At 73.1% G+C, this 57446-nt stretch carries 50 protein-coding genes and 1 pseudogene (2 of these 51 running past the window's edge); 20 read left to right on the top strand and 31 right to left on the bottom strand.

The window, feature by feature from the left end; all coding sequences use genetic code 11:
* Window positions 1-756 carry the final stretch of a xanthine dehydrogenase subunit D gene (pucD, locus tag Q5530_RS02275; RefSeq protein ID WP_415360370.1) on the top strand. It extends 1575 nt beyond the left edge of the window, so only the last 756 of its 2331 coding nucleotides appear in the window; its start codon lies off the left edge, out of view; the stop codon is at window positions 754-756.
* 138 nt (window positions 757-894) lie between these two features.
* Complete coding sequence (locus tag Q5530_RS02280; RefSeq protein ID WP_415360371.1) at window positions 895-1377, top strand: nucleoside deaminase; 483 nt, start codon at window positions 895-897, stop codon at window positions 1375-1377.
* Between the two features lie 237 nt (window positions 1378-1614).
* Here Q5530_RS02280 and Q5530_RS02285 read toward each other — a convergent pair whose 3' ends face one another.
* From Q5530_RS02285 to Q5530_RS02300, 4 genes are read right to left on the bottom strand one after another with little or no spacing between them, the layout of a single operon-like run.
* Window positions 1615-2232, bottom strand: a complete 618-nt coding sequence (locus tag Q5530_RS02285) for a response regulator (protein WP_415360372.1) — start codon at window positions 2230-2232, stop codon at window positions 1615-1617.
* Window positions 2229-3428 (bottom strand): sensor histidine kinase, encoded by a 1200-nt coding sequence (locus Q5530_RS02290; protein WP_415360374.1) that lies wholly within the window; start codon window positions 3426-3428, stop codon window positions 2229-2231. Before Q5530_RS02290 ends, Q5530_RS02285 begins: the two co-directional genes overlap by 4 nt.
* 2 nt (window positions 3429-3430) lie before the next feature.
* Window positions 3431-4156: an ABC transporter permease gene (locus tag Q5530_RS02295; protein WP_415360376.1), complete on the bottom strand. Its 726-nt coding sequence runs from the start codon at window positions 4154-4156 to the stop codon at window positions 3431-3433.
* An 8-nt stretch (window positions 4157-4164) separates the two neighbouring features.
* Window positions 4165-5073 (bottom strand): ABC transporter ATP-binding protein, encoded by a 909-nt coding sequence (locus Q5530_RS02300; protein ID WP_415360378.1) that lies wholly within the window; start codon window positions 5071-5073, stop codon window positions 4165-4167.
* 273 nt (window positions 5074-5346) lie between these two features.
* On the opposite strand from Q5530_RS02300, the gene Q5530_RS02305 reads away from it, so the two are divergent.
* From Q5530_RS02305 to Q5530_RS02315, 3 genes are read left to right on the top strand one after another with little or no spacing between them, the layout of a single operon-like run.
* Window positions 5347-6075, top strand: coding sequence for an alpha/beta fold hydrolase (locus Q5530_RS02305; protein ID WP_380633476.1), 729 nt, complete (start codon window positions 5347-5349; stop codon window positions 6073-6075).
* A 50-nt stretch (window positions 6076-6125) separates the two neighbouring features.
* Window positions 6126-6776 (top strand): HAD family hydrolase, encoded by a 651-nt coding sequence (locus tag Q5530_RS02310; protein WP_415360380.1) that lies wholly within the window; start codon window positions 6126-6128, stop codon window positions 6774-6776.
* Window positions 6777-6786: 10 nt separating this feature from the next.
* Window positions 6787-7749, top strand: coding sequence for an LLM class F420-dependent oxidoreductase (locus Q5530_RS02315; RefSeq protein WP_415360382.1), 963 nt, complete (start codon window positions 6787-6789; stop codon window positions 7747-7749).
* Between the two features lie 46 nt (window positions 7750-7795).
* Here the strand turns inward: Q5530_RS02315 and Q5530_RS02320 are convergent, their stop codons facing one another.
* From Q5530_RS02320 to Q5530_RS02330, 3 genes are all read right to left on the bottom strand, one after another.
* Complete coding sequence (locus Q5530_RS02320; protein ID WP_415360384.1) at window positions 7796-9100, bottom strand: protein kinase domain-containing protein; 1305 nt, start codon at window positions 9098-9100, stop codon at window positions 7796-7798.
* Window positions 9101-9335: 235 nt separating this feature from the next.
* A complete protein-coding gene (locus tag Q5530_RS02325; RefSeq protein WP_415360385.1) occupies window positions 9336-9818 on the bottom strand; it encodes a hypothetical protein in 483 nt (160 codons plus the stop codon).
* Between the two features lie 48 nt (window positions 9819-9866).
* On the bottom strand, window positions 9867-11147 hold the full coding sequence (locus Q5530_RS02330; RefSeq protein ID WP_415360386.1) for a PucR family transcriptional regulator: 1281 nt from the start codon (window positions 11145-11147) through the stop codon (window positions 9867-9869).
* A 151-nt stretch (window positions 11148-11298) separates the two neighbouring features.
* Here Q5530_RS02330 and Q5530_RS02335 point away from each other — a divergent pair, with 151 nt between their 5' ends.
* From Q5530_RS02335 to fxsT, 4 genes are all read left to right on the top strand, one after another.
* Complete coding sequence (locus tag Q5530_RS02335; protein ID WP_415360387.1) at window positions 11299-12726, top strand: aldehyde dehydrogenase family protein; 1428 nt, start codon at window positions 11299-11301, stop codon at window positions 12724-12726.
* A gap of 625 nt (window positions 12727-13351) precedes the next feature.
* A complete protein-coding gene (locus Q5530_RS02340; RefSeq protein WP_380633466.1) occupies window positions 13352-14851 on the top strand; it encodes an effector-associated domain 2-containing protein in 1500 nt (499 codons plus the stop codon).
* Window positions 14848-15855, top strand: a complete 1008-nt coding sequence (locus Q5530_RS02345) for an AAA family ATPase (RefSeq protein WP_415360388.1) — start codon at window positions 14848-14850, stop codon at window positions 15853-15855. The genes Q5530_RS02340 and Q5530_RS02345 overlap by 4 nt, the downstream gene beginning before the upstream one ends.
* Window positions 15852-20159 carry an FxSxx-COOH system tetratricopeptide repeat protein gene (gene fxsT, locus Q5530_RS02350; protein ID WP_415360389.1) on the top strand — a complete coding sequence of 1436 codons (4308 nt, stop codon included), beginning with the start codon at window positions 15852-15854 and terminating at the stop codon, window positions 20157-20159. The genes Q5530_RS02345 and fxsT overlap by 4 nt, the downstream gene beginning before the upstream one ends.
* A gap of 21 nt (window positions 20160-20180) precedes the next feature.
* On the opposite strand, the gene Q5530_RS02355 is transcribed toward fxsT, so the two are convergent.
* Both Q5530_RS02355 and Q5530_RS02360 read right to left on the bottom strand, forming a co-directional pair.
* Complete coding sequence (locus tag Q5530_RS02355; protein ID WP_415360391.1) at window positions 20181-21794, bottom strand: aKG-HExxH-type peptide beta-hydroxylase; 1614 nt, start codon at window positions 21792-21794, stop codon at window positions 20181-20183.
* Between the two features lie 138 nt (window positions 21795-21932).
* A complete protein-coding gene (locus Q5530_RS02360) occupies window positions 21933-22103 on the bottom strand; it encodes a hypothetical protein (RefSeq protein WP_380633461.1) in 171 nt (56 codons plus the stop codon).
* A gap of 170 nt (window positions 22104-22273) precedes the next feature.
* On the opposite strand from Q5530_RS02360, the gene Q5530_RS02365 reads away from it, so the two are divergent.
* A complete protein-coding gene (locus tag Q5530_RS02365; RefSeq protein ID WP_415360392.1) occupies window positions 22274-22900 on the top strand; it encodes a hypothetical protein in 627 nt (208 codons plus the stop codon).
* A gap of 243 nt (window positions 22901-23143) precedes the next feature.
* On the opposite strand, the pseudogene Q5530_RS02370 reads toward Q5530_RS02365, so the two are convergent.
* Window positions 23144-23686: pseudogene (locus tag Q5530_RS02370) on the bottom strand (AfsR/SARP family transcriptional regulator); the annotation flags it as partial.
* A gap of 328 nt (window positions 23687-24014) precedes the next feature.
* Between Q5530_RS02370 and Q5530_RS02375 the strand changes: the two are divergent.
* On the top strand, window positions 24015-24530 hold the full coding sequence (locus tag Q5530_RS02375) for a lytic polysaccharide monooxygenase auxiliary activity family 9 protein (RefSeq protein WP_415360395.1): 516 nt from the start codon (window positions 24015-24017) through the stop codon (window positions 24528-24530).
* Between the two features lie 329 nt (window positions 24531-24859).
* On the opposite strand, the gene Q5530_RS02380 is transcribed toward Q5530_RS02375, so the two are convergent.
* Together Q5530_RS02380 and Q5530_RS02385 are read right to left on the bottom strand one after the other, a co-directional pair.
* Window positions 24860-25489, bottom strand: coding sequence for a UdgX family uracil-DNA binding protein (locus Q5530_RS02380; protein WP_415360396.1), 630 nt, complete (start codon window positions 25487-25489; stop codon window positions 24860-24862).
* Complete coding sequence (locus Q5530_RS02385; protein ID WP_380633450.1) at window positions 25482-25655, bottom strand: CsbD family protein; 174 nt, start codon at window positions 25653-25655, stop codon at window positions 25482-25484. The genes Q5530_RS02380 and Q5530_RS02385 overlap by 8 nt, the downstream gene beginning before the upstream one ends.
* 74 nt (window positions 25656-25729) lie before the next feature.
* Here Q5530_RS02385 and Q5530_RS02390 point away from each other — a divergent pair, with 74 nt between their 5' ends.
* Window positions 25730-26089: a VOC family protein gene (locus Q5530_RS02390; protein WP_415360398.1), complete on the top strand. Its 360-nt coding sequence runs from the start codon at window positions 25730-25732 to the stop codon at window positions 26087-26089.
* Between the two features lie 208 nt (window positions 26090-26297).
* Window positions 26298-26789, top strand: coding sequence for an ANTAR domain-containing protein (locus Q5530_RS02395; RefSeq protein WP_380633447.1), 492 nt, complete (start codon window positions 26298-26300; stop codon window positions 26787-26789).
* On the opposite strand, the gene treZ is transcribed toward Q5530_RS02395, so the two are convergent.
* From treZ to shbA, 12 genes are all read right to left on the bottom strand, one after another.
* Window positions 26758-28494 (bottom strand): malto-oligosyltrehalose trehalohydrolase, encoded by a 1737-nt coding sequence (gene treZ / locus Q5530_RS02400; RefSeq protein WP_415360400.1) that lies wholly within the window; start codon window positions 28492-28494, stop codon window positions 26758-26760. The genes Q5530_RS02395 and treZ overlap by 32 nt on opposite strands.
* The gene (gene treY, locus Q5530_RS02405; RefSeq protein WP_415360402.1) at window positions 28491-30662 is read right to left on the bottom strand and encodes a malto-oligosyltrehalose synthase; all 2172 of its coding nucleotides are present in this window, start codon (window positions 30660-30662) and stop codon (window positions 28491-28493) included. The genes treZ and treY overlap by 4 nt, the downstream gene beginning before the upstream one ends.
* Window positions 30659-32785, bottom strand: coding sequence for a glycogen debranching protein GlgX (gene glgX / locus Q5530_RS02410; protein WP_415360403.1), 2127 nt, complete (start codon window positions 32783-32785; stop codon window positions 30659-30661). The genes treY and glgX overlap by 4 nt, the downstream gene beginning before the upstream one ends.
* A 52-nt stretch (window positions 32786-32837) precedes the next feature.
* A complete protein-coding gene (locus tag Q5530_RS02415; protein ID WP_415360404.1) occupies window positions 32838-33197 on the bottom strand; it encodes a hypothetical protein in 360 nt (119 codons plus the stop codon).
* A gap of 89 nt (window positions 33198-33286) precedes the next feature.
* Window positions 33287-35155, bottom strand: a complete 1869-nt coding sequence (gene malQ / locus Q5530_RS02420; protein ID WP_415360405.1) for a 4-alpha-glucanotransferase — start codon at window positions 35153-35155, stop codon at window positions 33287-33289.
* A 107-nt stretch (window positions 35156-35262) separates the two neighbouring features.
* Entirely contained in the window at window positions 35263-36180 is a 918-nt protein-coding gene (locus tag Q5530_RS02425) for a LacI family DNA-binding transcriptional regulator (protein WP_415360451.1), read from the bottom strand.
* A gap of 151 nt (window positions 36181-36331) precedes the next feature.
* Window positions 36332-36907: an RICIN domain-containing protein gene (locus tag Q5530_RS02430; RefSeq protein WP_415360407.1), complete on the bottom strand. Its 576-nt coding sequence runs from the start codon at window positions 36905-36907 to the stop codon at window positions 36332-36334.
* A 348-nt stretch (window positions 36908-37255) separates the two neighbouring features.
* Entirely contained in the window at window positions 37256-38209 is a 954-nt protein-coding gene (locus tag Q5530_RS02435) for an LLM class F420-dependent oxidoreductase (protein WP_415360409.1), read from the bottom strand.
* Window positions 38210-38408: 199 nt separating this feature from the next.
* Complete coding sequence (locus Q5530_RS02440; protein WP_415360410.1) at window positions 38409-39317, bottom strand: M23 family metallopeptidase; 909 nt, start codon at window positions 39315-39317, stop codon at window positions 38409-38411.
* Between the two features lie 660 nt (window positions 39318-39977).
* On the bottom strand, window positions 39978-42047 hold the full coding sequence (locus Q5530_RS02445; RefSeq protein ID WP_415360411.1) for a transglycosylase domain-containing protein: 2070 nt from the start codon (window positions 42045-42047) through the stop codon (window positions 39978-39980).
* A gap of 344 nt (window positions 42048-42391) precedes the next feature.
* Window positions 42392-43432: a carbohydrate kinase family protein gene (locus Q5530_RS02450; protein WP_415360412.1), complete on the bottom strand. Its 1041-nt coding sequence runs from the start codon at window positions 43430-43432 to the stop codon at window positions 42392-42394.
* Window positions 43433-43454: 22 nt separating this feature from the next.
* Entirely contained in the window at window positions 43455-44135 is a 681-nt protein-coding gene (gene shbA / locus Q5530_RS02455; protein WP_380633428.1) for an RNA polymerase sigma factor ShbA, read from the bottom strand.
* A 327-nt stretch (window positions 44136-44462) separates the two neighbouring features.
* On the opposite strand from shbA, the gene Q5530_RS02460 reads away from it, so the two are divergent.
* From Q5530_RS02460 to Q5530_RS02475, 4 genes are read left to right on the top strand one after another with little or no spacing between them, the layout of a single operon-like run.
* The gene (locus Q5530_RS02460) at window positions 44463-45287 is read left to right on the top strand and encodes an alpha/beta fold hydrolase (RefSeq protein ID WP_415360413.1); all 825 of its coding nucleotides are present in this window, start codon (window positions 44463-44465) and stop codon (window positions 45285-45287) included.
* 40 nt (window positions 45288-45327) lie between these two features.
* A complete protein-coding gene (locus Q5530_RS02465) occupies window positions 45328-45513 on the top strand; it encodes a response regulator transcription factor (RefSeq protein ID WP_380633424.1) in 186 nt (61 codons plus the stop codon).
* A 4-nt stretch (window positions 45514-45517) separates the two neighbouring features.
* The gene (locus Q5530_RS02470; protein ID WP_415360414.1) at window positions 45518-46078 is read left to right on the top strand and encodes a nucleotidyltransferase family protein; all 561 of its coding nucleotides are present in this window, start codon (window positions 45518-45520) and stop codon (window positions 46076-46078) included.
* Between the two features lie 42 nt (window positions 46079-46120).
* On the top strand, window positions 46121-46798 hold the full coding sequence (locus Q5530_RS02475) for a hypothetical protein (protein WP_415360415.1): 678 nt from the start codon (window positions 46121-46123) through the stop codon (window positions 46796-46798).
* Here the strand turns inward: Q5530_RS02475 and Q5530_RS02480 are convergent.
* Window positions 46792-47376 (bottom strand): DivIVA domain-containing protein, encoded by a 585-nt coding sequence (locus tag Q5530_RS02480; RefSeq protein ID WP_415360416.1) that lies wholly within the window; start codon window positions 47374-47376, stop codon window positions 46792-46794. The two genes, Q5530_RS02475 and Q5530_RS02480, sit on opposite strands and share 7 nt — an antisense overlap.
* Before the next feature lie 30 nt (window positions 47377-47406).
* Complete coding sequence (locus tag Q5530_RS02485) at window positions 47407-48243, bottom strand: lysozyme (RefSeq protein ID WP_415360417.1); 837 nt, start codon at window positions 48241-48243, stop codon at window positions 47407-47409.
* Between the two features lie 309 nt (window positions 48244-48552).
* On the opposite strand from Q5530_RS02485, the gene Q5530_RS02490 reads away from it, so the two are divergent.
* Both Q5530_RS02490 and Q5530_RS02495 read left to right on the top strand, forming a co-directional pair.
* Window positions 48553-48927 (top strand): hypothetical protein, encoded by a 375-nt coding sequence (locus tag Q5530_RS02490; protein ID WP_415360419.1) that lies wholly within the window; start codon window positions 48553-48555, stop codon window positions 48925-48927.
* A 107-nt stretch (window positions 48928-49034) separates the two neighbouring features.
* Window positions 49035-51167 (top strand): transglycosylase domain-containing protein, encoded by a 2133-nt coding sequence (locus Q5530_RS02495; protein WP_415360420.1) that lies wholly within the window; start codon window positions 49035-49037, stop codon window positions 51165-51167.
* Window positions 51168-51491: 324 nt separating this feature from the next.
* On the opposite strand, the gene Q5530_RS02500 is transcribed toward Q5530_RS02495, so the two are convergent.
* Window positions 51492-52247, bottom strand: coding sequence for a DeoR/GlpR family DNA-binding transcription regulator (locus Q5530_RS02500; protein WP_415360422.1), 756 nt, complete (start codon window positions 52245-52247; stop codon window positions 51492-51494).
* A 112-nt stretch (window positions 52248-52359) separates the two neighbouring features.
* On the opposite strand from Q5530_RS02500, the gene Q5530_RS02505 reads away from it, so the two are divergent.
* Entirely contained in the window at window positions 52360-53100 is a 741-nt protein-coding gene (locus Q5530_RS02505) for an SIS domain-containing protein (protein WP_380633410.1), read from the top strand.
* A gap of 152 nt (window positions 53101-53252) precedes the next feature.
* On the opposite strand, the gene Q5530_RS02510 is transcribed toward Q5530_RS02505, so the two are convergent.
* The 4 genes from Q5530_RS02510 to Q5530_RS02525 form a co-directional block, all read right to left on the bottom strand.
* Entirely contained in the window at window positions 53253-55118 is a 1866-nt protein-coding gene (locus Q5530_RS02510) for an ABC transporter ATP-binding protein (protein WP_415360423.1), read from the bottom strand.
* A 456-nt stretch (window positions 55119-55574) separates the two neighbouring features.
* Window positions 55575-56390 carry an enoyl-CoA hydratase/isomerase family protein gene (locus Q5530_RS02515; protein WP_415360424.1) on the bottom strand — a complete coding sequence of 272 codons (816 nt, stop codon included), beginning with the start codon at window positions 56388-56390 and terminating at the stop codon, window positions 55575-55577.
* A 64-nt stretch (window positions 56391-56454) separates the two neighbouring features.
* Window positions 56455-56664: a helix-turn-helix domain-containing protein gene (locus tag Q5530_RS02520; protein WP_015103570.1), complete on the bottom strand. Its 210-nt coding sequence runs from the start codon at window positions 56662-56664 to the stop codon at window positions 56455-56457.
* Between the two features lie 179 nt (window positions 56665-56843).
* A protein-coding gene (locus tag Q5530_RS02525; protein WP_380633404.1) for an ABC-F family ATP-binding cassette domain-containing protein crosses the window boundary here: on the bottom strand, window positions 56844-57446 show its final stretch. It continues 1026 nt past the right edge of the window; 603 of the gene's 1629 nt are visible here — the last part of the coding sequence; its start codon lies beyond the right edge, outside the window; it ends in the stop codon at window positions 56844-56846.

A 57446-nucleotide genomic window follows, 5' to 3' on the forward strand; every position in this document is an offset into this window, starting at 1 on the left:
TCCACCTCGGCCTCCCGGCAGACCTACGTGACCGGCGGCGCGGTAAAGGCCGCCTGCGCGGCGGTGCGCCTGAGACTGGCCCGGCTGGCGCGCGACCGCACCCCGGCAGGACTCGACCTCACCGCGCTCGACCTGACCGCGCTCGACCCGACCGCGCTCGACCCGACCGCGCTCGACCCGGCATCGCCCGACCCCGCGTCGTTCGACCCCACCGCGCTCGACCTGGCCGCGCTGCTCGGGAACGAGGTGATCGAGGAGACCGCGGAGTGGCGGCACCGGGCCACCGAACCCCTCGACCCGGTGACCGGGCAGGGCAACGCGCACGTGCAGTACGGCTTCGCCGCCCACCGGGCCGTGGTCGACGTCGACACCGAGCTGGGCCTGGTGAAGGTGGTCGAGCTGGCCTGCGCCCAGGACGTGGGCCGGGCGCTGAACCCGCAGGCCGTCCTCGGTCAGATCCAGGGCGGCTCGGCGCAGGGCCTCGGGCTGGCGGTGATGGAGGAGATCCAGGTCGAGGGCGGGCGGGTGCGCAACCCGTCGTTTACCGACTACCTCATCCCGACCGTGCTCGACATGCCGCCGATGACCATCGACGTGCTGGAGCTGGCCGACCCCCACGCGCCCTACGGTGTGCGCGGCGTCGGCGAGCCGCCCACCATCTCCTCGACGCCGGCCATCGTCGCCGCCGTCCGCGCGGCGACCGGCCTGGACCTGCCGCGCGTGCCCGTCCGGCCGGAGCACATCACCGGCACCTGACCACCCCCGCCGAGACGCGGGCCACCACCTCCCGACCAAGCCCCGGAGCAGACCGCCCAGGCGCCGCAGCGGCGCCGGGCGGGCGGCCCGGCCGACCGACCCGCGGCGATCCCGCCCGCGACGAAGGGCACGACACCCATGACCACGACCGTCTCCCCCGACCACGCCTGGCTGCGCGAGTCCGTCGAGCTGGCCACCCGCAGCGTCGCGACGGGCGGCGGACCGTTCGGCGCCGTGGTCGTCCGCGACGGCGCCGTCATCGCCACCGGGACCAACCAGGTGACGGCCTCGCTCGACCCGACCGCCCACGCCGAGGTGGTGGCGATCCGCACCGCCTGCCGGGAGATCGGCGACTTCCGGCTCACCGGCTGCGTGCTGGTGTCCTCGTGCGAGCCGTGCCCGCTGTGCCTCTCGGCCGCCCTGTGGGCGCGGGTGGACCGGGTCGTCTACGCCGCGGACCGGCATGACGCCGCCGCGGCCGGGTTCGACGACCGCGAGTTCCACGAGCTGTTCGCCAGGCCGCGCGAGTCCTGGCCCCTGCCGGTGCGGCAGGTCTCCACGGGTGTGGACGACGCACCGTTCAGGGCGTGGCTGTCCCGCGCGGACCGGGTCGACTACTGAACTCGGGCGCACCGCGGCGAGGCCGCGGTGCGGGAAAGGGCTGCGGCGCGGGAAAGGGATGGGGTGGCCGGTGGTGGGGGGAGCGGTGTTCATGGGGCCAGGTTGCGCCGGGTTTTCCGGTGGCACAACGACTTCCGCCGGGGCTGTGGACAAGTCGGCGGGGGTGTCCGGGGAAGGGCCCGAAACGTCCCCCGGTCGAGTGGCGGGCCTGTGGACAACCGAACGGACCGGGAGCGGCTAAGCGCCCAGCAGGCCCCGCTCGTAGGCCACGGCGACGGCGGCGGCGCGGTCCTTGACCCCCAGCTTGGCGTAGACGTGCACCAGGTGCGTCTTCACCGTCGCCTCGCTGATGAACAGCCTCACCGCCGCCTCCCGGTTGGTGCAGCCGCGCGCGATCAGCCCCAGCACCTCGACCTCGCGGTCGCTCAGCGGCTCCGCCGCGGGCTGCCGCACCTGCTCCACCAGCCGGGTCGCCACCGACGGCGACAGCACCGCCTCGCCCCGCGCCGCCGAGCGCACCGCCCGGAACAGCTCGTCGCGCGGCGTGTCCTTGAGCAGGTACCCCGTCGCCCCGGCCTTGATCGCGGGCAGCACGTCGCTGTCGGTGTCGTAGGTGGTGAGCACCAGCACGCGCGTCGGGAAGTCCCGCAGCCGCTCGATCGCGGTCACGCCGTCCACACCGGGCATCCGCAGGTCCATCAGCACCACGTCCGGCGCCACCGCGCGCACCACGGCCACCGCCTCCGCGCCGTCCGCCGCCTCCCCCACCACCTCGACGTCACCGGCGGTGGCGAGCATCCCGCGCAACCCGTCCCGCACCACCGGGTGGTCGTCCACCACCACCACGCGGATCACCGGGCCACCCCCGCCGGGATCGCCGGCACCGACGCCGACACCGCCGTGCCGCCGCCCGGCTCCGACTCCACCACCAGCGCTCCCGCCAGCCTGGACACCCGTTGCCGCATGCCGACCAGGCCGAAACCGTCCGTCGCGCGCGCGGGGTCGAACCCGGCGCCGTCGTCGCGCACGTCCAGCGTCACCACGTCCTCCATGTACGACAGGGTCAGCCCGACCCGCGACGCGCCCGCGTGCTTGGCGACGTTGGACAGCGCCTCCTGCGCGGCGCGCAGCAGCGTCACCTCCACCTCCGGGTGCAGCGGCCGCGCCGCCCCCGTCGTGGCGACCGTCGCCGCCACCCCGGTCTGGTCGATCCACCCGGTCACGACCTCGGACAACGCGTCGGGCAGGTTCGCGTCCACCAGCGCCGGCGGGCGCAGGGCGTGCACGGAGCGGCGCGCCTCGGCCAAGTTCTCCCTGGCCAGCCGCAACGCCGTCTCGACGTGCCGGGGCGGGCCCTCGTCGACCTGGAGCTGGGTGATGATGCCGGCGAACCCCTGGGCGAGGGTGTCGTGGATCTCCCGCGCCAGCCGCTGCCGCTCGTCCAGCACGCCCGCCTCGTGGGCCTGGATGAGCAGCTGCGCGTGCAGGCCCGCGTTCTCCTCCATCATCGTGGCCATCTCGGCCATGAGCTCCTTGCGGCGCTGGGACTGCGCGTCGGTGAAGTGCGCGAGCAGGGTGAACGTGCCGGCGATCGTGACGATGATGAACACGATCGCCAGGTAGACGCCGATCGACACCGGGTCCGGCGCGGGCAGGCCGCCGTTCAGCGAGGTGGCGGCCAGCACCCCGGTGGACACCACGCCAACGAACTTCCAGCGGCCCCGCAGCACGTCGAACGCGTAGATGTAGCCGGCGAACGAGAAGAAGCCGAAGATCGAGTGCCGCAGGCCCAGCACGGCGTAGGCCACCAGGATCCCGACGTAGAACACGGCCATGAGGCCGCGCCGGTCGCGCCACCTGGGGTGCAGCGTGTGCCACCACAGCATCCACAGGGCCGTGGCCGCGGCGATGCCGACGTTGACCGCCTTCGTCCCCTGCGCGTCCGGGATGACCAGCACGTACACCAGCGTCGGCAGCGTGAGCACGAGGTACGGGATGGCGTGGTCCGCGGCGTGCAGGCGGCGTTCCCACACCTCGAGCTTATCGATCACGGCTACTCCCAGCGGAAGGACTTCGCCGCGACGGTACCCGCCACCACCGTGACCAGGGCCAGGACGCCCAGGTGCACCGGGTCCGGCGCGGCGCCGAGCCACGACTCCTGCAACGCGCCCACGCCGGGCGGCAGGTGCTCGCCGATGCGGACCAGCAGGTCGGGCATCAGGAACCGCGGCAGGTAGGCGCCGCCGAAGAACATGACCAGCATGAACACCACGGTCGCCCAGCCGCCCGCGGCCCGGGCCGTCGGCGCCCACGCGGCCACCAGCAGGCCCAGCGCGGACAGCGAGAGCATGCCGAGCAGGAACGTCAGCAGGAAGCCGAGCGCGTGGTGCGGCAGGTCGATGTCGAACACGACCCGGCACACGGCCATCAGCAGCACGACCGACGCCGTGCCGGCGATCAGGTTCACCACCAGCTGCGCGACCAGCAGGCGGGCCGGGCTGACGGGCGTGGTGGAGAAGCGGCGCAGCACGCCCTTCTCGCGGTAGGTGGCGACGGTGGCGGGCAGCTTGTTCAGGCCCAGGAACGCCAGCGCGATCACCACCAGCGTGGACACGTAGGCGTCGATGAACCGCTGGTCCCCGAAGTTGGGGTCCGGGGTGCGCAGGGCCGGGATCGCGCCCAGGACCAGCAGCAGGACGGTGGGGAAGAAGATCGCGAACGCGACCGTGACCGGCTCGCGCAGGAACAGCTTCCACTCGATGTCGATGATCTTCAGCATGTCCGGGATCACTCCGTGAGCGCGTGGCCGGTGAGGCGGATGAAGGCGTCGTCCAGGTCCGCCTGCTCGACGCGCAGGTCGGCGGCGACGACGTGGTTGCGGGCGAGGACCGCGGTGACGGCGTGCAGCAGGTTGCCCCCGCCGGTGACGACGACCCGCGAGCCGTGCTGCTCGACGCGGGACACCTCGGGCAGTTCCCGCAGCAGTTCGAGGTCGAGCGGGCCGGTGGGCCGGAACCGGACCGTCTGCTCGTCGTTCACGCGGGACACCAGCCCGGCCGGGCTGTCCACGGCGACGAGCCGGCCCCCGTCGATCAGGGCCAGCCGGTCGCAGAGGCGCTCGGCCTCCTCCATGAAGTGCGTGACCAGCACGACCGTGACGCCGGAGTCGCGGACCTGCTCCACCAGGCTCCACGTGTCGCGGCGGGCCTGCGGGTCCAGGCCGGTGGTCAGCTCGTCGAGCACGGCCACCCGCGGCTTGCCGATCAGCGCGAGCGCGATGGAGACGCGCTGCTTCTGGCCGCCGGAGAGCCGGCGGTACTCGGTGCGGGCGCGGTCGCCCAGGCCGAGGCGGTCCAGCAGCTCCCGCCAGTCGGCCGGGTCGCGGTAGAAGGACGAGTACAGGTCGAGCGCCTCGCCCACCCGGATGCGGTCGGGCAGTTCGCTCTGCTGGAGCTGCACGCCCAGCCTGGTCCGCAACTCGGCCCGGTCGCGCCGGGGGTCGAGCCCGTCCACCCGGATGGTGCCGCCGTCCGGCGAGCGCAACCCCTCGACGCACTCGACGGTCGTGGTCTTCCCGGCTCCGTTGGGGCCGAGGATCCCGAAGATCTCCCCCTCGTCGACGGTGAACGACACGCCGTCCACCGCGACTTTCCGGTCGTACCTCTTGACGAGGTCGACCACCTCGATGATCGCCATGCGCCCAGGCTGGTCGACGGGGCGGCCCGGCGGATCCCACGGCGGGCCGGACTCCGGGTCAACCGATCGGTTGATGTCCCCTAGACCACCCCGGACGGGGGTCTCGGGGGACCCGGATGTTGAACTCGGGGGTCCTGAACGTACGACACGGTGGGTCTGAACGTACGACTCGCGATTTTCGGGTGAAGGTTGGGCGTGGGGTGAGGTGGTCGACATGAGGGCTTCACCCGGATCGGCGGCGGGGGACGGGGGCCGACCGGCAGAATCGGACGCGTGACTCCCCCCTCGCTCCTGTTGGCCCACGGCGCCGGCGGCGCCGTCCGGGCGAACTTCAGCCCGCTCATCCCCCAGCTGTCCCGCAAGCGCAAGGTGCACGCGGTGGACTTCCCCGGTTCGGGCGCCACGCCCCGCGCCGGCGGGCCGCTGGAGCTCGACGACCTGGCCGACCGGCTCGTGGCCGCCGCCGGTGCCGAGGAGCGGTTCGCGGTCGTCGGTTTCTCCCTGGGGTGCGCGGTCGCGGTGCGCGCGGCGCTGCGGTACCCCGAACGCGTGACGGCCCTGGTGCTCACCGCCGGGTTCGTGCGCGCCGACGACGAGACGCGGGCCCGGTTGCAGGAGTGGTCCAGGCTGTTGGCGGCGGGCAACCGCACCGCGGTGGCCCGCTACCTGATGTCGACCGTGCTGGGCGAGCCGTTCCACCGGCGGATGACCGCCGAGCAGGAGGCCGGGTTCCTGGACCTGATCGCCGCGACGATCCCGCCGGGCAGCCCCGAGCAGGTCGACCTGGTGCTGAGCACCGACCTGACCGACGAGCTGCCGCGCGTGCACGTGCCGACCCTCGTCGTCGGCACCAAGCACGACCGGCTGATCTCGCCGAGCGCCACCCGCGCGCTGGCCGACCTGGTCCCGGGCGCGCGGTGGGCGGAGCTGGACAGCGGTCACGCGCCCGCGCTGGAGGCGCCCCGCGAGTGGGCCCGGCTGATCGAGGAGTTCCTGGGCTGACCCCGACCGGGGCCGGTTTGCGGGTCGTCCGGCCGGGCTAACCCCGGCCCATGACCAACACGCTGGTCCTCGACGTGGACGGCACGCTGGTGGACACCAACTACCACCACGCCGTGGCCTGGTTCCGCGCGTTCCGCCGCTTCGACCTCACCGTGCCGACCTGGCGGCTGCACCGCGCCATCGGCATGGGCGGCGACAAGCTGGTCGCGGCCGTGGCGGGCGAGCACGTCGAGCGCGACCGCGGTGACGAGCTGCGCGAGGCGTGGGAGGCGGAGTTCGAGCCGATGCTGGCCGAGGTCCGGCCGCTGGAGGGCGCGCACCGGCTGGTGTCGGCGGCGCGGGAGCAGGACCTCGCGGTGGTGCTGGCCAGCTCCGGCAAGCGCCGGCACGTGGACCACTACCTCGGGCTGATCGACGCGGTGGACGTGCCGTCCACGTCCTCGGAGGACGTGGCGGAGAGCAAGCCCGCGCCCGACCTCGTCGAGGTCGCGCTGCGGCAGGTGGACCGCGACGGCGGGCGGGCCGTGGTGATCGGCGACTCGGTGTGGGACTGCGACGCCGCGCACCGCGCCGGGCTGCCCGTGGTCTGCCTCCGCACGGGTGGTTTCGGCGAGGCCGAGTTGCGGGAGCACGGGGCGTCGGCAGTCTACGAGGAACTCGACCAGTTGCGGGCGGACCTCACCGACCTGCCGATGGCCTAGGAGGACGATCGTGCGGATCGGCTACACCCTGATGACCGAGCAGGCCGGTCCACGCGAGCTGGTCGAGCACGCCGCCCTGGCCGAGGGCGCGGGGTTCGACTTCGAGGTCATGAGCGACCACTACTCGCCGTGGCTGGACGAGCAGGGGCACGCGCCGTACGCGTGGAGCGTGCTGGGCGCGGTCAGCCAGGCCACCGAACGGGTGGAGCTGATGACCTACGTGACCTGCCCGACCGTGCGCTACCACCCGGCCGTGGTGGCGCAGAAGGCCGCGACCGTGCAGCTGCTGTCGGGCAACCGGTTCACGCTGGGCCTGGGCGCGGGCGAGAACCTCAACGAGCACGTGGTGGGCCGCGGCTGGCCGCCGGTGAACGTGCGGCACGAGCTGCTGCGCGAGGCCGTGGAGATCATCTCGCTGCTGTTCGACGGCGGGTACGTGAACTACTCCGGCGAGCACTTCCGGGTGGACTCGGCGAAGCTGTGGGACCTGCCCGAGCAGCGGGTGCCGATCGCGGTGGCGGTGTCGGGCAACCAGTCGGTGCGCACGTTCGCGCCGCTGGCCGACGCGATGGTGTCGACCGAGGCGGAACCGGCGCTGTGCCGGGAGTGGGACGTCTTCCAGGGCGGGGGCGGCTCGTCGCGCAAGATCGGCCAGCTGCCGGTGTGCTGGGACACCGACCGGGACCGGGCCGTCGAGCGGGCGCACGAGCAGTTCCGCTGGTTCGCGGGCGGGTGGAAGGTGAACTCCGAGCTGCCCGGCACGGCCGGGTTCGCCGGCGCGACGCGGTTCGTGCGGCCGGAGGACGTGGCGGAGCAGATCCCGTGCGGGCCGGAGGTGGGGCCGATCGTGGAGGCGGCGGCGAAGTTCCGCGACGCCGGGTTCACCGACCTGGCCCTGGTCCAGATCGGCGGCGACCACCAGCGGGAGTTCCTGGACTTCGCCAAGGGCAAGTTGCTCCCCGCCCTGCGCTGAACCGCTGAACCGCTGACCGCCGAACTCCTGCGCCGACCGTTCCCGTTCAGCCGTTGCCCGGCCCGCGTTCCCTCGACTTCGGCTGCGGGTTGGCGGGCGTCTTGGCCTGGCTGGGCAGGTGCGGCGTCGCGGGACCGGCGGTCGTCGGCGCCACCGCGAGGTCGTCGACCGCGCTCCCGGTCCCGGTGGCGGCGGGCGCACCGGTCGTGGTGACGTCGGCGGTGGTCGTGGTCGGCGGCGCCTGGTCGGGCACCTCCCGCACCACGGTCACCGGGGCCCGGTCGTCCTCCGGGCGCGGGTCGCCGGTGGTGGCGGGGACCCGCACGACGGGCTGCACGACGGTGGTCGCCCCGGCGGGCTGCTCCGGCTGCCCGGTCCGGTTCTCCTCGGGTGGCGAGTCCCCCAGGTTCAGCACCGCCAGCAGCGTCAGCGCCGCCGCGGCCGCCACCGCGCCGCCGAGCAGCACGCCGTTGCCCCGCCGGCGCGCCGGGGCGGCCGGGCTCGGCGTCGCCACCGCCACCTGGACCAGGGGCGGCAGGCCCGTGCAGAGGCGTTCGGCGGTGGTGAGCAGGCGCGCGCACTCGGCCGCGGTGGGTCGGTGATCGGGGTCGGTGGCGGTCATGGCGGTCAGCGCGGCGGTGAGCGCCCGGGGCAGGTTGACGGGGACGCGGGGTTCGCGGTGCAGGCGGGCGAGCGCGGCCTCGGTGTCGCCGCCGGGGTACTCGGGCCTGCCGGTCAGGCACTCCAGCAGCACCAGGCCCAGGGCGTAGACGTCGGCGGCGGGTCCCACGTCGGCGCCGCGCACCTGCTCCGGGGCGAGGTAGCCGGCGGTGCCGACCAGGACGCCCGTGCGGGTGACCCGGGTGACCTGCGCCTGGAGCGCCAGGCCGAAGTCGGCCAGGTAGGCGCGCCTGCCGCCGGTGTCGAGCAGGATGTTCGAGGGCTTCACGTCGCGGTGCACCACGCCGTTGGCGTGCACGTGGGCCAGCACCTCGGCGACCTGCGCGCCCAGGTGGGCCACCACCGCGGGCGCCAGCGCCTCGCGCATGCGTCGGCGCAGCGTGCCGCCCTCGATCGGCTGCATCACGAAGTACGGCCGGCCCCGGTGCACACCGGTGTCGTAGACCTCGATCAGACCGGGGCAGCGCAGGGCGCCCAGCACCTCCGCCTCGCGGACCAGCCGGATGCGGTCCTCGGGGGTCGCCTCGCCCTGGAAGAACTTGATCGCGACCCCGCGGTCGAGCCGCCGGTCGGATGCCCGGTACACCTCGGCCATGCCACCCGAGCCGTAGAGGTCGGCCAGTTCGTACCGGTCGTCGACGACCTCTCCGGTCAGGTCACCGTCCCACATCCGGGTCGTCCCTCCGCTGCGTCGACGAGGTTTTTTCGGACGCCGGAAACTACCCGGTCGCGTGGTGCGGTCAGGCCGCCTCGTTCCCCCTGTCGGGGACAGCTACCCACTATGGCGAACCGTAAACCACCCGATCTTCTGAATTTCTGCGGACTCGTGGGCAGAACCGATCACGGAGGGGTGCGAAAGGACCAGGCCCCGGGACCACCCGGTCGAGCGGTCCCGGGGCGGCGGGTCACGGCGTGGGCGTCGAACAGGTCGGCGTGGTGGACGACCCGGTCGGGCCCTGGCTCGTGGGCGGGCCGCCGGAGGCGTGCCGGGTGCCGCTGCACAAATGGGTGTCCACCCTGGCATCGGAAGAGTCGCCGAAGGCGAACACGAGGTACTCCGTCCCCACCGCCAGCGTGGTGCCGCAGGTGGAGCCGTGGACGGAGGTCAGGACGTCGACCATGGGCGGCACGTCGCCCTTGTACTCCACGTCCACCTCGACCCGGTAGCGGTACCGGTCGTCGCCGACCGTGGACGGGTCGTTCGCCTCGGTCTCGGAGGCGACCACCGTTCCGCTGAACACGTGGTTCGCCCGCTGGTACCGCTGGGGCTCGGTGTCACCGGGCACACAGCTGCACGCGCTCGCCGGGCTGGTCAGCACCGCGGCGATCAACGTGGCGGCGGCCGTGAGGACACCGGCCGTGTGCGCGAACAAGCGCAAGCGCGCCAAAGCAACCCCCTCGTGGGTTGGGGATGGGCGTGGCGGTGCGGATCGAGCCTAGTGCGCGACGTGCAGGGCCAACCAGAGTTCCGCACGTGTTCCTGCGGGGTCCAGCGAGCGCCCGAGCAGCCGCTCGACGCGCCGCAAGCGGTTGCGCACGGTGTGCCGGTGCACCCCGAGCCGGGCGGCGGCCGGGTCGAACTGGCCGTGGCACGCCAGCCACACCCGCAGCGTCTCCCGCTGCACGTCGTCCAGCGGGGCGAGCAGGGCCGCGGCGTGCTCGGCCGCGTCGGGGGCCAGCAGCCCCGCGGCGGCCACGTCCTCGAACCTGGCCACGCCCTCCTCCAGCGCCCGCAGCGCCTCGCGGTAGCCGCGCGCGACGCTCGTCGCGCCCACCGGGCTCGACGCGGCCGCCGGCACGTCGAGGTCCTGGGCGAGCACCACCTGCCGCCCGTCGACCTCGGCCCAGAACCCCGGCGGGTCGGGCACCGGCGCCGCCGGCAGGAACACGCGGAACGGCGCCTCGGGCAGCCCGGCCACCACCACCCCCGCCAGCAGCAGCCGGAACCGCTCGGCGCGCAGCTCCCGGTGGACCCGGTCGACCTCGTCGGACCGGACCAGCGCCAGGGTGAGCAGCGACGCGGCGGTGTTGACCACCCCCGCCTCCAGCGGCCGCGGCGCCAGCACAGCCAGGAACCCGCGCCGCCCGAGCGCCTGCACCGCGGCGTGCCGCTCCCCCACCTGCCACGCGGCCCCGGCCGGTCCGCCGGACGACGCGAGCCGGCGGGCCTGCGCGGCGAAGTCGGCCAGGACGGGCTCGGGCGGGTCGCCGGCGACGTGGACGGGCGCGCCCGCCCCGTCCAGCAGGACCGCGGCCCCGTCGAGCAGCCGGGCGAGCCGCCGCACCACGCCCCCGGCTCCCCCGGCGACGGCGGCGCGGCTCAGCGCGCGGTGCGCCTCGGCGGCCCGGGTGAGGACCGCGTGGCCATCGGCGGCCACCGCCTTGGTGATCGCGATGAACGGCGTGGCCCTGGGCACCTCCAGCAGCGCCAGCCCGGCCTCCTCCGCCGCCGTGACCAGGTCGGGGGGCACCCGGTCGTGGCTCAGGCCGGTGCCGAAGCCCAGGCCGACCACCCCCGCCGCGACGAGCCGCCGCACGTAGTCCCCGTGCGGGCCGAGCGCGAGGCCGGTGGTCAGCAGCAGCTCACCGCCCTCCAGGAACGGCGTCGGGTCGACCAGCTCGGTGCTGTGCGCCCAGGCCACCACGCGGTCCAGCCCCGCGTCGACCACCACCGGCAGACCGACCCCGCGGGCCAGCGCCCCCACCGTCAACGGCATGGACACTGTGTACAGCGCGGTGGCCGGTCCGACCACTGCCGCCCCTGGTCCGGGTGGACGATCCTGGAACCGTGACCAGCCCGCGCGACGTGGACGGCACCCGGGTGACCGACCCGGCCGAGGGGCCGGACGTGGTGGAAGGAGCCGTGGAGTGAGCACGCCGTACTGGGTCGCGGGACAGCCCGCGACGAGCGAGGACCGGGTCGAGGTCCGCAGCCCGCACGACGGCGCGGTGGCGGGGGTGACGTCGCACGCGTCGGCCCTGGACGTGGAGCGGGCGGTCGCCGCCGCGCACGCCGCGGCCGGTGGGTTCGCCGTGCTGCCCGCGCACGCCCGCGCGGCGGCGCTGGACCACGTGTCGCGCCGGTTGGCCGAGCGGGCCGACGAGGTGGCCGCGCTGATCACCGCGGAGTCGGGCAAGCCGGTGCGGTGGGCGCGGGTGGAGGTGTCGCGGGCGGTGTCGGTGTTCCGGTGGGCGGCCGAGGAGGCGCGGCGGTTCTCCGGCGAGCTCCAGCGGCTGGACACCGACCCGGCGGCGACGGGCCGGTTGGCGCTGGTGCGGCGGGTGCCGCGCGGGCCGGTGCTGGGCATCGCGCCGTTCAACTTCCCGCTGAACCTGGTGGCGCACAAGGTCGCCCCGGCGCTGGCGGTGGGCGCGCCGATCGTGGTCAAGCCCGCGCCCGCGACGCCGCTGGTGGCGCTGCTGCTCGGCGAGCTGCTGGCCGGGACCGACCTGCCGGCCGGGTCGTGGTCGGTGCTGCCGGTGCCCAACGAGGTGGCGGGCGCGCTGGCCGAGGACCCGAGGCTGCCGGTGGTGTCGTTCACCGGTTCGGGTCCGGTGGGGTACTCGATCCAGGAGCGGGTGCCGCGCAAGCACGTGGTGCTGGAGCTGGGCGGCAACGCGGCGGCGGTGGTGTGCCCGGACTGGACCGACCTGGACTTCGCCGCCTCGCGCATCGCCACGTTCGCCATGTACCAGGGCGGGCAGTCCTGCATCTCGGTGCAGCGCGTGTACGCGCACCGGGAGGTCTACCCGGAGTTGGAGCGGGCGGTGGTGGCGCACGTGCGCGGGCTCGGGGTGGGGAATCCGGCCGACCCGGCCACCGACGTCGGTCCGCTGATCGACGAGGCCGCCGCGCGCCGGGTGCAGGAGTGGGTGGACGAGGCGGTCGCCGCGGGCGCCCGGGTGCTGACCGGCGGCCGGCGGGCCGGGGCGGTGGTCGAGCCGACCGTGCTGGCCGACGTGCCGCCGGGGTGCCGGGTGGTCGACGAGGAGGTCTTCGGGCCGGTGGTGGTGCTGGCGGCGGTGGACTCGACCGAGGAGGCGTTCGACCGGGTCAACGCCTCGCGCTTCGGGTTGCAGGCGGGGGTGTTCACGCACGACGTGCGCCTGGCGTTCCGGGCCTCGGCCCGGTTGGCGGTGGGCGGGGTGGTCGTGGGCGACGTGCCCAGCTTCCGGGCCGACCAGATGCCCTACGGCGGGGTCAAGGAGTCGGGCAGCGGTCGGGAGGGCGTGCGCGCGGCCATGGAGGACCTGACCGAGCAGCGGGTCCTGGTGCTCACCGGCCTGGAGCTCTGAGACCCCCGGAACCCTGAGACTCCCGGAACCCCGGGGCCCCGGAACTCTGAGGCCCCCGGAACTCTGAGGCCCCGGAACTCCGGGGCCTCAGGCGCACGGCCGGCGGTCACGGGTCGTCCGAAGCACCCGTCGCGCTCGAATTCGGTCAGCCGAAGCCACGTCCCGAGGGGGCGTTCCCGCCGCGGGGGCGCCCCCTCGGCGGGCCCCGACCCCGTGCCTCGACGTTGACCGCAAGAATTCGGTCACGCACCGTGGCATTTGAATTTTATCCTCGCCCGATCGGATGTTCTTATGCAGAACACCCGATCACCTCGTTGCCCAGGGCAGTCGAATTTGCCATACTTCCTGACCGCGGTGACGTCGCCCACCCGAACGAGGGCGCTCCATACGAGTGATCCCGCTGGAACCTTCCCTTTGCCGTCGGGCATTTCTTTGCGAGCCTGACTGGTTGAGCCCGGTAAAAAGGTGAGAAAACCTCACCTAGCTATCGGTTGTCACCCGTCCGGAAGCAGGAATGCCCCACGAAGATGACGTAGTGAGCCGACCATTGCCCCCAGGCGGAGCACAAGCGCGTCGTGCGGGCGTTGGACCACCGGGGAGAAGACAGCGCGGAACAGGAGCGACCGTGGTCCGAGCGGACGACATGGGACAGCGAGGGCTGCTCAGGTCCCTCGTCGACGTGCTGTGCCGCGTACCGGCGCTCTTCGACCGCGAGGGCCGCAACCTGGTGATCCGGATGATGAGCTCGGAACTGGACGAGCCGCTGTTCGTCGAGGAGCACCCGATGCCCGTCGGCCACCTGTTCAACCTGGCCGAGGCGTGCCACCGGACCCCGGAGCGCCTTTCCGCGCTGGTGCGCAGCGTGAGCCTGGTGGAACAGGATTCCAAGCCGATGGCAGAATTGCGCCGGATCGTCGGCGAGCTGACCCCGGCGGATCTGTTCACCACCAACGACAGGGCAAGGCTTTTCACATTGCTGGCCGGCGTGGCTGTTCCCGACATCGCCGACGTCTACCGCGCCGTCGCCGGTCCCTTCGCCCCGAACCTCTACGGGCCGACGACCCCGTCCGAGGTCTTCCGGATCCTGGAGACGTTCAACGCGGGCCCGGACGGGTTGCCGCCTCCCCTGGTGTTCCTGGAGCGCCTGGCCAGCGGGGTGCGCCCGGAGCTGTCGATCGAGCTCCAGCGCTGGACCTACGCCCAGGCCCGCACCATGGACCTGGTCGACGAGCTGGCCCGGGCGCGCGAGCGGCTGCGCTCGGAGGCCGCCGTCCCGCTCACCCCGCCGCCCGGCTCACCCGCCTACCTGGTGCTGCGGATCAGCTCGGAGGGCCCCACGGGCGACCGGTACCGCCTGGCGTCCTGGCGGCAGCTGGGCAACCCCCACCAGTGGGCGCCGCTGCCGGGCCGCGACTTCGCCGGACCGCTGGCGGAGGTCAAGCGGGAGGTCGCGGCGACGATCGAGCAGGTCGAGGACGCCTGGGGGCAGTACCTGCCGGCCATCCGGATCGAGTTCGTGCTGGACTACGAGAACCTGTCGCTCGACGTCGAGCAGTGGCCCTGGGAGAACGCCGACCACCTGGTGCGGCCGATGGGCTGCCGGTACCCGGTGGTGGTGCGCAGCCTGGAGCGGATGGTCACCCGCCGCTACCACCGCGAGTGGCGCGAGCGGTGGGGGGAGCTGGCCCGGCAGCTGGAGCGGAACAGCCGGGTCGCGCACGCCTCGACCTGCCGGGCCCCCGCCGGGGTGGACGACGAGCTGCGCGAGCTGCTGTCGCTGTTCGACCGGGAACGGGGCCTGGTGTCGCTGGTGCTGTCCGCGCCGCCCGACCCGGACGCGGCGGGCCGGGACCCGGTGGCGGCCGGGGTGCGCGCCGGCGTCCCGCTGGTCCTGTGGCACCGCGAGGACTGCGGCTCCGCGGAGTTCGGCGCGCTGGTCGAGTCGCTGCTGCACGAAGAGGACGAGCGGCACCTGCTGGAGCGCGTTCGCCTCGTCCGGACCACGGCGTTCGCGGAAGGCCCCGCGCGACGCCACGTCGGCGCGGCGTTGACGGTCCTCTACGACGACCCGACCCGGCTCGTCCTCCCCAGCCAACCGGGGCCACCCGAGGGGGCGGTCGCATGAACGGTGGGGGCCCGCACGGTGGTCTCGTCTACCACGGCACCGGCGAGGTGGCCCGGGGTCCGGTGGGCGACCTGCCCCCGCCCCCGCCGTGGCGGACGTTCACCGGTCGGGGTGACGCGACCAGACCCGACGACGACGGCGGCGAGGGCGACCGCCGCGTGGGCGGGGTGCGCTCGGTCCGCCGCACCCCTCACCCGGACGAGGTGGCGATGGTCAACGCCGCCCTCCGGCTGCGCCGCCCGCTGCTGGTCACCGGCGCGCCGGGCACCGGCAAGTCGTCGCTGGCCTACCTCGTCGCGCGCGAGCTGGGGCTGGGCCCGGTGCTGCGCTGGCCCGTCACCAGCCGCACCACCCTCCGGGACGGCCTGTACCTCTACGACGCCATCGGCCGGGTGCAGGCCGCGGGCGCGGGCGACCCCGACGCCGGTATCGGCGACTACATCCACCTGGGCGCCCTCGGCACCGCCCTGCTGCCCTACGGGCTGCCCCGCGTGCTGCTGATCGACGAGCTGGACAAGGGTGACATCGACCTGCCGAACGACCTGCTCAACGTCTTCGAGGAGGGCGAGTACGACATCCCCGAGCTGGTCCGCCACGCCAAGCACCAGGCCGACGTGCGGGTGCTCACCGCCGACCGCGGCCACACCGCCACCGTCTCGCACGGGTCGGTGCGCTGCCGGGAGTTCCCGGTGGTGATCATCACCAGCAACGGCGAGCGCGAGTTCACGCCCGCCTTCCTCCGCCGCTGCCTGCGGCTGCACGTGCGCCAGCCCGGCCGCGAACAGCTCGGGGAGATGGTGGCCGTGCACTTCGGCGACGCGCGCGGCGTGGACATCGCCCGGCTGATCGCCGACTTCCTGGCCCACCGCGACGAGGTGGGCACGGTGTCGGCCGACCAGCTGCTCAACGCCGTCCACCTGGCCACCTCCGGCGCCTACGAGCCCGACGAGGAGTGGGCCGAGCTGCTCAAGGCCATCTGGCACCCGCTCACGGAGGCCGGATGACGGGACCAGGCGAACCCACCGTCCGCGAGGTGCTGCTCCAGCACCTCGACGCGACCGGGCACCGGGTGGAGCGGCTGCGCACCGCGGACCTGACGCTGCGCGAGGTCCGGGACTCGCTGTGGCTCGCGCACGCCGCGCACGCGCCGGGCGCGGCGACCGACGCGCCACCGCCCGCTCCCCCGGCGCCGGCGGCCGACCGACAGGGACCGGAACCCCGACCGGAGCCGGCACCCGAACCGGAGCCGGAGCCCGAACGGCCCGAGGCGGAGCAGCCGGCGCGGCGACCGGAGCCGGCGCCCACCCAGGGGTGGACGCCGACCCCGACCACCCTGGACCGCACCGACCCGGCGCCGCAGGTGAACGGGGAGGTCAGCGCGGTCTCGGCGTGGCCGACCGTGCCCGCCCTGCCCGAACGCCGCCGGATCGGCCGCGCCCTGCGGCCGCTGGGGCGCCGGCAGCCCTCGCCCCGCGTGCGGCTGCTCGACGAGGAGGCCACCGCCGTGCGGGCGGCCCGCGACGGCCTGTGGCTGCCCGAGTGGCGGGCCGCGCCGTGGCGGCGGTTCGACCTGGCCCTGGTGGTGGACACGACCGTGGCCGCCGAGATCTGGCAGCAGACCGTGCGCGAGTTCCGGCTGCTGCTGGAGCGCCTCGGCGCGTTCCGCGACGTGCGCACCTACGGGATGGACAGCTCCGGGTCCGACCCCGACCGGGTGACCCTGCGCTCGGAGGGCGGTGCGCGGCACCCCTGGCGGTACCTGGTCGAGCCGGCGGGCACCCGGATCGTGCTGGTCCTCACCGACACCATCGGCCCCGCCTGGCACGCGGGCGCGGTCGGCCACGTGCTGCACCACTGGGGCCGCTCGATGCCGGTGGCGGTGGTGCAGACGCTGGCGCAGCGCCTGTGGTCCTGGGGCGGCCTGCCCACCCGCCGGCTCAAGCTGTGCGCCCCGGCCCCCGGCTCGCCCAACGCCGTGCTGCGGATCGCGGACGCGCGCGTCGACGCCACCCCGGTGCCGGTGCTGGGCCTGTCCGCGGAGTGGATGGCCGGGTGGGCGCGCCTGCTCACCGCCCCGGGCCCGGAGTGGGTCGAGACGACCGCCGCCCTGGTCGGCCCGTGCACCGGCCCCGCGCCGGAGGTCGACGGGGAGGAACCGCTCGACGCCGCCGAGAGCGTGCTGAGGTTCCGCACCTACTCCTCGGCCGACGGTTTCCAGCTCGCGGGCCTGTTGGCGGCCACCCCGCTGAGCCCGCGGCTGATGGGGCTGGTGCAGCGCGTCCTGCTGCCCGGCTCCGACCTCTCGGCCCTGGCCGAGGTGATGCTCGGCGGGTTGATGACCCGACTGCCGGGCGTCGACGGCGACACCGCGGCCGTCGCCTACGAGTTCAACACCGGTGTCCGCGAGGAACTGCTGGCGACCTCACGCCGCTCGGACACCGCCCGCGTCGCCCGCGTGCTCGACGAGCACGCCGGCGCGGGGAACGAGGCGTTGCGCAACTTCCGCCTGGCGCTCGACGACCCCAAGACCACCCGGGAGCTCGACGCCTCCCCCGAGAACGTGCCTTACCTGCGCGTGCAGGAGGCGGTGTTCAAGGCGCTGTCGGGTCCCTACTCCCGGCGGTCGCGGCGCATCCGCCGCTCGCTGGAGCGGGCGGGGGTCCACGGCACGGGCGGAGGACCGCACGCCGCACCTGATCAGGAGAACCTTGTGACGATCACCCACACCCAGCCGGACGTGGAGGCTGGGTCGCCGCCGCCCGAAGGAGACGACGTGACCGCTCCCGGTACCCCGATGGCCACAGGCGAGCGGCACCCCGGCAGCGCGCAACCCCGGGTCTGGGGCCACGTGCCGCTGCGCAACCCGGACTTCGTCGGCCGCGGCGAACTGCTCGGGCAGTTGCAGCAGCGGTTGCGCGAGTCGGGTCCCACGGCCGTGCTGCCGGAGGCGCTGCACGGCATGGGCGGTGTCGGCAAGTCCCAGACGGTGGTGGAGTACATCTACCGCCACGCCGCCGAGTACGAGGTGGTGTGGTGGATCTCGGCGGAACGGCAGGAGCAGATCAAGCAGAGCTTCGTCGAGCTGGCCAAGCGGCTGGGCGTGGCCGCCGCGAGCACCGCCGACACCGCCGTGCCCTCCGTGCTGGAGGCGCTGCGCCGGGGCGAGCCGTACTCCCGGTGGCTGCTGGTGTTCGACAACGCCGACCGGCCCCAGGACGTCCGGCGCTACTTCCCGGCGGGCACCGGCCACATCGTGGTCACCTCCCGCAACTCCGAGTGGGGCGGTTACGCCCGCCCGGTCGAGGTCGACCTGTTCACCCGCGAGGAGAGCGTCGAGCTGCTGCACCTGCGCGGGGGCGACCTCGACGACGCCGAGGCCGACGCGCTGGCCGAGGCCCTCGGCGACCTGCCGCTGGCCGTGGAGCAGGCCGCCGCCTGGCGGGCCCAGACCGGCATGCAGGTCTCCGAGTACCTGGAGCTGCTGGAGCAGAACCGCACCGAGCTGCTGGAGGCGGGCACCTCCAGCGAGGACCAGCTCCCGGTGGCCGCGGCCTGGAACGTGCCCCTCAACCGGCTCAAGAACGACCACCACGCCGCGCTCCAGCTGCTCCAGGTCTGCGCGTTCTTCGGCCCGGACCCGATCTCCCAGCAGCTGTTCCGCGGTGTGCGCGAGGCCCCGGTGCCCGAGGCGCTGGCCGCCGCGCTGAGCGACCCGATCCGGCTCAGCCGCGCGGTCCGCGAGATCAGCCGCTACAGCCTGGCCAAGATCGACCACCGGGCCAACGCCCTCCAACTGCACCGATTGGTCCAGACCGTGCTGAAGAACCAGCTCGACAAGGCCGAGCAGGACCGGATGCGCCACGCGGTGCACGTGCTGCTGGTCAACGGCGACCCCGGCGACCCGGACAGCACCGACAACTGGCCCCGCTACGCCGAGCTGCTCCCCCACGCCCTGGTGTCCAACGCGGCGAAGTGCACGGACCGGTGGGTGCGCGGGCTGGTGCTGAACCTGGTCCGGTACCTGCTCAACGCGGGCGACTTCGGCGGCGCGCACGACCTGGCCAAGCAGACCTCGGAGGCGTGGCGCGAGGTGCTGGGCGAGCGGGAGTTCGACACGCTGGAGATGACCCGCCGGTACGGGATCTCGCTGCGCCGGCTGGGCCTGACGACCGAGGCGCAGCAGCTCAACGAGAAGACCTACGAGAGGTTCCGCGAGGTCGTCGGCGACGAGCACGAGGCCATGCTCGACATGCTGGACACCATCGCCCTCGACCGCCGGGCCCAGGGCCAGTTCGCCGACGAGCTGAAGATGCGGCAGCAGGTCTACGACGGCGCGGTCAGGATCCTCGGCGAGGACGACCCCGCGACCATGCAGTACGCCAACAACCTCGCCAGCTCGTTCCGCCTCATGGGTGATTACCGGGGGGCCTTCCGGATCGACCAGGCGACCCTGGCGCGGCGGGCCAGGGTCCTCGGGCCGGACCACCGGTCCACCTTCGCCTCGTACAACAGCCTCTACATGGACCAGCGCGAGATGGGCCTCTACACCGAGGCCGCCCGGGAGCAGGAGGTGCAGCTGGCCCGGCAGCGGCAGGTGGTCGGCGAGGACCACCCGCAGGTCATCGGCGCCACGCGCAGCCTGTCGGTGGCGCTGCGCAAGGCGGGCGAGCACGCGCGGGCCAAGGAGCTGGCGGAGAAGTGCGTCGAGGACTACCGCCGCCGGCAGGGCGAGGAGCACGTGGACACCATCACGGCGCGGATGAACCTGTCCACCGACCTGCGCCACCTCGACGACCTCGACGGCTCGCTCCGGCTGGCGCGGGAGAGCTTCGAGGCGTTCGAGCGCAAGTCGGGTCCCGACCACCCGTACACCCTCGTCGCGGCGACCAACCTGGGCGTGACCCTGCGCCTGCGCGGCGACGTGGCGGAGGCGCTCGACCTCGACCGCCGCACGCACGCCAAGCTGATCGCGGTGTTCGACGCGGACCACCCGTACAGCCTCATCGCGGCGACCAACCTGGCCAGCGACCTGGCCGCCACCGGGGAGCACGAGGCGGCGCTGGAGCTGGACCGGGCCGGGTTCGAGCGGTCGACCAGGGTGCTCGGCGAGGACCACCCGACGACGCTGGCCGTCGCGCTGAACCTGTCGCTGGACCTGCGCGCGCTCGGCGAGGAGAGCGAGGCGGCGGTGCTGCACGCCCGGACGGTGGAGGCGTTCCGCCGGGTGCTGGGCGAGGACCACCCGGCGACGACCGGGGCCACCCAGTACGTCCGGGCGAACTGCGACACCGACACCATGCAGTTCTGAGCCGGTCAGCCGGCGGCCCGGTCAGCCGACGGTCCGGTCGAACCAGGCCGCCAGCTCCACCGGTGACGGCGCCGCGCCGGTGCGCGCGGCCACGCCGCGGCAGGCGGCCCGGACCACCTCGGGCGACCGCCGCAGCGAGGGGGAGCCCAGCGCGAGCGCCAGGCCCGCCCACGCGGCGACGTCGTGGGGCGCCGCGCGCACCCTGGCGGTGTACCCGTCGACGGCCGTCCGGAGTTCGCCCCGCAGGTGGGCGAACTCCGGGCCGGCGCGGTGCTCGACCCGGCCGAACCCGTCGGGGTCGAGCGCCCGGAGCCGGAGCAGGGCGGCCAGCAGCGAGCGGCCCGAGCCCTTCCCGGGCACGACGCGCCCGGGGCGCCGCCAGGCCGGGGCCCCGCGGCGGTCGAGCCACGCGGTGACGGCGTCCTCGACCCCCTCCGGGTCCGGTCGGACGTGCCGGAGCCGCCAGGTGACCGCGTGCTCGGCGGTGAGCCCCTCGACCGCCGCGGCGACCTCCGGTGTGCCGGGGGTCGAGTCGCACGCGGCCAGCCGGACGGAGACCGCGGCGGCGAACTCCCGGCCCAGGTCGGTGAGGGCGGTCGACCCGCGCAGGCCGGCCAGGGCGAGTTCGACCTGCCGGGCGCGGTGGCCGAGGGTGAACCCGGCGTGGCGGGCGGGCACGACGGGCGGTGCGCCGCGGTGCGCGTGCCAGAACTCGACGACGCTGACGAACGCGTAGACGCCGTGCAGCAGCCCTTCCAGCGGCCGGGGGTCGTCACGCCACGGCGCGTAGTGCACGGGCGCGTCGTCGCCGGTGTGCAGCTCCACCAGTTCGAGCAGCGCGTTCACCTTGGAGTGCTGCAACTCGTGCACCAGCGCCTCGCCGAACTCCACCGCGGAGCGCTTGGGAGACAGGGCGATCGCGCCGAACGCGGCCGCCGAGGACGCCGCGAACACGTCGCGCCGGGCGTCCAGCGGCACCAGCGCGGCCAACCCCGCCGACAGCTCCTCGGCCGGACCGGGGTGGCGCTCGGTCAGCAGGTCCCACGCCTCCCCGAGCAGCTTGCGCCACTCGTCCCACTCGTCCGGCTCCAGCCGGTCCGGCGGCAGCGGACCGGTGAACTCGCGGTAGGGGCTCAGGTCGTCCAGGACCACGTCGATGGTGCGGCCGCGCGAGGTGCTGCGCTGCCGCTTCGCGGGCTCCCACCTCGCGGTGGTCGTCCGCCCGGCCACCTCCAGCACCGCGCCGGCGGAGGAGTTCCGGAAGGTGGCGTGCCCGACGGGGAAGCGGTGGGGCAGCCGGCAGGCGCCCACCGTCGGCAGGGTCACCGCGCCGTGCACGACCGGCACCTCCACCACGCACGCCAGGCCGCTCCTGACGGCCGCGGCGGCGGCCACCGCGTGGAACCAGCCGGCCTCGGACCACAGCGGCGTGGTGTCCGCCGGGGTGCCGGTCACCTGCCGCAGCGCCCGGCCGAGCCACACGCCGACGGAATGGTGCATCAGCACGTCCTCCACCGCGCGGGGCGCGATCCGCTCGGCCTCGGCCAACAAAGTCCACGCCCGGTTCAGGTCCGCGAACGGACCGAGCCGTTCGGGGATCGCGGAAGCGGCTTCCAGGAAAGCGCGCAGGCGCAACCGGCGAACGCTGTACTGCGTTGTCCGCAAAATTGCCATCCCGGCCGCGGACAGCGCTCCCGAACAGATCTCGTCGAACACGGAGCGCGGCAGGCGGTGCGTGCTCAACCCGGGGGAGGTCACGCGTCCGCCCGTTGACTACGCCTGTTCCTGGACGGAATCGCCGAAGTCGCCCGACCGGAAGCGGTCGAGCGTCCGGCGCACCGCCAGGTCCAACGCGGGGTCGCGCAGCGATCTCATCTCGAACAACGACGTCGCGGTGAGGTCCAGCAAGTCCGAGGACAGTTCCGCAGGTGTTTCCACAGCCATGTCGACCGCCTCCCGGTTCCGCCGTTTCCATCATGCCCGAACGCACACATGTCCGGCAGCGCCCAGCCGGATATTCCGGTGGCCGCCAACAGGTCCACCCCGACGGCCCGCCGAACCGGGGTTCCCGAAGCGGTTCGGCGGGCGCACGCGCGCCGGTACGGTCGTCGATCGTGGAGACGACGCGGGTCTCGTCGAGGTCGGAGCTGGGCGGTGTCGGCCTGCCGCTCGGGCGGCCGGTGCTGGTGCTCGTCGGCGGCGCCGACCGGATGGACCGGGCGGACGTGGCGGACCTGGAACAGGTGTTGCGCGAGCTCGTGCCGCTGCTGGACGCCCGGGACGCGGTCGTCCTGGACGGTGGCACGGACAGCGGCGTGATGCGGGCCGCCGGGCGCGCGCGGGCGGCGGCGGGCGGGCGGTTCCCGCTGGTCGGGGTGGTCGTCGCGGAGCTGGCCGGCGCGGTGGTGCCGGAGCCGCACCACACGCACCTGGTGCTGGTGCCGGGGCGCCGGTGGGGCGACGAGGCGCCGTGGCTGGCGGACCTGGCCGACGTGGTCGCCGGGGCGGCGCCCTCGCTGACCGTGCTGGCCAACGGCGGCGCGGTGGCGTGGGAGGACGCCGAGCACAGCGTGCGCCGCGGCCGGCCGCTGGCGGTGCTGCGCGGCACCGGGCGCACGGCCGACGAGATCGCGGCGGGCGGGGAGGGGCGGGCCGCCGAGCTGGCGGGGTCGGCGCTGACCACCGTCATCGAGCCCGGTGACCTGCGCGCGCACGTCGAGGGGGTTTTCGCCGCGAGGTGACGGCGGGGCGTCGCGGCGGCTCACCGGGGTTCTTCGGACCTGTACGGCGGTTTCCGCGCTCCGGTGCGGCCGGTCGTCGCCGCGGTCGCGAAAATCGAGGTCGCGAAGATCGAGGTCGCGAAGGCCGTGGTCGGCCGTCGAGGTCGCCGTGCTCGCGCCGGCGGTGGGTGGGGCGGGGTCGTCGAGAAGGCGCTGGTGCAGGTCCCGCAGCGCGGCACCGGGGTCGGCGCCCAGCTCCTCCACCAGCCGCTCCCGCAGCCGCTGGTAGTGCTCCAGGGCGTCGGCGGTGCGCCCGGCGCGGTGCAGGGCCAGCAGGTGTTGGGCCGCCACCCGCTCGTCCAGCGGGTGCTCCTCCACGCGCGCGGCCAGCTCGGTCACCAGCTCCTCGCCGTGGCCCAGGCGCAGCCGGGCGTCGACCAGGTCGTGCTCGGCGGCCAGCCGCTCGCGGCCGAGCCGGTCCCGCTCGGCGGCCGCCCACTCGCCGTTCAGCCCGGTCAACGCCTCTCCGCGCCACAGCCCCAGCGCCTCGGTCAACACCCGCACCGCGTCGGCCTCGCGGGCGCGGGCGCCCAGGGCGCGGAACCGGTGCAGGTCGACCGAGGACTCCTCGACCGCCAACAGGTAACCGCCCGCGCCCGCACCGGCGGATCCCCACCCCACACCCGGTCGACCAGGCGCTCCACCGACACCACCCGATCGACATCCACCACCAACGCCGCCCACACGCACCGCTGCCTCGCCGGCCCCAGGTCGAGCCGGCGACCGTCCACGCGCACGCCACCTCACCCAACAAGCACAACCGCACGGTCACACCCCCACGACCAGCAATAGCGGGCCGGGCGGCACGACGCGGAGGGGTCGCGGGCAATCCACCCGAACAGCCCAGGCCCTCGGCCGCCGGATGACCGCAGGAGCGCCCGGAGGCGGACGCTCCGGGTGATGACCGGACATCCGAAAACCACTCTGCCCAGCTAGAGGTTGTCACCGGGCGATCACACAGAGTATGGTCTAGACCGGCCGCCGCGTTTGGGTGAACGCCCTGCACCTCCACCCACGCGCACTCGGGTTGGCGTTCGCCACAAGCGTTTCCGCCCATCCGACCGAAGGAGTCCCCATGTCACTCCGCCGAAGGATCGCCGCAGTGGCGGCCGGCGTGCTCGCCGCACCGCTCGTGTCCGTCGCCCTGCCGTCGGCACCCGCTTTCGCGCACGGCTACATCTCGTCCCCGCCCAGCCGCCAGGCCCAGTGCGCCGCCAAGACGGTGTCCTGCGGCGCCATCCAGTGGGAGCCGCAGAGCGTCGAGGGCCCGAAGGGCCTGCGCAGCTGCAACGGCGGCGTCGCCCACTTCGCCGAGTTGAACGACAACAACAAGGGCTGGCGGGTCAGCAACGTCGGTCGCACGGTCACGTTCAACTGGGTCTTCACCGCGCGGCACCGCACGGCCAACTACGAGTACTACGTGGGCGGCCAGCGGGTGGCCAACATCAGCGGCAACAACCAGCAGCCGCCGGCCACCGTGTCGCACACCGTGACCCTGCCGTCGTCCGGCAGGCAGACGGTGCTCGCCATCTGGAACATCGGCGACACCGCGAACGCGTTCTACTCCTGCGTCGACGTGAACGTGGGCTGATCGCGAGGTGGGGCGCGCCACCCGGCGCGCCCCACCCCCTCGCGCGGGGTCGGTCCGACCCTGTGACGACGCCCTGACCAGGCGTGTTGTGACGAACGAGATTTTCCGTTGCGAGGTGCGCCGACCCTCGCATAGGTTCGTGTCACACGAGGAAGGAGGTGGTCCCAAGTTGCATAGCTACAGGACTCGTCGTGAGGTGGCTGTCCGCTAGGACCGGCCTTTCCCAGGTGGTCTGGGCGAATCCCAGACAGCCACCCGGCCCCCGTGACCCCGAGCCCAGTCCAGCTCGGCCCGTGCCCTCCGGCGCGGGAAGCGGTCAGGGGGCCGTTTCACGTTCCCAGGTGACGGCGGACCGCGCGGAGGTCCGCCAGGAAGCCCTGGTACGCCTCGTCGCGGTCGGGGGCGCGCAGGACGGCCGAGGGGTGGATCGTGGCGATGACGTCACGACCCCCGCGCTCCTCCAGCTGCCCGCGCCGCTCGGTGACCTTGAAGTCGTTGCCGAGCACGGCCTTGGCGGCGGTGGCTCCCAGGCAGACGACCAGGTCGGGGTCGACCCGCGCCAGTTCGGCGTGCAGCCACGGCAGGCAGGCCGTGACCTCGCCGCGCACCGGCGACTTGTGGATGCGCCGCGTGCCGCGGGCGTCCGGGGTGAACTTGAAGTGCTTGACCGCGTTGGTCAGGTAGACGCCCTCGCGGTCCAGGTCCGCCTCCGCCAGGGCCTTGTCCAGCAGCTTGCCGGCGGGTCCCACGAACGGCTCGCCGCGCCGGTCCTCGACGTCACCGGGCTGCTCGCCCACGACCAGCAGGCGGGCGTCCTCGGGCCCGGCGCCGAAGACCACCCGGGTGGCGTCCTCGTACAGGTGACACCCCCGGCACCCGTCCGCCGCACGGCGCAGCGCCGCCAAATCCGCGCCTTCCGGCACGAACGGGGCGGCGCTGGTCGTCGTGCGACTAGCCACGGAAGGCGTCCTTCACCTTCTCCGCGGCCTGCTTGAGGGAGCCCTTGGCCTGGTCGGTACGACCCTCCGCCTGCAACTGCTCGTTGTCGGTGGCGTCGCCGACGGCCTCCTTGGCCCGGCCCTTGAGCTCCTCGGCCTTGTTGTCGAACTTCTCGTCGGCACCCATGAGCGAAGTCCTTCCTTCGTGCTGCGGTCTCATCAGGTGGATACCCGGCCACCCGTCCGGGGAAACCGGCGGACATGACCTCACGCATCCTCGCCCTCGTGATCGACTGCACTTCCGCGCAGGTCAGCGCCCTTTCGGAGTTTTGGTGCTCGGCTTTGGGGTACCGGGTCGACCGCCGGTGGCAGGACCCGCGCGGGATGACCTACACCGAGCTGACCGGTGACGGGCCGATGCTGCTGCTCCAGCCCGTCGACGAGCCGAAGACCACCAAGAACCGCCTGCACCTGGACCTCGCGGCGCCCCGGGACCGGGACGCCGAGGTGGACCGGCTGGTCGGGCTCGGGGCCCGGCGGGTGGGCGGCGACGAGGGCTTGCCGTGGGTGGTGCTCACCGATCCGGCGGGCAACGAGTTCTGCGTCCTCCCGCCACGCTGAGGGCGGTCCAGTTTCGCCGGGCCACCCTCTCTCGACTACGGTGATCGTCTACGCGGTTGAAAAGCCAGCCGCAAGCCACCCGCGCCCGAAAGGGCACCAGGGTCAGCGAGAGCTGTGGGCTTGCCTGGGTCGGGCACCCGCGTGTCCTTTGGCGCTCTTGCACAGCTGGCCTGGCTGACCGGTACCGACGTGCGAGAGGAGCCCGACCGTGGTCGGGGACAACGGCCGTGACGATTCGCTGACCGCGCGGATCGCCAGCCTCGAGGCCGAGGTGATGGGACTGCGCAAAGCCGTGCAGACGCGCACCGTGATCGGACAGGCCACCGGCCTGATCTCGGCGGTGCAGGGCTGCACGCCGCAAGAGGGGTTCCAGCTGCTCGTGCGCATGTCGCAGCACCACAACGTGAAGTTGCACACGATAGCGCTGAAGCTGCTCGACCTGTCGGCCGAGCTGGGGCCGCGCCAGGCGGTGCGCGCCGTGCACCTGTCCGCGGAGCCGAACGGCCGGGTCGCCGCGTCCGAGTGGCCCGGGGTCGACGTGGTGCACGCGGCCAGGCGACTGGTCGCGGCCTACGACGCGGCCCGGGAGGCCGAGGACGAGCGACCGGAGGTGCGAAGACAACTGGCCGACCAGGTCACCCTGGCCGGCCAGCTGCTCGCGGAGAAGCTCACCGAGGTGGGCTGGCTGCCGGGGGACTGAGCGCCGGGGGACCGAGCACGGCGAAGGAGTCGCCGGGCAGGTGCGCGACCTGCCCGGCGACCTTCACGCCCTCGGAGGCGAGCAGCACGTCCAGCGGCTCGACGTCGAGCCGCACCTCCGCGTCCGGCCCGAGGTTGCACACCACGCGCAGCGGGCCCCGCTCCAGCACCAGGACCGGGCCCTCCTCGCGCACTGCGAACCGGTCCAGCCGCGGGTCCGCCAGCTCGGGCCGTTCCCGGCGCAGCGCGATCAGCGCCCGGTAGGTCTCCAGCAGCTCCCGGTGGCCGTCCTCGGTCACCTCGTCCCAGCGGAGCACGGAGCGACGCACGGTCTCCGGGTCCATCGGGTCGGGCACCTCCTGCTCGTCCCACCCGTGGCGGCCGAACTCGCGCCGCCGGCCGGTGCGCACCGCCTCGGCGAGCCCGGGGTCCGGGAACGAGGCGAAGAACTGCCAGGGCGTGCTCGCCGCCCACTCCTCCCCCATGAAGATCATGGGCGTGTACGGGGAGCACAGCACGATCGCGGCGCCCACGGCGAGGCGGCGCGGGGACACCGTCGCCGACAGCCGGTCGCCGGTGGCCCGGTTGCCGACCTGGTCGTGGTTCTGGAGGTAGGCCAGGAACCGGTAGCCCGGCAGCCTCCGGTCGACCGGGCGGCCGTGGCGCCGGCCCCGGAACGACGACCAGGTGCCCGCGTGGAAGAACACCTCGCGCAGGGTCTTGCCGAGCCGGCCCTCGAAGTCCGGGTAGTAGCCGAACGTCTCGCCGCTGAGCGCCACGTGCAGCGCGTGGTGCAGGTCGTCGGCCCACTGGGCGTGCAGGCCGTGGCCGCCCGCCTCGCGCGCGGTCACCAGGCGGGCGTCGTTGAGGTCGGACTCGGCGATCAGGGTGAGCGGCCGGCCCAGTCCCGCCGACAGCGCGTCCACCTCCACGGCCAGCTGCTCCAGCACGTGCAGCGCGCTGCGGTCCACCAGCGCGTGCACGGCGTCGAGCCGCAGCCCGTCGACGTGGAAGTCGCGCAGCCAGCCCAGCGCGTTGTCGATCACGTATCGGCGCACCTCGTCCGCGCCCTCGCCGTCGAGGTTGAGGCCGGGGCCCCACTCGTTGCTGCCCGCGAAGTACGGCCCGAACCGGTCGAGGTACGCGCCGGAGGGGCCGAGGTGGTTGTAGACCACGTCGAGCAGCACGGCCAGCCCGCGCGCGTGGCAGGCGTCGACGAACCGCTTGAACCCGTCCGGCCCGCCGTAGGGCTCGTGCACCGCGCCCCACAGCACACCGTCATAACCCCAGCCGGCGGTTCCGTCGAAGGAGTTGACCGGCATCACCTCGACGTGGGTGATGCCGAGCGACACCAGGTGGTCGAGTCGCTCGATCGCGCCGTCGAACTCGCCGGACGGGGTGAACGTGCCGATGTGCAGCTCGTAGATCACCGCGCCGGGCAGCCCGCGCCCGGTCCAGGCCGAGTCGGTCCACCGGAACGCCGAGTGGTCGTACACCCGCGAGGCGGCGTGCACGCCGTTCGGCTGCCACGCCGACCGGGGGTCGGGCAGGGCGTCCCCGTCGAGCACGAACGCGTAGTCCGCGCCCGCCTCCCGGGGCACGTCCGCGTGCCACCACCCGTCCCGACCGGCCGTCATGTCGTGGTCGTGCCCGTCGACCCGGACCCGAACGCGTTCGTGCGCCGGGGCCCACACCGAGAAAGTCACAGATCTCCTCGCACCAGCAGCGCCACCGGGTAGCGGTCCAGCAGTTCGGCCAGGCGCGGGGACGACGTCGAACCCGGCACCGGCCGGGAGGTGAGCACGTCGGTCCACTCCCCCGCCGGCAGCGGCAGCACCGTGTCGCCCCACCCGCCCGCGTTCGCCAAGCCCACCGGAAGGCGGGTGGCCACCGCAACCACACCGGTCCGCTCGAACGCGACTGCGTGCGGTGCGGCCGGTCCGGCGGCGGGCAGCGGCCGGTAGCCGCGGAACAGCTCGGGCCGTTCCCGGCGCAGCCGCAGCGCGCGGTGCACCACGAGCAGCTTGGCCGCGCCCGAGTCGTCCACCTCCGGCAGCCAGCCCTCCTCGATGCGCCGCAGCAGCCTGCGCCGCACCTCGTAGTCGACCGGGCGGCGGTTGTCGGGGTCGACCAGCGACAGGTCCCACAGCTCGGTGCCCTGGTAGACGTCGGGCACGCCGGGCGCGGTGAGCTGGACCAGCTTCTGGCCCAGCGCGTTGGACCAGCCGTGGCCCACGACCCGGTCCACGAACGCCGCCACGTCGGCCGCCACGGGTCCGTCCAGCACCCGGTCGGGCCACGCGGCCACGGCCGCCTCGAACTCCTCGTCGTGGTCGGTCCAGGTGGTGCGGACCTTCGACTCCTTGGCCGCCTTGTCCAGGTAGTCGCGCATCCGGTCGGCGGTGATCGGCCACGCGCCGACCAGCGACTGCCAGGCCAGGGCGTTGAGCGACGGCTCGTCGATCGGGTGCTCGGCGGTCCACCGGCGCACGTGCGCGGCGAACTCGTCGGGCATCTCCGCCAACACCGCGAGCCTGGCCCGCACGTCCTCGGACCGCTTGGTGTCGTGCGTGGACAGGGCGGTCATGCCGTGGGGCGCGCCCGACTCGCGCAGGGCCGCCCGCCGGTGGAACTCCTCCGGCGGCACGCCGAAGCGGTCGGGCGCGCCGCCCACCTCGTTGAGCGCGACGAACCGGGTGTAGCGGTAGAACGCGGTGTCCTCGGTGCCCTTGGCGACGACCATGCCGGAGGTCTGCTGGATCCGGGTGGCCAGCTCGCCGCCCGGGTCGGCGCGGACCTGCTCGTCGAGCGCCCGCGCGGCGGGCGAGGCGGCCCTGGCCACCGCCGCCTCCCACGCCTCCAGCCCCTCGGGCAGGTAGGAGCGGTAGACCGGGAAGTTGACCATGACCTCGGCCACCGCCCGCTCGGCCTCGTCCCGGTCCGGGTGCCGCAGCAGCGCGGCGATCCGGCGCACCTCGGCGCGCAGGATGGTGCCCGCGACCAGCTCGCGGCTCTCGTGCTCGACGACGGCGAAGTCCACCGGCACGCCCAGCTCGCGGGCCAGCGCGGTGAAGCCCTCCTCGCCCGCCGGGTCGACGAACAGCCCGCACACCTCGCGCAGCGCGTCGTAGCCGGTGGTGCCCTCGGCGGGCCAGCTCGCGGGCAGCGCCTCGTCCACGCCGAGGATCTTCTCCACGACGAGCCACGCGCCCGAGCGCTCCTTGAGCCGCCGCACGTAGCCGCCGGGGTCGGCCAGGCCGTCCGGGTGGTCCACCCGCAGGCCGGTGACCTCGCCCGCGGCCACCCACCGCAGCAGCTCGCCGTGGGTGGCCTCGAACACCTCCGGGTCCTCGACCCGCACGCCGGCCAGCGTGGTGATGTCGAAGAACCGCCGGTAGTTCAGCTCCGTGTTGCCGCGCCGCCAGAACGCCAGCCGGTAGTGCTCGTGCTCCTCCTCCGACGCCTCGTCGGCGGCGAAGGGCAGCAGGAGCTTGCCGGAGTCCCAGTCGACGTCGAAGTAGTGCGCGTACCGCGATTCGCGGCCGTGCCGCAGCACGTCCCACCACCAGGCGTTGGCGTCGTCGTGGTCGACGGCCATGTGGTTGGGCACGACGTCGAGCACGAACCCGAGGCCGGCGCCCCGCACCGCCTTGCTCAGCGCGACCCGGCCCGCCTCGCCGCCCAGCTCGTCACGGGCCCTGGTCGGGTCGGTCACGTCGTAGCCGTGCGTGGAGCCGGGCACCGCCTCCAGCAGCGGCGACGCGTACAGGGCGCCGGCGCCCAACGCGTCCAGGTAGTCGACCACCGCCTCCGCGTCGGCGAAGGTGAAGTCGGGAGTGAACTGGATCCGGTAGGTGGAGGACGGGACGCTCATTCCACACCTGTCCGCTGGAGCACGACGAGGGAGCGACTCGCCAGGGTGAGCTTGCCCCCGGCGGGGATGGGGTCCTCACCCAGCTCGGGCGCGACCACGGTGCCGGTGGCGGTGTCGACGACCACGGTCCACTGAGGGCCGTAGTCGGGTTCGGGCAGGGTGACCTCGATGTCCTCGTGGTGGGCGTTGAAGGCGAGCAGGAACGAGTCGTCGAGCACCCGCATCCCGCGCTGGTCCAGGTCCGGGATGCCCTCGCCGTTGAGGAACACGACGATGCACTTGCCGAAGCCGTCGTCCCAGTTCTGCTCCTGCATCTCCTCGCCCGCGGGGGTGAACCAGGCGATGTCGCGCAGCTCGTCGCCCTTGCGGATGGGCTTGCCCTGGAAGAACCGGCGGCGGCGCAGCACGGGGTGCTGCTTGCGGAACTCGGTGAGCGCGGAGGTGAAGTCGACCAGGTCGCGGTTCTTCTCCAGCAGCGACCAGTCGACCCACGACAGCTCGTTGTCCTGGCAGTAGGCGTTGTTGTTGCCCTGCTGGGTGCGGGCCAGCTCGTCGCCGTGCAGCAGCATCGGCACGCCCTGCGACAGCAGCAGGGTGGCCGTCATGTTGCGCCGCTGCCGGGCCCGCAGCTCGTTGACCTCCGGGTCGTCGGTGGGTCCCTCGACGCCGCAGTTCCACGACCGGTTGTCGTCGGCGCCGTCGCGGCCGTCCTCGCCGTTGGCCTCGTTGTGCTTGTCGTTGTACGAGACCAGGTCGTTGAGGGTGAAGCCGTCGTGGGCGATGACGAAGTTGATCGAGGCGTACGGTCGCCGCCCGTCGTCCTTGTAGAGGTCCGACGAACCGGTGATGCGCGAGGCGAACTCACCGAGCGTGGCCGGCTCGCCGCGCCAGAAGTCGCGCACGGTGTCCCGGTACTTGCCGTTCCACTCGGTCCACAGCGGCGGGAAGTTGCCCACCTGGTAGCCGCCGGGGCCGACGTCCCAGGGCTCGGCGATGAGCTTGACCTGGCTGACCACCGGGTCCTGCTGGACCAGGTCGAAGAACGTGGACAGCCGGTCCACGTCGTAGAACTCCCGCGCCAGGGTCGCGGCGAGGTCGAAGCGGAACCCGTCCACCCGCATCTCGGTCACCCAGTAGCGCAGCGAGTCCATGATCAGCTGGAGCGTGTGCGGGCTGCGCACGTTCAGCGAGTTCCCGGTGCCGGTGTAGTCCATGTAGAACTTGGGGTCGTCCTCGACCAGGCGGTAGTACGCCTGGTTGTCGATGCCCCGCATGGACAGCGTCGGGCCCAGGTGGTTGCCCTCGGCGGTGTGGTTGTAGACCACGTCGAGGATGACCTCGATGTTCGCCTCGTGCAGGGCGCGCACCATGCCCTTGAACTCCTGGACCTGACCGGCGTTCTCCGGCAGCGCCGCGTAACCCTCGTGCGGCGCGAAGAACCCGATCGTGTTGTAGCCCCAGTAGTTCCTCAGGCCCTTCTGCTCCAGGCCGTGGTCGCTGATGAACTGGTGCACCGGCATCAGCTCGATCGCGGTCACGCCGAGGCTCTTGAGGTGTTCGATCACCGCCGGGTGCGCCAGGCCCGCGTAGGTGCCGCGCAGGCGCTCCGGGACCTCCGGGTGCAGCATGGTCAGGCCCTTGACGTGGGCCTCGTAGATGACGGTCTCGTTGTAGGGCGTCTTCGGCGGGCGGTCGTTGGCCCAGTCGAAGAACGGGTTGACCACGACCGACAGCGGCACGTGGCCGGCCGAGTCCTGGTCGTTGCGCTCCTCCGGCGACCCGAAGGGGTAGCCGAACAGCGACTCGTGCCACTCGACCTCGCCGGTGATCGCCTTGGCGTACGGGTCGATCAGCAGCTTGTGGGGGTTGCACCGCAGACCGCGCCCGGGATCGTGGGGACCGTGCACGCGGTAGCCGTACTTCTGGCCGGGACCGACGCCGGGGATGTAGCCGTGGTGGACGAAGCCGTCCACCTCGGGCAGCCGCACGCGCGTTTCGGCCCCGTCCGCGTCGAAGAGGCAGAGTTCGACGTAGTCCGCGACCTCCGAGAAGAGGGTGAAGTTGGTGCCGACGCCGTCATAAGTCGCGCCGAGCGGGTAGGGAGTTCCGGGCCAGGGCCGCACAGGGTTTCCTCCGACGAGCTTCAAAGACTTTCCGACCCCTACCAGTTCCAGGTCACGACCTGCCGGTGTGCGACCTGACGAGCTGTCCACGTGCCGCGACCAGCAGCAGGCGCGCTTCCTGGAGCTCCGAGTAGCGGAGGTGTTCGGCGGCGGCCTCGGCGCAGGCGACGGCCTGCTCCAGGGCCGGGTTCGAGCCGGCGTCGGTGCGCCGCAGGGCGTCCCGCAGGGACTCCTCGGCGAAGCGGGTGCCGGACTGGGGATCGGCGAGGTTGGACGGCCGCACGGCGGTGAGGACCCGGTCGACGGCCGCTTCGAGGGCGTCGACGGGACTCGGCAGGGCGGTCGTGACGGGGGCGGTCTGTACGGGCAGCTCGGGCAACAACCCGGTGCGGGCGACCAGTTCGGTGTTCACGGGTGAATGCCACCTCCAACCATGGCGCGGGTGACGGGCTTGACCATACTCCGCAGGTGGGCGGCCTGCGGAGGCGTGCGTGTCGCGGTTCACCGGCCGCGCCCGGCGGCGAGCGCGGCCGCCACCCGGCGCACGCGCGGGTCCTCGAAGAGGTCCGCGAGCGCGATGGGCAGGGGAATTCGCCAGTTGGGGTACTGATCGGTGGTGCCGGGCAGGTTGGGCTGGCGGGTCTCGCCCAGCGCGTCCTGGGGCGATGTCAGCACGAGCGCGGAACGGGCCTTGGCGAGGAGTGCGTGGAACGCGGTAACCAGGTCATCGGCCGGCACCCCCTCCTGGTCGAGCAGCTCGACCAACTCCCCCCGCTCGCGCGCGGCTGCCTCGTATTCCCCTTCCGGGGGTCCCTCAAACTGCCCCAGCTCGGCTCTTACCCGAACGTGCTCCGCGGCCAGGAAGCCCGCCACGGTCGGCAGGTCGTGCGTGGAGATGCTCGCCATGGCCGACCCGCGCCACTTCTCCGGCGGGATCAGCGGGTGGCCGGGCAGGTCGTAGTCGCGCTGGAACCACAGCACCGCCGAGCTGAGCATCCCGTGCTCGTGCAGCGACTCGGTGACCTTCGGCTCCACCGTGCCCAGGTCCTCGCCGACCACGACGGCACCCGCGCGGTGGGCCTCCAGGGTCAGCACGGCCAGCATCGCTTCCGCGTCGTAGTGCACGTACGTGCCGCGCTTGGGCGCCTCGCCCGGCGGGATCCACCACAGCCGCCACAGGCCGGCGACGTGGTCGATGCGGATGCCGTCGGCGTGCCGCAGCACGCTGCGCACCACCGCCCGGAACGGCTCGTAGCCCTGCTCGGCGAGCCGGTCGGGCCGCCACGGCGGCAGGTTCCAGTCCTGGCCCAGCTGGCTGAACGCGTCGGGCGGGGCGCCGACGGTGACGGCGGGGGCGAAGGCGTCGCGCCAGGCCCACGTGTCGGCGCCACCGGGGTGCACCCCGACGGGGAGGTCGTGCACTACGCCGACTGGCATACCCGAATCGTGCGCCGCGCGTCGGGCCCGATCCAGTTGCTGCTCGCACAATTCCTGGAGCCAAGCGTGGAACATCACTCGTTCGCGTGAAGGGGTGGCGGTCGCCGGGTCGCGCTGCTCGGCGGGCCACTCCCGCCAGTCGGGGCCGTGCTCCTCGGCCAGCGCGCAGAACCGGGCGAACTCCAGCAGGTCGCCCTCGGGCTCACGGTGTTCCTCGTGCCGCCACAGCAGCTCCAGGGCCTTGGCCTTGGCCCCCCACACCGCGTCGTAGTCGATCAGCTCGGTGTCGCCGGGCGGGCGCAGCGCGTCGACCTCCGCGCGGGTCTTCCCGTCGGCCCGCCGGTACGCCGGGACGTCGGTGACGCGCAGGTAGAGGGGGTTGGCGTAGCGGCGGCTGGACGGCGAGTAGGGCGACCGCTCCACCGGCGTGGTCGGGCTGATCGCCTGCACCGGGTTGACCAGCAGCACGCCCGCGCCCAGCTCCTCGGCACTGCGCCGGGCCAGGGTGGTGAGGTCGCCGTAGTCGCCCATGCCCCACGACTCGGCCGAGCGCATCGCGTAGAGCTGGAGCATCCAGCCCCACGCGCGCGGCACCGGTTCCAGGCGGCGGGGCGCCACGATGACCGTCCGGTCGCCCAGCCGGTGGTAGCCCAGCGGCAGCGCGGCGGGCAGCTCGACCTCGCCGCCCCCCTCCAGCAGGGCGGTGCCGGTCTCGTCGAGCACGTCGCCCTCGCGCAGCACGAGCGTGCGCGGCGGGGGCTTCGGCGCGGCCAGCGCGCGGCGGATCGCCTCGGGGCTGGAGGCGTCCACGTCCAGCTGCGCCAGGACGGCCACCACGATGTCGGCGTCGACGTCCGCGCGGCGTTGATCGGCGTCCTCGTAGTGAGTGGCCACGCCGTGGGCCTCGGCCAGTGCCGCGAGCTCGTCGTCCACGCCGGACAGCTTCGTCTCCTCAGGTCTGCCGAAGCCAGGCCGGACCGGCCTGGTCACCCGATGGTCGCAGGAAGTTCTCCCGGGTTAATGGCCTGCGCGACGGGGGTTCAAACCCGGGGTCCGGACGAATTCCGCACGACCAGCCGGACGGCCGGCGGCTCGCGGTCGGCCGACTCCCCGCGCAGGCCGGCCAGCAGCGCGTCCACGGCGTGCTCGCCGCGCTCCCGCCAGGCGACCTCGACCGCGGTGAGGCCCACCGCGCGGGTCAGGTCGAGGCCCTCCAGGCTGACGATCGACACGTCGCCGGGCACCTCCCGCCCGTCGCGGCGCAGCCGCAGGAAGACGCCGAGCGCCACCTCGCCGCTGGAGCTGATCACCGCCGTCGGCAGCCGCTCGGCGTCCAGCAGCGCGTCCACCACCTGCTCACCGCCCGCGACGGTCGGCGAGGACCACAGGCTCCACTCGGGACGCGCCCGGAGCCCGCCCTCGGCCAGCAGCTCGTCGCAGGACTCGTCGACGTCCCCGGCCACCACGAACGCGACGTCCCGGTGCCCGAGCCCGACGAGGTGCCCGACGGCCACCCGCAGCGCCTCGCGCGGACCGTCGTCCCGCACCTCCACCACCGGCACGCCCAGGCCGGCCAGCGCGGCGCCCTCGGCCCCGCCGAGGTCCACCGACAGCGCGAGCACGCCGTCCACCCGGCGGGCCAGCGGCAGCTCCTCGAAGAACCGGGACCGCGCCTCGGGCTCCTTCACCACGTAGAGGAGCACGTCGTAACCGGCCTGGCGCAGCGCGCCCTCGGCCCCGGCCAGCAGCTCGCCCCGGCCCACGTCGGCGGTCAGCACGGCGATCGCGTACCGCCGCCCGCCAGCCAAGCTCGACGCGTCGCGGGCGATCGCGTACCGCATCCGCTTGGCGACCTCGGTGACGTACCGGCGGGTCGCCTCCGAGACCCCGGGCTCACCGCGCAGCGCCCGCGACACCGTCGCCGCGGACACCCCGGCCGCCCGCGCGACGTCGGACATGCTCGTCAACTTCCACCTCCCGACCTGGTACGAGCCTAGCCAGAACCGCGTGGTGGTCCGGTCGCGCGCACCGGCCGGGACGTCCCGGCCCCTGGTCATCGCACGAGCGGCGCCCTCCCGGGGTGGGAGGGCGCCGCTCGTCGGGCCGGGGTCAGGCGTCGTACCTCAGCCAGGTCTGGTTGGCGCCGCCGTGGCAGTTCGAGGCGATGACGGAGGCCCGGTTGGCCTGCGACGCGGCGAGCACGTCCAGGCAGAGGTAGGACCAGACGTTGGAGTAGACCTCGCCGTCGGTCTGCCAGATCTGGTTCGTCAGGACGTAGCAGGGGTACTGCACGACCGGCGCGCCGACGCCGTAGTAGGCCGGTTCCAGGCACTTGCCGCTGGCGGCGCTGCGGAAGATGAAGCGGGCCGTCGTGCCGTCGCCCTCGGTCTGCCAGAGGTACCACTTCTGCGCGACCGCGCCGGCGACGCACTCGTGCTGGGCGGCGGCCGCGCCGTTGTGGGTGGCCGCGTCGGGCATGTCCAGGCACTTGTTGCTGTGCAGGGCGCGGAACGTGAACGGGCCGTACCACCCGCCGGCGCTCGCCTGGACGCCGTCGAGGCCGCCCGGGGCGGGCAGGTCGGTGTTGAGGGGTGCGTCGGCGGGTACGCCGAGCGCCTGGGCCGCCGTGGCCGCCGGTGCCTGGAGGAAAGAACCCAGGAGCACCAGCAGGGACAGCAGGACCATCCCCGAAATCCGTACCGAACCGTTTGTGACACGCATGATCCACCCCTGGTGCTTCGCTGGCGAAGAATGTGGCCCGCCGGTTGTCGCGCCTCTTCCCCGAGGAGTTGTTGAACACGTTTTAGCAGTTCAGAGGCATGAGACTGGCCGCTGTAAATGCCCGCGCCGGAACAGACCGGACATCGGGAGGATTGACGGAGGAAGAAACGGGAACGTCCCGGTCTATTCCCAGGAGAGTTCCGGACCCGGCCGAGCGGAAGGGACGTTACCCGATTCCGGGGGCGGCACCAAGTTTCCGCTCGCGCATTGATGCCCCCGGTCCCGCCGGCGGGACCGGGGTCAGGGCCGGGATCAGGCGTTCGGGGCGAGGGCGCGCACCAGGTCGAACTGGTCGGCGCCGGTGGGCAGGACGGCGATGACCGGGGTGTCCACCCCGTTCGCCGCGTACTCGGCCACCCGGCGGCGGCACTCGGCCGGGCTGCCGTGCACGATCAGGTCGTCCACGACCCGGTCGGGGATCAGCGCGCCCGCGCCGCGCCGGTCGCCCGCCGCCCACGCCTCGTGCATCGGCCGCAGCGCCTCGCCGCGCCCGAGCCAGTCGTGGAAGGCCGCGTAGGCGGGCACGGTGAGGTAGGTGCTGATCAGCATCCGACCCAGGGCGCGGGCGGCGTCGGCGTCCTCGGTCGGGCAGACGAACACGCGGGCGGCCAGTTCCGCCCGGTCACCCAGCTCCTCGCGCACCCTGGGCACGTCGCCCGCGCCGAGCCAGTTGGTGATGGCGCCGTCGGCCTCCCGCCCGGCCAGCCGGAGCATCCCGGGGCGCAGGGCGGCCAGCATGATCGGCGGCGCCTCGGCGGGCACCCGCTCCAGCCGGAACCCGCGCACCGAGAACGTCTCGTAGTCCTCGGTCACCTTCTCGCCGCTCAGCGCGGCCTTGAGGAAGCGCAGGGTGTCGCGCGTGCGCCGGAACGGCTCGCGGAACTCCACGCCGTTCCACCGCTGCACGATCACCGGCGAGGACGAGCCGATGCCCAGCACGAACCGCCCACCGGAGACCTCGGCCAGGGTGGCGGCCGACATGGCGAGGGTGGCGGGGCCGCGCGTGTAGGCGGGGACGATGGCGGTGCCCAGCCGGATCCGGTCCGACCACTGCGAGGCCAGCGCGAGCGGGGTGAAGGCGTCCGTGCCGGCGGTCTCGGCGGACCACACGTCGGTGTAGCCCAGGTCGGCCAGCTCCGCCACCAGCCCGCGGTGGTCGAGCACCGGCACACCGGTCAACGGCAGGGTGATTCCCCAACGGCTCACGATCGCCTCCCTGAGCGTCCCGGCGCCCGTCCGGGCATCCGGCCGTCACCGTACCGCAGGTACCGACCGGTCGGTATGCCCCTGACCCACCCCTGCACAGCGGCCCGCCCGCACGCCCCTCACCCACCCCGCACAGCACTCCGCCCCGCCGCTCCTCACCCATGAGGGGTGCGGGAGCGGCGGGGCGGGACCGGGAAGTTCAGAGGGAGATGCCGCGCGCGCCCAGCCAGCCGATCGGATCGATCTTCTGCGAGCCGCCGACCCAGACCTCGAAGTGCAGGTGGGGACCGGTGGACTGGCCGCGGTTGCCCATGGTGGCGATCTGCTGGCCCGCCTGGACCTGCTGCCCCTGGGACACGAGGATCTCGTTGACGTGCCCGTAGACGGTGATCGTGCCGTCGCCGTGCTGGACGCGGACCCACAGGCCGAAGCCGGAGGCGGGACCGGCCTCGACGACCACGCCGTCCAGGGCGGACAGGATCGGGGTGCCGATGGCGTTGGCGATGTCGACGCCGTAGTGCGTCGTGCCCCACCGCGCGCCGTAGCCCGAGGTGAAGGCGCCCTCGGCGGGCTTGGCCACCCTGGGGCGCTTCGCCGCCTCCTCCGCGGCGACGCGGGCCTGCTCGGCGGCGACGCGCGCCTTCTCGGCCTCCTCGGCGGCGACGCGGGCCTGCTCCGCCTCCTGCTGGCGCTTCAGTTCGGCCTGGCGGCCCTGGTAGCCGTCCGAGGCGTGCTTGATGGCCTGGTCGACGTGCTGCCGGGCGAGGAGCGCCTCCGACCGCATCAGCTTCGCGGTCTCCAGGCCGGGCTCGACCGCGTGGACGGTGCGGACCGCGGTGGTCTGCGAGGTGGGGGCGGTGGTCGTGTTGGCGGCGAAGGCCGCCGCGAAGTCGGTGCCGGCGGCCAGCGGGATGATCCGGCTGTCGCCGCCGAGGGCGCCGGCCGCGCCGACACCGGTGACGAGCGTGCCCGCCGCGACCACGACGGCCGCGACGCGCCCCGTGACGGGGGCTTTGTCGCACTCCGCTCGGTGACAACCGCGCGTGCCCGTGGCCCTCGGGGACGCGCTGAACGCGCGGCGGCCACTGGCGATCGAATGCCGTGCCAAGGTTGTGCCTTCCTGCATCGGGGAGTTCGGTCTGGACGCCTGGCGGGGGATCCAGGTGGCCCCGCTTTCGGGGAGCGGTGCCGTGTCCATCCGGTGACCGAACCGTGATGTTCGGCCGGAAAAGTAACCCGACGTAGCCAGGAAGGGCAACCCTTCGGGTGAGTGCTGCGGGTTTTTCGTGAGCTAACACACTGATTATCACTCAGCGTGTTCAGACACTCGTAGGTTCCGTATCGGGCCGTGACAAACCCGCTGGTCCGCGCCCTGCAACGGGAGGCCGATCATGTGACGGACCGCCCCACCACCGGCCTTCCGGGAGGTCCGGGGGTGGACGACCCGGCAGAACGGCGTGACGAGCACCACACCGACTACGGCCGCGACGGCGTGGCAACGGTGAAAAAGGCCGGGCCCGTCCCACGACCGGACCGCCGCTGGGGCGATCACCGGTGGGACGGGCCGGCCATGAGTTCGGGAACCGCGTCGCGGTTCACCGTCGAACCGGAGTTCGGACCGCGCTTCGGCCTGTCGCGCCGCGCCGTCCGGTCCGGCCCGCCCGGATCGACTTCAGGGTGACCGAGCCGCACCGGAGCACCACGAGCCTGGATCGCGGACCAGGTCCGGTGCGTCCCCGAGCCGGTGGGCGTTCGCGGGCGGGCGGACCTAGCGGTAGCGCTGCTCGACCTGCGGCAGGGGCTCCACGGGCTTGCCCTGGTGGATCACGTTCATCGCGTTGAACCACGTGGGCGCGGCCACCTGGCCACCGTAGACACCGCCCGAGTTGACCCGGCCGCACAGGTAGGGCGGGCTGCCGGGGCAGATCGCCTGCGGGGTCGAGCCGTCGGCGTAGGTCATCACCGCGCCGGCGTACTGCGGGGTGGCGCCCATGAACGCGACCGACATGTGGTGCTCGGTGGTGCCGGTCTTGCCGATCATCGGGCGGGTCCAGCCGGCGTTGCCCGCCGCCTGCGCCGCCGTGCCGCCGCCCTTGGTGTCCGCGGACATCCCGGTGGCCAGGGCGTTGGCCACGCCGGGCTCGACCGCCTGCTCGCAGGGCGCCTCGTCGAGCTGCACCGGCTGCCCGTTGCGGTCGACGATCTTCTCCACCGGGGTCGGCGGGCACCACTTGCCACCGCTCATGATGGTGGCCGCGACGTTGGCCAGCTCCAGGACGCTGGTCGGGCCGGCTCCCAGGGTGAACGAGCCGCTGTTGTCCCGCTTGTAGACGTCGCCCTGCGACGGGCCGTTGGAGCCGTCGGCCTTGAGCGGGATGCCCTCCTCGTTCACGCCCTGCATCGACTCCCGCAGGCCCAGCCGGTGTGCCATGTCGACGACGTTGTTCAGGCCCGCCCTCTCCTCCAGGATGATGAAGGCGGTGTTCGGCGACTTGGCCAGCGCGTCGGTGAGGGTCATCTTGCCGCCGTACTCACCGTCGTTCTTGACCGTGTAGCCCTTGTTGCCGTCCTTGTAGACCGACGAGGTGTAGGTCTTGGGGACGTCGACCTGCCGGTCGATGCCGGTGACCCCGCGCTCCAGCGCGGACGCGGCGGTGAACACCTTGTAGATGGAGCCCGCGCCGAACTTGGTCACCTCGGCGGGGATCGAGTAGGCGCTCTGCCCGGCCTCGGCGTTGTTGCCGAAGTCGCGGTTCGCGGCCAGCGCGCGCACCCGGTGCTTGTCCGCGCCCGGCTGGACGACGGCCATCGCGTTGGAGATGCCCGGCTGCGTCTTCGGCACCTGGGCCATGGCGGAGTCCTTGGCCGCGCGGGTGGCCACCGGGTCCATGGTGGTGGTGATCGTGTAGCCACCGCGGAGGACCTCCTCCAGCGGCAGGCCGGCGCGCTCCAGGTAGTCGATCAGGTAGCGGCAGAAGAAACCGTAGATCGGGCCGTCGCCGGCGCCGACGCACCCGTTGGGCAGCAGCTTCAGGTCGGGCACCACGCCGATGTCGGCGGCCTTGTACTCGTCGGCCTTCTCGTCGGCGACCTGCGGGTCCGCGCCGAACGCGCCGTTCTCCCGCATCTTGTCGATCACCGTGTTGCGGCGCTTGATCGCGGCGTCCACGTCGGCGCCCGGGTTGAGCCGGCTCGGCTCGTTGACCAGGCCGGCGAGCATGGCGGCCTGCGGCACGGTCAGCTCGGCGGGCGTGGTGTCGAAGTAGGCGCGGGCCGCCGCGCCGACGCCGTAGGTCTGGTTGCCGAAGGGGACGACGTTGAGGTAGGCGGTGAGGATCTCGTCCTTGCTCATCTTCTGCTCGAGCTGGGTCGCGATGCGGGCCTCGCTGATCTTGCGGCCCAGCGTCACCTCGGTGGCCTTCTCGTACGCCTCCTCCGAGCCCTTGCCGACCACGAACGCCAGGTAGTTCTTCACGTACTGCTGGGTGAGCGTCGAGGCGCCCTGGGAGGCCCCGCCGTCCACGCCCGCCTTGGCGGCGGCGCGGGCGATGCCCTGCCAGTCGACGCCCTTGTGCTCGAAGAACCGCTTGTCCTCGATCGCGATGATCGCGGCCTTCATGGTGTCCGAGATCTGGTCCGAGGGCACCGGGATGCGGTACTGGTCGTAGAGGTAGGCGATCGGCTGGCCGTTCATGTCCAGCACGGTCGACACCAGCGGCAGCTCCGCCTTGGTCAGCTCGCCGGAGGTCTGGTCCACCGTGTCCGCGGCGCGGTTGGAGGCCAGACCGAGACCGCCGACCACGGGGAAGAGCACCGCCGCGGCGAGCACGCCCGCCATGAGGCACAACCCCACCAACTTGACCAGACCTGTCGCGCGAGCGGCGAACACTGAACCAGCAACCCCTTCCGAGACCCCGCGGGAAACCCCCATCGAGTAAGTCGCACGACGACCGCCGCAGGTTGCTCACCGGCGAGCAGGAATTTCGAGAGCGATCTCGACGACAGCTGTCGAACTTACTCCTGCCCGGTGGAGCGCCTGGTGAAACCCCGTCGAGCCGAGGGGCCGGGGCCACCGGGCGGGACGAGGTGATCGAGCTCACCCGCCGGGGGCGGGGGCGATCGTCGATCACGTGGTCCATTGTCGAACAGGTGTTCGACGGAGGCAAGATCACGATCGGGTGATCATCGGGGGTTCAGCCGGATCGTGGCGCTCGCCCGCCGCATCTCCGTGCGCGCCTGCCGCGGCAGCACGTCCTCCAGGAACCCGTACTGGCGCAGGTCGTCGTCCAGGCGCCGCGACACCGTCCGCCACCAGGTGGAGATGTCCACCCACCCCGGCGCCGACAGCGACCCTCCGAAGTGCTGCACAGACAGCGCCGCGCAGAGGTTCGCGAACCGCACCCGGTGCGCCAGCGGCCACCCGGACAGCGTCCCCACCACGAACCCGGCGCCGAACACGTCGCCCGCCCCGGTCGAGTCGAGCGCGGCGACGTTCAGGCCGGGCACCTCGACGACCTCGCCGCTGGTCGAGTCGACCGCGACCGCTCCCCCGCCGCCCCTGGTCACCACCACCACGGGCACGTGCTCGGCCAGCGCGACGGCGGCGTCCCGCGCCGAGCCGCACCGCGTGTAGTGCCGGGCCTCGACCTCGTTGGGCAGGAACACGTCGTAGCCGTCCAGCCGGCGCAGCAGGTCGGGCGACCACGCCTCGGTCCGGTCCCACCCGATGTCGGCGAACAGCAGCGCGCCCCGCTCCCTGGCCAGCGACACCCACCGCTCGTCCTCCGCCCCGACGTGCACGAAGCACGCCCTGGTGCAGGGCGGCGGGTCCAGCAGCTCGTCACCCGACACGGGCGCCCGGTGGCCGTGGGTCACCATGGAGCGGTCGTGGTCCATCGCCATGGACACCGTGACCGGCGAGTGCCAGCCGTAGAAGCGGCGGCAGTAGGACAGGTCGACGCCCTCCTGGTCGGCCAGGACCTCCCAGCAGAAGTCGCCGTAGGCGTCCTCGCCGAACGCGGCCGACAGCGCCGTGCGCAGCCCGAGCCGGCTCAGCGCGACGGCGAGGTTGGCGATGCCGCCGGGGCACGAGCCCAGGCCCTCGGCCCACACCTCGGTGCCCGGCGCGGGCGGCCGGGGCAGACCGGTGAAGATGATGTCCAGGAACACCGTCCCGGACAGCAGCACGTCGAACTGGGGATCGGCGGGCGACGGCGGTGCCATCCCCCCACGATGCCAGGGCCGGTCAGCCCTCGACAGCGGCCGCGAACATCTCCCGCATCCGGGCCAGCGCGCGGTGCTGGGCGACGCGGACCGCGCCCGGCGTGGAGCCCACGGCCGCCGCGGTCTCCTCGGCCGACAGGCCCACCGCGACCCTCAGCACCAGGATCTCCCGCTGCCGGTCGGGCAGCCTGCGCAGCAGCTCGGTGACGTGGCCGATCATCTCGCCGTTCATGGCCCGCTGCTCGGGCCCGTCCTCCAGGGCGGGCGTGTCGGGCAGCTCGGGCACGACCTCCGACCGGCTGCGCACGGCCCGTCTTCGGGCGTCGGCGACCTTGTGCGCGGCGATCCCGTAGACGAAGGCCAGGAACGAGCCGGGCTCGTACTGGTACTTGCCCAGCGCCGCGACGACCGCCAGGCACACCTCCTGGGCGATGTCGTCGGCCGAGACGAGGGTGCGCTCCCGCGTGCCGACCCGCGCCCGGCAGTACCTCAGCACCAGCGGCTGGATGCGCTTGAGCAGCTGCTCGACCGCGCGCTGGTCGCCCAGCAGGGCGGCGTCCACCAGGTCTGCCAGCTCGGCCTCGGCGAGCCACCGGGCGGAGCGGTGGTCCGGGGCTCCCCCCGGCACCAGCCGGACCCCGGGACGGCCGGGCGCCCCCGCCGCGAACTCGACGTCAGCTCGCACGGATGCGTGATGCACCATCCGGCGACCTCCTCACGCTGCTCTGCCTCCCGGCCCACCCCGGCTCACTCATGAGGAGCACGCAGCACGGCCCCTGATACGGGATCCGGAAAAGCTGACCACGATCGACGACGGACCAGCGGGAAGAACACCCGTCCGAGGGAGGATATGAGCCGAACGGCCCAATGCCGACGGGGCGCTGGTTCATCCTGGTGAACCGTTCCGCGTCCGGGTCCCGCAATCGGGTCGGCGGTTCGGGGTGACCCCCGGGCCGGCGGAGCGGTCGGGGTCGCGGGCCAGAATGTCCGGCGCAGCGGCTGACCGGGCGAGGGATGGGGTCTGAATCCAGTGATCGAGCAGATCGGCGTGCCGACGGACGAGGGGATCTTCGACGCGATCGCGGCGGGCCCGGAGGACGGCCGCCCGGTGTTGTTCCTGCACGGCTTCCCGGAGGCGGCGATCGCCTGGGAGCACCAGGTCGCGGTGCTGGGCCGCGCGGGTTTCCGGGCGGTGGCGTTCGACCAGCGCGGCTACTCCCCCGGCGTGCGCCCCGAGCGGCCCGCCGAGTACGGGGTGGACGCGCTGGTCGGGGACGTGCTGGCGGTGGCGGGCTCGCTCGGCTGGTCGGCGTTCGACCTGGTCGGCCACGACTGGGGCGGCGCGGTGGCCTGGTGGACCGCGGCCGAGCACCCCGGGCGGGTGCGCAGGCTCGCCGTGGTGTCCACGCCGCACCCCGGCGCGCTCGCCGACGCGCTGCGCACCGACGAGGACCAGCACCTGCGCTCCGGGTACATGACCGAGTGGCGCAACAGCGGCACCGAGAAGCGGATGCTCGCCGACGACGCCGCGGCGCTGCGGGGGTTCTTCGAGTGGAGGGTGCCCCCGAGCCGGGTGGACGAGTACGTGCGGCGGCTGTCCGAGCCGGGCGCGCTGACCGGGGCGCTGAATTGGTACCGCGCGGGCCGGCCCGGCGGCAGGGCCGAGAAGGTGTCGGTGCCCACGATGTACGTGTGGAGCACCGAGGACGTGGCGTTCGGCTCGACCGCGGCGCTGGCCACCGGCGACTGGGTCACCGGGCCGTACCGGTTCGAGATGCTGGAGGACGTGTCGCACTGGGTGCCGGAGGAGGCGCCGGAGGTGCTCACCTCGCTTCTCCTGGAGCATCTGCGCTGACGGTTGAACCGCAGCCGGTCCCCCGCACGTGTTCCCGCGTATGACGGAGTTGACCTACTCGGAGCGCAGGGTCGCGACCCTGGCCGCGTTGGGCCACAGCAACCGGGCGATCGCGACGCGGTTGCACATCACCGTGAGCACGGTCGAACAGCACCTGACCAGGGTCTACCGCAAGCTGGCGGTGGCCGGCCGGAGCGAGCTGAGGGGGCACCGGGCCATAGTCTGACCCCGTGCGGGTCGCGGGGTTGGTGCTCGCCGCGGGCGCCGGGAGCCGGTTCGGCCGGCCCAAGGCGCTGGTGGCGCACCGCGGCGTGCGCTGGGTCGAGCACGCCGCGGCGGTGCTGGGCGACGCCGGGTGCGCGCCCGTGGTCGTGGTGCTCGGGGCGGCCGCGGCGACCGTGCGCGCCGAGACGTCCCTGGCGGGTCTCGTCGTGGTGGACAACCCCGGCTGGGCCACCGGCATGGGCTCCTCGCTGCGCGTCGGCCTGGCCGCGCTGACCGGCGTGGACGCGGTGGTGGTGCTGCCGGTGGACACGCCGGGCGTCACCGCGGCGGCCGTCGGGCGGTTAGTGGCGCTCGCGTCACCCGCGGTGCTGGCGCGCGCCTCCTACGCGGGGGCGCCGGGGCACCCCGTGCTGATCGGCGCGGACCACTGGCCGGGGGTGTCGGCGGCGGCCACCGGGGACGCGGGCGCGCGCGACTACCTGCGGGCGCACGGCGCGGTGGTGGTGCCGTGCGAGGACGTCGCCGACGGCGCGGACGTGGACCGGCCCGAGGACCTCGTGACCTGAAAAACCGGGTCCGCGCGGCGGTCGGTGTGCCATGGTCGGGTCATGACGCTGCTCAGGGGTGGGGCGCTCGCGGGCGTGGTCCTGCTGGCGGGTGTGGTGGCGGTGGGGTGCGCGGACCGGGGTCAGGGGGGCGCGGCGCCGCCGGCCGGGGTGGGGCTCGCCGCGGAACCGACCGCCGGGCCACCGACCGCCGGGCCACCGACCGCCGGGCCACCGGTCACCGGGCCACCGGCCGCACCGACCTCCGTCCCGCCGACCGGTCCCTGCCAGACCCGGTTCGAGGTCGCCGAGGCCGCACCGGCGACGACCGCGCCACCCCCGTCGACCGGCTCGGGGCGGCTCCCGGGTGACCTGCCGCCCAACCACGCGGACAACAACGCCTGGAAGCGCCGCGCGCCGCTGGCACCGGCCGCCCACGCGGAGGCGGTGGCCGTGGCCGAGGAGCTGCGGCCCGCGCTGGAGCGGCTGTGCGGGCAGGGCGACTTCGCGCGGGAGAGCGCGCTGCGCGTGCTCGAGGGCACGGGCCGCGCCACCGGGGAGGTGTACGCGCAGCCGTTCGAGCTGCCGGTCACCGGGACGGCACCGCCGGCCGGCGTCGTCTACGGCGTGCACCTGGGCGACCGGGCGTGCGTGATCGGGAGCCTGTCGCCCGGCCAGGTGATGATCAGGGTCGACGGCACCACCCGCGAGGGCAGCTGCCACGAGCCGTCGTCTCACTGACCCCGGGGTTCGGCCTCCGGGTGCACGACCGGCAGCGGGCCGGAGGTGATCCGGGGTCCGGGCAGGCCCGGGGACCACGGTTCGACCGGGTTCGCGGACAGGGCGACCTGGCTCACCGACAGGGCGTTCGCCTGGGCCACGGCCGCCGCCACGACCTCCCGGGCGCGCTGCTCGGCCTCGGCGAGGCGGCGCTGCGTCTCCTGCTCGGTCTCGTCGAGCAGCACCGCTTGCCGGCGCGCCACCTCCTCGGCCTGCCGCAGCATCTGCTCGCTGCGCTCCCGCGCGTCGCTCTCGAAGGCGTCCGCCTTCTGCCGGGCCACGTGCATCAGGTAGCGGATGCAGCCGGAGACGGCGTTGTCCTTGGAGTAGCCGGCGTGCAGCACCCGGTACTCGGCGAGTTCGCTGCGCGCGTCCTCCAGCTCGTGGGTCAGGTCGTCGGCGGTGGCCAGGGCGGCGTCCCGGTCCACCCGGAGCACCTCGACCTCCCGCCTCAGCCCGGCCAGCTCGGCGTCCACCTCCTGCCGGTCGTAGCCGCGCCAGCGGATGCGGAAGGCGCCGCGGAACTCGTCGATGTGCATGGCTGCCGCCCTTCATCAGACGGACCGGGGTCAGCCCCTGGCGAGCGCCACGAGGTCGTCCATGGTGCCGTTGAACACGTTCTGGTCGATCGGCGTGGAGCTGTGCTGCCAGATGGAGTGCACCGCCCAGCGGTGCGGCAGCGGCCCGATCTCGGCCGCGTACCGGGCGACCCACACGGGGTTGGTGGCGGTGAAGTCGCCGGCGCGGCCGGTGCACCCGTCCCACCACAGCGTGGAGGTGTAGATCATCGGCCAGCGGCCGGTGCGGAAGTGGTAGGTCTCGCTGAAGTCCCGGATCCAGGCGACCATCTCCTCCGGCGTGAGGCCGTAGCAGGTGTCCTCGCCGTACGGGTTGTACTCGATGTCCAGGGTGCCGGGCAGGGTGAGGCCGTCGGCGGACCAGCCGCCGCCCTGGTCGACGAAGAAATTGGCCTGCGCGACGCCGTCGGAGCGGTCCGGCAGCGCGAAGTGGTAGGCGCCGCGGACCATGCCGACGTCGTAGGAGCCGTTGTACTGCTGGTAGTAGTGGGGGTTGCGGTAGCCGGTGCCCTCGGTGGCCTTGACGTAGGCGAACCGCTTGCCCTGCTCCCACCAGTGCGGCCAGTCCACGTCGCCCTGGTGGCTGCTCACGTCGATGCCCGGGACGGTCGGCCCGGTGCCGCCCAGCTGGGACGCGTCGACGGGTTGCCCGGGTTCGTGCAGGGCGATCTGGGAACCCGCGGCGTGGTCGCCCTCCGCCGCCGTCCGCGTGCTCGCGGCGGGGTCGTCCACCGGCGCCGCGGTCACCCGGCTGTGCGGGGCCACCAGGCAGCCGAGCACGAGCGCGGCCGCGGTGGTCCGGGCCGCCCACGTCCGAGCCGCCCGCATCGGGGGCCGTGTCTGCGATTGCGCGGCCATTGATCATTCCTCCCCTGGGAAAGCACGACTCCTCCACCCCCGGCGCCGTTCCGCGACGTCGGGATCACTCCGGGAATCGGCTACCACCGGTCGAGGTCTTTGCAACATGAAAAGCACGCTGCCACTCTTCCGAATGACAGGAGGGCACTTTACTGGCACCCGTCGTGATCGTCATTGCCGGAGAGTGGCACTTTTTCTCACCCGATGGTGAACCGAGGGCATGGAGCGCTCCCGATGAGGGCACTCAGTACCCGGGTGACGCACGGAAGGTGAGGGACCATGGCCGCGAGCGAGGTCGACTGGGAGCCGTTCATCGAGTCGTTGCACGAGGCCGCGGGGCTGTGGGACCGCGTCCTGGCCTGCCGGGCGCGGCGGGCGGAGCTCGACGCCGTCGGCGACGAGCCGCCGCGGGTCGTGCCGATCACCCGGGACGAGGCCGAGCGCCTGATGCGCGCGGTGGCGTTCCTCGCCCGGCGGCTGAGCACGGCCGCGGAATGCGTGGTCTACGAAACCGCGGACACGCGCCTGGAACCGACCTCGGGCGACCCGGCGGCGCAGGCGGACGCGTTGTCGTTGACCGCGCTGCACGCCGCCGCCATGCGGCACGCCGCCGACCTGGCGAGTGCCGCGACCACCCGGTGCAACGCAGCGTAAAGCATTTCACCGCCGGGCGAGACACGTCCGGTTAAACACCGCTGCGCGATAGTGTGAACCTGCGTTCCCGGAGTTTTTCGAGGGCCGCCGCGGCCCACTTCCCCGGTATGCGTAGGGCTGATTGCGTCGCGAAACTCGCCGGCCTGTGCCTGGTGGCCGGCCTGCTGCTGGCCGGGCTCGCGCTGCCGGTCGTCGGCGCGGCGGGGCTGGTGTCCAACCGCGTGGGCGACCGGGTCGCGATGACCTCGGTCCAGCTGATCGACACCCCGCCGCCCCTGATGAGCACCATCACGGACAAGGACGGCCAACCGTTCGCGTACCTCTACGACCAGTACCGCGTGCTCACGCCGCCGGGCGAGGTCGCGCAGGTCATGAAGGACGCGCTGCTCTCCACCGAGGACCGGCGCTTCTACGAGCACAACGGCGTCGACTGGCTGGCCACCATCCGGGCCGCGATGCGCAACCAGTCCGACGGCTCCGTGTCCCAGGGCGCGTCCACGATCACGCAGCAGTACGTGAAGAACCACCTCGTGCACGTGCTGGAGCGCGACGACAAGGGCGGGCAGGTGAAGGCGCAGGAGCAGACCATCTCCCGCAAGCTGCGCGAGGCGCGGATCGCGATGCACGTCGAGTCGCAGCTGACCAAGGACGAGATCCTGACCCGCTACCTGGACGTCGTGCCGTTCGGCGGCACCATCTTCGGCATCGCGGCGGCGTCGCAGGCGTACTTCGACACCACGCCGAAGGCGCTGACCGTGCCGCAGGCCGCGATGCTCGCCGGGATGGTCAACAGCCCCACGTTCCTCGACCCGGAGGCCCGGCCGGACAAGGCGACCGAGCGGCGCAACATGGTCATCGACCTGATGGCCGCGAACAACAAGCTGTCCCCCGAGCAGGCCGAGGCGGCGAAGCGGGCACCGCTGGGCCTGGCCACCCCGGTGCGGCCGCTGCCCACCGGGTGCGTCGGCGCGGGCCCGGAGACCGGGTTCTTCTGCTCCTACGTGGTGAACTACCTGACCGCCAACGGCTTCGACCTGGACGACCTGAAGGCCGGCGGCTACCGGATCGAAACGACCCTCGACCGGACGCTCACGCAGCACGCCAAGCGGGCCGCCGAGGCCCAGGTGCCCAAGACCACGCCGGGCATCGCCAACACTGCGGCGGTGGTGAAGCCGGGTCGTGAGCGGCACGAGGTGGTGGCGCTGGTCGCCAGCCGCGACTACGGGTTGAAGAAGGAGGAGTTCCAGACCCAGTTCGACCTGCCGTCGGCGGTGGAGAACAAGTTCGGCGCCGGGTCGGTCTACAAGGTGTTCACCGCGGCGGCGGCGCTGGAGAGGGGCATCGGCATCGAGTCGATGATCGCGACGCCCAACTCGTACGTGTCCCGCGTGTTCCGCGGCGGTGCCGCGTCGTGCCCGTCGACCGGCGAGCAGGCGACGTACTGGTACTGCCTGTCCAACCACGACGACTCCTACGCGCCCCAGATGACGTTGAAGCAGGCGCTGGCGACGTCGCCGAACACCGGGTTCGTGATCCTGGAGGAGAAGGTCGGGCTGGACGCGGTGGTCGACATGGCGTCCCGGCTGGGGATGCGGGAGACGATGGCGACGAACATCGCCGGCGTCGCCCCCGACCCGTCGGCCGACCGCAAGGACCTCCAGGTGTCGCAGGCCGACTTCTACAAGTCGGCGGGCAACGCGTCGTTCACCCTGGGGCCCGCGCCCACGAGCACGCTGGAGCTGGCCAACGTGGCGGCCACCATCGCGTCGTCGGGCACCTGGTGCCGGCCCACGCCGATCCGGAAGGTCGTCGACCGCCACGGCGCGGAGGTCGCGGTGCGGGAGCCGCCGTGCGAGCAGGTGGTGGAGGAGGGGTTGGCGAACGCCCTGGTGGTCGGGTTGAGCGAGGACGACCAGGACCGCGGCACCGCTGCGGCGGCGGCCAAGCAGTACGACTGGAAGCGGCCGGCGCTGGGCAAGACGGGGACGACGGAGGAGTACAAGTCGGCGGCGTTCATCGGGGCGACGCTCGACTACGCGGGCGCGGTGCAGGTCTTCAACGACGGCATCACGCCGAGGGGCATCTGCGTCAACAGCGGGCCGCCGCGGTTGTGCGCGGAGGGTGACATCTACGGGGGGACGCTGCCCGCGCGGACGTGGTTCGAGTTCATGACGAAGGCGCACGAGAACCTGCCGGAGAAGCCCTTGCCGCCCGTGGAACCGCGGTACCGGCTACCGTGATGGGGGGCGCGGGTTGGGCTCGTGGGGATGGTTCGTCAGTTGCCTCACACGATCGGGTGATCATCGCCGGGAAATGTACGGAAACAGCGTTCCCGATCATCGGTTGAGCATGAGGAACCCCGCGAGCGACCACAGCCCCTCTCCCGACACGCCCGTCCGTGACGAACCCCTGGGCCCTTGGGGCTTGGGGAGCTGACCTGACCCCCGGCTTGGCCGGCACACCCGGTTGACGCGCGATTGGTTCACGCGCACCCGGTTGACGCACACTCGGTTCACGCGCACCCGACAGCGCGCGAGGGCACCGGCCACCCTCCGGACCCCGCGTCAGACGACGCGCACGTCCACCCCGGCGTCGCGCAGGCGGCCCAGTTCGTCCGCCGGCGCACCCACGTCGGTGACCAGCACGTCGATCGACGCCACCGGGCACACCCGGCCGAACGCGGTGCGCCCGAACTTCGAGCCGTCGATCGCCGCGACCACCCGCGCCGACGCCTCGATCGCCGCCCGCTTCACCGCGCCCTCGGCCAGGTCGTGGGCCGACACCCCGTTGCGGGCGCTCAGGCCGCAGCTGCCCAGGACCACGGTGTCGAAGCGCATCACCCGGAAGGCGTGCTCGGTCAGCGGGCCGGTGAACGCGAACTCGCCCGGCCGCACGTCGCCGCCGGGGAGGACGAGTCGCACGTGGTCGGCGCGCCGCAGGACGTCGGCCGCGTGCAGGGACAGCGGCAGCACGGTCATCCGGCGGTCCACGAGTTCGCGCGCGACCTCGACCGCGGTGCTGCCGCTGTCGAGCACGACCGTCTCGCCGTCGTCGAGGAGGCTCGCGACGGCCGCGGCGATGCGGCGCTTGGCGTCCAGCCGTTGGCGCGACCGGGCCGCGTAGGGCGTCTCCTCCCCCGTCAACATGCCGACCGCCGCGCCGCGCACGCGCCGCACCAGGCCGTCGCGTTCGAGCACGTCCAGGTCGCGCCGCACAGTCATCTCGGAGGTGCCGACCAGTTCCGCCAACGCGGCGACGGCCACCCTCTCGCCCCCGCGCAGGCGGTCCAAGATCGCCTCGTGCCGCCAGATGACGTCCATTGCGTTCGATTGAACACAGCGGCTGTTCGGTGGTCAACACCCTGGCGGGTGATGGGACGATCCGGTAGGACTGGCGGGCACATATTTGGTGTAGACCATTGGAGGCGACCGCATGGCGACCGAGACCGTCACCGGATCCGACTACGGGGACGTCGTGCGCAACCACCTGACCAGGGTGGAGCAGCAGAACGCGAGCGCGCTGGACGACGTGGCCGAACTCGTGCTGGCCGGCGTCCGCGCGGACGGCCTGGTGCTCGCGGCGGGTGCGGGCCACTCGCTCGCCGCGGTCGCCGAGACCTTCTACCGGGCGGGCGGCCTGGCGTGCGTGCGCCCGATCTACCACCCCGAGCTGCTGCCGATGCACGGCGCGGTGAGCAGCACGGCCGCCGAGCGGCGGTCCGGGTTGGCGGCCGAGGTGCTGCGGGACGCGGGGCTCGCTCATCACGACGTGTTGTTCGTCTTCTCCACCTCGGGGGTGAACCCCTACCCGGTCGAGCTGGCGATGCACGCCGCGAACGCCGGGTGCCCGGTGGTGGCGGTGACGTCGGTGGCCGCGAGCGCGCTGGCGCCGCGCCGGGCGGGCACGACGTTGGCGGAGAACGCGACGGTGGTGCTGGACAACCTCGTCCCGCCGGGTGACGCGACCTACCCGGTGGCCAACCCGGTCACCGCCGCCGTGTCCACGCTGGCCACGACGTTCCTGTGGAACCTGCTGATGGTGCGCCTGTTCGACAAGGCCGCGGAGTCCGGGGTGAGCCTGCCGCTGTGGCGCAGCGCGAACGTCGAGGGCGGCGACCAGGCCAACGCCGAGTTGCTGCGCAAGTACCAGACGCGGGTGCCCCAGCTCGGGTAGGTCGTCCACGAATCCTGCACCCCGCGGAGTCGGTGCCGGAGCGTGTCGAGGTCGGAGCGTGTCGAAGCCGGCAGCGGGCAGGGTGACGTGCCGTTCCGCACGGCGTTGGTGGTGGGTGGCGGGTCGTCGGGGGCGCCGTTCCCGAGCGGGCCCTAGACCGGGGCGGGCGCTTCGTCGAACTGGGTGCGGTAGAGGTCGGCGTAGCGCCCCTCGGCGTTGAGGAGTTCGGTGTGGGTGCCGCGTTCGACGATGCGCCCGTCCTCGACGACCAGGATCTGGTCGGCCGCGCGGATGGTGGACAGGCGGTGGGCGATGACGAGCGCGGTGCGGCCGGCGAGGGCTTCGGTGAGGGCGGCCTGCACGGCGACTTCGGACTCAGAGTCCAGGTGGGCGGTGGCCTCGTCCAGGATCACGACCCGCGGTTGGGCGAGCAGCAGGCGGGCGATGGTGAGGCGTTGGCGTTCGCCGCCGGAGAGGCGGTAGCCGCGTTCTCCCACGATCGTGTCGAGCCCGTCGGGCAGGGATTCGACGAGGTGGTCGAGGCGGGCGCGGCGCAGGGCGTCGTGGAGTTCCTCCTCGGTCGCCTCGGGGCGCGGGTAGGAGAGGTTGGCGCGGATGGTGTCGTGGAAGAGGTGGCCGTCCTGGGTGACGACGCCGACGGTCCGGCGGATCGAGTCGGCGGACAGGTCTCGTACATCCACATCGGACAGTCGAACGGCGCCACCTTCGACGTCGTAGAGCCGGGGTAGGAGCGAGGCGATGGTGGACTTGCCCGCGCCCGACGGTCCGACGAGCGCGATCAGCTGGCCCGGTTCCGCGCGGAAGGTGACACCGTGGAGGACCTCCTCGCCACCCCTCGAGTCCAATGTGGACACGTTTTCCAGGGAGGCGAGGGAGACCTTGTCGGCCGAGGGGTAGGCGAAGCGCACGTCGTCGAACTCGACGCGGACGGGACCTTCCGGGACCTGGCGGGCGTCGTCCCTGTCGGTGATCATCGGTCGAAGGTCGAGCACCTCGAAGACGCGCTCGAAGGAGACCAGCGCGGTCATCACGTCGACCCGGGCGTTGGCCAGGGCGGTCAGGGGTGTGTAGAGGCGGGTCAGGAGCAGGGCCAGCGAGACCACGGTGCCCGCGGCGAGGTGGCCGGTCAGGGCGAGGTAGCCGCCGAGGCCGTAGACGAGGGCCTGGGCGAGCGCGGACACCAGGGTCAGGCCGGTCATGAACCAGCGGGTGGCCATGGCGGTGCGGACGCCGATGTCCCGGACGCGGGCGGCTTGGGCGGCGAACTCGTCGACCTCGGCGCGGGGGTGGCCGAAGAGCTTGACGAGCGTTGCGCCGGGGGCGGAGAACCGCTCGGTCATCTGGGTGGTCATGCCCGCGTTGAGGGTCGCGGCCTCGCGTTGCAGGTCCGCCATCCGGGTGCCCATGCGGCGGGCCGGCAGCACGAACACGGGCAGCAGGAGCAGTGCCAACGCCGTGACCTGCCAGGAGAGGGTGAACATCACGCCGAGTGAGAGGCCCAGCTGGATGACGTTGGTGACCACGCCCGACAGGGTCGAGGTGAACGCCCGCTGCGCGCCGATCACGTCGTTGTTCAGGCGGCTGACCAGCGCGCCGGTCCGGGTGCGGGTGAAGAACGCGACCGGCATCCGCTGGACGTGCTCGAACACCGCGCGGCGCAGGTCGTAGATCAACCCTTCCCCGATGCGCGCCGACTGCCACCGCTCGACCAGCCCGAGGCCCGCGTCCACGATCGCGATGCCGGCGATCACCACCGCCAGCCACACCACGATCGACACGTCGCGGTCGTCGACGATCGCGTTGACGACCTGCCCGGCGAGCACCGGGGTGCTCACGGCCAGGACCGCCGACACGACCGTGAGCAGCAGGAACAACACCAGTTTCGCCCGGTGCGGGCGGGCGAAGCTCAGCACTCGGCGGAACGTGCCGGGTCGCACCCCCGAGGGGGCGTCCGCGGTCCGCATCGCGCTGCGCATCAAGGCCCAGGAACCATCCACGACAGGGAGGAACGCCGGCGGGGTTCGGGAGCTTCCCGGATCTCCCGCGCGGGTGCGGGCCGGCGTGTTCGGCGGGGTCGTCGGCGGGGTCGGGTGCCTGTCGTGGGTCGGCCCTCAGCTGGAGTGGGCGGAGGGACGGGTGGTGACCGGGGGGCGGACGGTGGTGGTGCGGGATGTGGTGGCGCTGCGAGGTGTGGTGACGCTGCGGGATGTGGTGGTGGTGGTGGTGTGGAGGGCGGTGGCTGCGGGGACGGTGAACGGGGGCAGCGGGTGGTGCGTGGTGAACGGGGGAAGTGCGGCGGAGTGGGGTCGGGTGATGGGCGGGACGGGTGGGGTTGGCGGGGCGGGTGGTTTCGGCTTCTCGATTTCTCTTAACCGATGACCGGAACGCTGTTTTCGTACATTTTCGGGCGGTGATCACCCGATCGTGTGGCCCCGGCTCGCCATAAGCCCAGGTCAGTCCCCTGCGCCGGCCAGGGCCGACAGTTCCGCGAGCCTTCGCAGCTGGGCGGTGCGCTCGGCCAGCAACTGCTCCTGCTCCGTGGCGCCGTCGGCGGCCGAGGACAGGAGGGCCAGGGTTTCGCGCACCGCGCCCGGCAGTGGGCGGAGGACCTGGGCGGTCAGGTCGTCGACCGCCGCGTCCAGGTCGGGTCCCGGCACGACGTTGTTCACCAGGCCGATGCGCAGCGCCTCCTCGGCGTCGACCCGGCGTCCGGTGAGGCAGATCTCCGCCGCCCGGGAGTAGCCGACCAGGCGCACCAGCGGGAGGGTGCCGCCGAGGTCGGGGACCAGACCGAGGGAGGTTTCGGCCATGCTGAAGCGGGCGTCGTCGGCGGCTACGCGGAAGTCGCACGCCAGGGCCAGTTGGAAGCCGGCGCCGATGGCGTGCCCCCGCACCGCGGCGATCGTCACCCGGGCCGGGTCGCGCAGCCAGCGGAAGCCCTCTTGGAACTCGGCGATCAGCGCGGCGCCGGCCTCTGGGCCTCGCGCGGTGATCTCCGCGAGGCCCGGCTCGCCCTCCACCCGCTCACCGCTGAACATGCGCCGGTCGAGCCCTGCCGAGAAGGCACGACCGGAACCCCGGACGACCACCACGCGGACGTCCGGGTCCAGCTGTTCGCCGATCGTCCGCAACGCCACCCAGGTGGACGGCGTCTGTGCGTTGAGCACATCGGGACGGTCGAGGGTGATCGTCGCGCGCGCCCCGTCGACCTCGAACCGCACGCGTGCGCGTTCCAGCAGGTCGGCGTCGATGGCGGTCGGTGCCGACATGCGTGAACCTCCGGTGTCGGGCGGCGCCGTCTCTCCTCGGCGCCTCGGGTTACCGGAGGGTAGCTTACTTCTTCTTCGTCCGGGTGGCGCCACCGCGACCGCGCAGCTGCACACCGGATTCGCTGAGCACCCGGTGCACGAAGCCGTAGGAGCGCCCGGTCGACTCGGCCAACGCCCGGATGCTCGCGCCCTTTTCGTACTTCTTCTTCAGGTCAGCGGCCAGCTTGTCCCGCGTGGCGCCGGTGATCCGGGCGCCCTTCTTCAGGTCAGCCACCTTGTCCCGCCTTCCGTAGACAGCAGGTCGGGCCTTCGTAAGCCCCTGTCGTCGCAATGATCGAACACGAAGACCAAGAACGCCAGGTGATCAAGCGAAATGATCTGCGAGCGGTCGTTCGACCACGGTGAGTCGATCACCACTCACTTTACGGGTTTGAGACGCGGAAACCCTTGCCCTCACGCCAACTGCACGAGTTCGAGGTACTCCTGGGACCAGTGGTCCTCGGTTCCGTCGGGCAGCAGGATCACCCGCTCGGGCTCAAGGGCTTCGACGGCCCCCGGGTCGTGGGTGACGAGCACGACCGCGCCCTCGTAGCGGCGCAGCGCGTCGAGCACCTGCTCGCGGCTGGCCGGGTCGAGGTTGTTGGTCGGCTCGTCGAGCAGCAGCACGTTGGCCGCGCTCGACACGAGGCCCGCGAGCGCGAGCCGGGTCTTCTCGCCGCCGGAGAGGGTGCCCGCGAGCTGGTCGAGCTGCTCGCCGCTGAACAGGAACGTGCCCAGCAGCGACCGCAGCTGCTGTTCGGGCACGTCGGGCGCCGCGTGGCGGATGTTCTGCCACACGCTGGCCTGGTGGTCGAGCGTCTCGTGCTCCTGCGCGAAGTAGCCGAGCTTGAGCCCGTGGCCCTTGAGCACCTCGCCGCTGTCGGGGCGCTCCCTGGAGCCGATCAGCCGCAGCAGGGTGGTCTTGCCGGCGCCGTTGAGGCCCAGGATCACCACGCGCGAGCCGCGGTCGATGGCGAGGTCGACGCCGGTGAAGACCTCCAGCGAACCGTAGGACTT

The organism is Saccharothrix sp. BKS2 (genome assembly GCF_047689505.1).
GTDB classification, from domain to species: domain Bacteria; phylum Actinomycetota; class Actinomycetes; order Mycobacteriales; family Pseudonocardiaceae; genus Actinosynnema; species Actinosynnema lopnurensis.

Bases quoted from the DNA above. Each gene is read 5' to 3' on its own strand.
- Q5530_RS02280 (WP_415360371.1), top strand. From the start codon at position 895: ATGACCACGACCGTCTCCCCCGACCACGCCTGGCTGCGCGAGTCCGTC.
- Q5530_RS02295 (WP_415360376.1), bottom strand. From the start codon at position 4,156: ATGCTGAAGATCATCGACATCGAGTGGAAGCTGTTCCTGCGCGAGCCG.
- Q5530_RS02300 (WP_415360378.1), bottom strand. From the start codon at position 5,073: ATGGCGATCATCGAGGTGGTCGACCTCGTCAAGAGGTACGACCGGAAA.
- Q5530_RS02310 (WP_415360380.1), top strand. From the start codon at position 6,126: ATGACCAACACGCTGGTCCTCGACGTGGACGGCACGCTGGTGGACACC.
- Q5530_RS02320 (WP_415360384.1), bottom strand. From the start codon at position 9,100: ATGTGGGACGGTGACCTGACCGGAGAGGTCGTCGACGACCGGTACGAA.
- Q5530_RS02330 (WP_415360386.1), bottom strand. From the start codon at position 11,147: ATGCCGTTGACGGTGGGGGCGCTGGCCCGCGGGGTCGGTCTGCCGGTG.
- Q5530_RS02345 (WP_415360388.1), top strand. From the start codon at position 14,848: ATGAACGGTGGGGGCCCGCACGGTGGTCTCGTCTACCACGGCACCGGC.
- fxsT (WP_415360389.1), top strand. From the start codon at position 15,852: ATGACGGGACCAGGCGAACCCACCGTCCGCGAGGTGCTGCTCCAGCAC.
- Q5530_RS02360 (WP_380633461.1), bottom strand. From the start codon at position 22,103: ATGGCTGTGGAAACACCTGCGGAACTGTCCTCGGACTTGCTGGACCTC.
- Q5530_RS02375 (WP_415360395.1), top strand. From the start codon at position 24,015: ATGTCACTCCGCCGAAGGATCGCCGCAGTGGCGGCCGGCGTGCTCGCC.
- Q5530_RS02385 (WP_380633450.1), bottom strand. From the start codon at position 25,655: ATGGGTGCCGACGAGAAGTTCGACAACAAGGCCGAGGAGCTCAAGGGC.
- Q5530_RS02390 (WP_415360398.1), top strand. From the start codon at position 25,730: ATGACCTCACGCATCCTCGCCCTCGTGATCGACTGCACTTCCGCGCAG.
- treY (WP_415360402.1), bottom strand. From the start codon at position 30,662: ATGAGCGTCCCGTCCTCCACCTACCGGATCCAGTTCACTCCCGACTTC.
- Q5530_RS02425 (WP_415360451.1), bottom strand. From the start codon at position 36,180: ATGTCCGACGTCGCGCGGGCGGCCGGGGTGTCCGCGGCGACGGTGTCG.
- Q5530_RS02430 (WP_415360407.1), bottom strand. From the start codon at position 36,907: ATGGTCCTGCTGTCCCTGCTGGTGCTCCTGGGTTCTTTCCTCCAGGCA.
- Q5530_RS02445 (WP_415360411.1), bottom strand. From the start codon at position 42,047: ATGGCGGGCGTGCTCGCCGCGGCGGTGCTCTTCCCCGTGGTCGGCGGT.
- Q5530_RS02450 (WP_415360412.1), bottom strand. From the start codon at position 43,432: ATGGCACCGCCGTCGCCCGCCGATCCCCAGTTCGACGTGCTGCTGTCC.
- shbA (WP_380633428.1), bottom strand. From the start codon at position 44,135: ATGGTGCATCACGCATCCGTGCGAGCTGACGTCGAGTTCGCGGCGGGG.
- Q5530_RS02465 (WP_380633424.1), top strand. From the start codon at position 45,328: ATGACGGAGTTGACCTACTCGGAGCGCAGGGTCGCGACCCTGGCCGCG.
- Q5530_RS02475 (WP_415360415.1), top strand. From the start codon at position 46,121: ATGACGCTGCTCAGGGGTGGGGCGCTCGCGGGCGTGGTCCTGCTGGCG.
- Q5530_RS02480 (WP_415360416.1), bottom strand. From the start codon at position 47,376: ATGCACATCGACGAGTTCCGCGGCGCCTTCCGCATCCGCTGGCGCGGC.
- Q5530_RS02485 (WP_415360417.1), bottom strand. From the start codon at position 48,243: ATGCGGGCGGCTCGGACGTGGGCGGCCCGGACCACCGCGGCCGCGCTC.
- Q5530_RS02490 (WP_415360419.1), top strand. From the start codon at position 48,553: ATGGCCGCGAGCGAGGTCGACTGGGAGCCGTTCATCGAGTCGTTGCAC.
- Q5530_RS02495 (WP_415360420.1), top strand. From the start codon at position 49,035: ATGCGTAGGGCTGATTGCGTCGCGAAACTCGCCGGCCTGTGCCTGGTG.
- Q5530_RS02500 (WP_415360422.1), bottom strand. From the start codon at position 52,247: ATGGACGTCATCTGGCGGCACGAGGCGATCTTGGACCGCCTGCGCGGG.
- Q5530_RS02505 (WP_380633410.1), top strand. From the start codon at position 52,360: ATGGCGACCGAGACCGTCACCGGATCCGACTACGGGGACGTCGTGCGC.
- Q5530_RS02515 (WP_415360424.1), bottom strand. From the start codon at position 56,390: ATGTCGGCACCGACCGCCATCGACGCCGACCTGCTGGAACGCGCACGC.